Genomic DNA, 51,533 nt, shown 5'->3' with positions numbered 1-51,533 from the left:
GCAAAGAGTAATTCAAAAATACGATTTTTCTTTCATACAGACAAGCGAATAAGAGAGGTGTTCCAACATGGATGAAAAAAGCAAGACCAGAAAAAGTATAGAAAATCAGGGACAGATGATGGAAAAACACTACCGACAACGTTATGCCGTAGAACTTCACAATGTGTACAAATCTTTCGGATCAGACAGTATTTTAAAAGGAATCACACACCGGTTTGAAAGAGGCTGTATTCATGGAATCATCGGAATGAATGGCTCAGGAAAAACTGTCCTGCTCAAATGTATATGTGGATTTTTAAGACCTACCAAGGGTCATATCGTGGTGAATGGACAGCGAGTCGGGAAGGATACCGATTTTCCTCCGTCCATTGGACTGATTCTTGAAACTCCAGGATTTCTTCCGAATTTGAGCGGCTTCCAAAATCTTTATCGACTGGCAAAGCTAAACCGCCAGATTAGTGCCACCGAGGTACGTAAAGCAATGGAAGCGGTAGGGCTTGATTCTAGTACAAAAAAAGCGGTAAAAAGTTATTCCCTTGGGATGCGGGAACGGCTGGGTATTGCCCAAGCCATTATGGAACAACCAGATTTACTTGTACTGGATGAGCCCTTTAATGGGCTTGATAAGATTGGTGTAAAGGAAGTATGCCATCTCCTTCAGACATACAAAACAAAAGAAAAAACAATTCTGCTTGCTGCCCATAACTTTGCGGAACTTCGCATGCTATGTGATACGATAACCGAACTGGATGGCGGAAAGATTGTAAACCACGAAAGGAGAGCCAGTGAATAGAAAAAAAGACAACCTGATTTACAGGATTTTTTCTAAAAAAAAGAATCTGATTCCCTTTTTGATTACTATAATACTGTGCTCATCATTTGTTTCGAGTTATTATTTTTTTCAGCCATTATTCATGAAACACATTACAGATGAGGGATTATTACAAAAGAATGTCCACCGGATATTTTATTGGTGTATTCTTTGGTGTTTGTATGGACTATGTGTTAGTGCCATTAAAATTATCCAAACAAGTTTAAGTCTGCGTCTGCAAAATAAAATCAAGTCACATTTGTATTATGAAGTATTTCACAAGTTGGAGCGTATTTCCAATAAATTTCTTTCTGAAAACACAAGCACCCAGTTATCATCAAGACTCTCTGCTGACATTGATTGCCTGATAACAGTAATCGAGTCTTTTGCTACCGATTATTTATTTGTATTCCTTCAACTCTGTGGAGGATTTTTAGGCATACTAAACCTTAGCTATCACCTTTCGTTAGTTGTACTTTTTTGTATTCCCATTAAAATAGCACTGCTTATTGTTACAGCTCGTAAAAAGGAAAAACAAACTCGTAGCTTTATCACTCAGTTAAATTTACAAACAACTCTACTCGGAGATATTATTTCAGGCCTTTCGGAAATAAAATTGTGGAACTGCACAGCAGCAATGCATCATAGGTTCGAGAGAGTATTGAAAAAAAATTTGCTTCTATATCGATCTTTAGGAACGCTTAACAATTTTAGAGATGTGTTAAATGACAGCATTGACTTGCTATTAAACTGTTCTATTTACATAGTTGCTGGTGTTTTGATGATGCATGGGAAGTTCACAGTAGGATCCACTTTAGCTTTTATGTCATATATTTCTTATGTATTAATTCCGCTCAAGCACATTTTAGATCTACCCTATTACATTGCAGGGTTTAAGCCCTCAATAACTAGATTAAATACTTTCTTTTGCGTCGCCGATGAGCCCATTTACTCTTTAACTCCGTCATCATTCAGACAGGCTGATGAATTAAACTCAAATATTGATGAATTTCAAGATTATATTTTCAAATTCGAAAATGTTAGTTTTTCCTATCCCGGTGAGAAAGTTCTCTTTAAACACATCAATCTTACTGTGAAAAAAAATGATATTATCGGTATCATTGGTAAAAATGGGGTTGGAAAAAGTACATTAGTCAATCTTCTTCTAGGATTTGAATTGCCAACTTCTGGTCAACTATTGTACAAGGGCAAATCTTATTCAATAAACACGGTAATCCAACTCCGAAAAGAGATTGCCGTTGTACGGCAAAAATCTCATCTGTTTAACGGAACCATTAAAGACAATATCGACTTACTTAAAAATAAAAGTGACCAGGAAATTTTCTCATCTTGTATTGATGTAGGGCTGAAAATCACTAATAATGAAGTCCAAAAGATTCTTATGCAAAATCTAACGAATAATGGTTCAACGTTGTCTGGCGGAGAACATCAGAAAGTTATACTCGCAAGAGAACTGCTTAAATATTCAGACATTATGATATTCGATGAGCCTACTAAAGGATTAGACGAAAATTCAAAAAACAAATGGATGCATCTGATTACACAGTGGAAAGGAAAAAAAACAATCATATTTATTACACACGATAAACATGATCTATCTGTATGTAACAAAAAATTTATTATTAATAATTTTACAATAGGAGAGTTTTAATGTTAAAGAAAAAAACAACTGCTGATATCGTTGTCATAGATATTAAAGAGCATACTCTTAACAATCATCTAACACACTGCAAAAAAATTCTTCAAACTTATTCTAAAAATATTATTATCACAAGTATTGAACTTAATCGTGACAAATATGGACGTAGCTCTGTCCAAGAACTAGTCTACGCTTTATTAAAAGCAGAATCGCTTCATCCTCTCATAATCTGTTTGAGCATCGGAAGCACAAACAAAAGAGACTGGCCTGTCATTTTGCAGGTTGTAAAAAAATTAAGTCAAAACGGTATATGTATTGTTGCCTCCTTAAGTAACGCACGCCTCCCTACCGCACCCGCTTCTTTCAAAGAAGTTATCGGAGTCTGTACAGACTCTTTTTTTCCTTACAGTGATCCCATAATCTATTCCGTAAGAAAAAACAAATGGGGAGTAAATCTCTTTGTCACCGATAGAGATATTCACTATCAAAAAAAACTTTTTTGTAATTGGAGCCCTAAAGATAACAACATCTATTTGCCCGGTAACAGCTTTGCAACCCCATTTGTAGCAGCTCAACTCGTCTATTTGAGAAAGAATGGTATCGCCACAAATGAATTAACAAGCTTTTTTCCTACGGCACCCAGCATTAACCCTACATCATTTATAGGATAGCGCCTAACGCTAAAGTCATATTCCTAAAACACTTTTGGCTTCAAATACACTTCTTCCTCAACATCTCCCCCTAGACGAAACGAGAGTCTCTGTTTATCAAACCAAAGACTCTCTTTCCTTTATCCCATCTATTTCCTTCTGTTTTTTGATGCCTTCAACCGGTTCATCGCCCTGGCAAGGGAAGCCTGCGACAAATGGTATTCCTGGATACTCTGCTTCTGCCGCAGCTGCTCCTTCGCCCTTTCCTCTGCTTCTCTTGCCCGCAGGACGTCGATATCCTCCGGTCTCTCTGCCGAATTGACCAGCACAGCCACCTGGTTATTCAGGATTTCCACGAATCCCTTGGAGACTACTGCCGTGATGGGCTCTCCTTCCTCCGGCGTCAGAACCAGTTCTCCGATCTCTACCGCGATCACCATATTTTCATGGTGTGCCAAAATCCCTTTTTGTCCGTCCGGAGTAGGGACTACCAGGCTCTTGCACCTGCCTTCAAAAAACACCTTGTCACTGGAAATCACCTTCAAAAAAAACGATTCCATTACATCTGCTCCTTTGCTTTCTCCACCACTTCTTCCAAGGTTCCCACGTTAAAGAATGCATTTTCCGGATATTCGTCCATTTCTCCGTCCACGATCGCCCGGAATCCCCGTACCGTTTCCTTCACCGGCACATATCTTCCTTTTACGCCGGTAAATCCTTCTGCCACAGAGAAAGGCTGAGAAAGGAATCTCTGGATCTTTCTGGCACGGCTGACAATTTTCTTGTCCTCCTCCGACAATTCTTCCATTCCCAGGATCGCAATGATATCCTGCAGCTCTTTGTACTTTTGCAGCATGGACTGTACGCTCCTTGCCACCCGGTAATGCTCCTCTCCTACCACATCTGCCTCCAGGATCCTGGACGTAGACTCCAGCGGATCCACCGCCGGATAGATTCCCTGCTCCACGATCTTTCTGGACAAAACGGTAGTGGCATCCAGGTGGGAGAAGGTGGTGGCCGGCGCCGGATCTGTCAGGTCGTCAGCCGGTACATAGACTGCCTGCACGGAGGTAATGGAACCACTCTTTGTCGAGGTGATCCGCTCCTGCAGCGCTCCCATCTCGTTGGCCAGCGTCGGCTGATATCCCACCGCTGACGGGATCCTGCCCAGAAGCGCCGATACCTCTGAGCCGGCCTGCACAAACCGGAAAATATTGTCAATAAACAGCAATACATTCTGTTGTTTTTCATCCCGGAAATACTCCGCCATGGTCAGCCCCGTCTCTGCCACACGCATTCTGGATCCCGGCGGCTCATTCATCTGTCCAAATACCAGAGCCGTCTTTTCCAGTACGCCGGATTCTCCCATCTCCGTCCACAGATCGTTTCCTTCCCTGGATCGTTCTCCTACTCCCGTAAAAATGGAATAGCCTCCATGCTCCGTAGCAATATTGTGGATCAGCTCCTGGATCAGCACCGTTTTCCCTACTCCGGCGCCTCCAAACAGGCCGATCTTTCCTCCTTTGGCATAGGGCGTCAAAAGATCGATGACCTTGATCCCCGTTTCCAGCACCTCCACCTTATCGCTTAGTTCATCAAATCGGGGCGCTTTCCGGTGAATCTCCCACTTCTGTGCTTCCTGAGGGATCTGCTCCTTTCCGTCAATGGTATCTCCCAGCACGTTGAACAGCCGCCCCAGCGTTTTCTCTCCCACGGGTACCCGGATTCCGGCGCCTGTGGACGTCACCTCCATCCCTTTTTGCAGCCCCTCGCTGGATGCCAGCATGATACATCTTGCCACGTTATTTCCGGTATGCTGCGCCACCTCCATAACGCAATGAAAGCCCATCCCCTCCACTTCCAGAGCATCTTTGATCCTTGGAAGCTCTTCTTGCGATTGAAATTCTACGTCTACTACAGGCCCCATCACCTGCATAATCTTTCCTTTTCCCATGTGTTTTGTCACTTCCTTTTCTGCACGCCGGCTCCGCCTACAACCTCCGTCAACTCCTGTGTAATGTCTGCCTGCCGCGCCCGGTTATACGTCATCCTTAATTCTCCCAGCATCTTTGTGGCGCTGTCTGTAGCGTTTTGCATTGCCTTCATCCTGGCATTATGCTCACTGCAGTAGGATTCCACCAGACACCCATAGATGATCCCGTTTAAATAGTTGGGAACGATACTGTCCATCACGCTGTGCGCCGAAGGATAGAATGTCATTCCCTCCAGGTAATCTCCCTCCGGCGTATGCACCATCTCCTGCTGAAAGCTGGTCTTTTGCAGCGGCAGCAGCTTGATCTTCTCCGCCGCTTCCTCCATGGCGTTGACCATACGGGTATAGATGATATACACGTCATCCACCTCTCCCTTTTCAAACAGCTCTACCACCTTAGAGGCGATCCTTCTGGCCCGGTTCATGTTGGGGTTTTGGACGGTGTAGCGGAAGCTTTCCTCCAAAACGACCCCTTCCTTCCCCGAAAAATACTGTCTCCCCAGTTCTCCCAGCACATACAGCCTGTACTGTCCGGCATTTCCTTTCATTTCTTCTGCCAGCTTGATCACATTATGGTTGTATGCTCCTGCCAGTCCTTTATCCGCCGTAATGACGATGCATCCTATCTTTCTTTTTTCCGGCAAAGTCTTCTCTCTTCTGTCAAAAAAGTGGCTGTGCATATCCGGTACATGTTTCAGGATCCTGGCGATCTCTGCCTGCATGGCATAAAAAAACGGTTCTGTCTCCGAAAGCTTTTTTCTTGCCTGCTTCACCTTTGAGGAAGAGATCAGGTACATGGCATTCGTGATTTTTTTCGTTTCCTGAATGCTGTCTATCCGCTCTTTCATTTCTCTTGTATTTGCCATACTCTCACCTATCTGCTTTTCTGAAATTCCCGGATCCCTTCCATGATCCGCTCCTTTAATGACGGACTCAGATCCTGTTCTTCCTGGATCTTTCGGCAGATATCCGACTGTCTGTCCTGAAAATAGGACAACAGATCCATCTGAAATTCTTTCACCTGATCTGTGGGCACTTCCTTTAAGAGCCGTCCGGTCACCGCGCACAGGGTGACCACCTGCTCCCAGAGACTCAAGGGACGTCCCAGCGGCTGTTTCAAAAGTTCCGTCAGACACGCTCCGTACTGTAGCTGTGCTTTGGTGGCCGCATCCAGATCCGAACTGAACTGTGTGAAAGACTCCAGCTCTCTCGCCTGCGCCAGATCGATCCGCAGGCTTCCGGAAGCCTTTTTCATCGCCTTCGTCTGTGCTGCACCACCTACCCGGGAAACGGACAGTCCTACATTGACCGCCGGGCGGATCCCTGCATGAAACAGATCGCTTTCCAGAAAGATCTGTCCGTCGGTAATAGAGATCACATTCGTGGGGATATAGGCCGACACGTCTCCTGCCTGTGTTTCAATAATGGGAAGCGCCGTAATAGAGCCGCCTCCTGCCGCTTCGCTCAGCCTGCTGCTTCTCTCCAGCAGTCTGGAATGCAGATAGAACACATCTCCCGGATACGCCTCTCGTCCCGGCGAACGCCCTAAAAGCAGAGAGATCGTCCGGTAAGCTACCGCATGCTTGGACAAATCATCGTACACGATCAGTACATCTTTCCCCTGTTCCATAAAATATTCTGCCAAAGCTGTCGCCGAATAAGGAGCAATGTACTGAAGAGAGGCGCAGCTACTGGCTGTGGCACAAAATACCGCCGTATATTCCATGGCTCCTTTCGCTTTTAGGGTGTTGACCAGTTGTGCCACTGTAGAGGCCTTCTGCCCGATAGCCACATAGATACAGATCACCTGCTTTCCCTTCTGATTCAGGATGGCGTCTACCGCAATAGACGTCTTTCCTGTCTGCCGGTCTCCAATGATCAGCTCTCTCTGCCCTCTTCCTATGGGAAACATGGCGTCAATGGAAAGGATCCCCGTTTCCAGCGGAACGCTGACAGATTTTCTGTCCACGATCTGCGGCGCCTCTTTTTCGATAGGGCGATACTCTAAAGCAGAAATCTCCCCTCTTCCATCAATGGGATTCCCCAAAGAGTCCACTACTCTGCCGATGTAAGCCTCTCCTACAGGAACTCCTGCCCGCCTGCCGGTACGCACAGCCTTTGCTCCCTGCCTGATGTCCGCATCGTCTCCGAACAAGATACAGCTGATCTCCGACTCTTTGATATCCTGGACCATTCCCTTCAGACCGTTGTCCAGCATTATGATCTCCCCGTACATCACCGTATCCAGGCCATAAACCGAAGCGATCCCATCTCCCACGGAGATGACCGTACCTACCTCTTTTCCCTGTATCACTTCTTCATAATTTTGAATTTCTTCTTTTAAAATCGAAATAATCTCATCTGAACGGATCCTGCTCATTTCCGTTACCTCCTAATCAAACCGCGCTTCAGCTCCAGCCATCTGCCCCTTGTGCTGTAATCGTATTCCCATCCGTTTACCTGCAGAAGAAATCCTCCCAAAAGTTCCGGTTTTTCCTCTTCCAGCCACCGGACTTCACTTGCCGCAAACTTCTGTTTCAACAGGATTTCCATCTGATCTTTTTCCTGAACAGAAGGAGGCGTTACATAAGAAAGTCTGACCGTGACCCTTCTCTCTCTTTTGTCTTTCTCTGCCTGAAGTCCTGTCTTCATATCATCCAGAAGCGCCACCGTCTCATACTTTACCAGAGTTTGCAGCAGCCCTTTATAAGCCTCCGGAAACACTCTGTCAACCACCCTGCTTTTGTCCTGTCGGGAAACTCTCGGGTCTTCCAGCACTTTTTTCAGCTTCGGATTCTCCCGCAAAATCTCCCGGATGTCTTCCAGATCTGTTTCTTCGATTCCCAGTTCCCAAAGCGCCTTGACATAAGGAGAAATTTTTCCATTTCTTCTCATACCTTCTGCCTTCCTTCTTTTCTGATAAATTCCTGATATGCAGAAGACTGCGGGTTCTCCAGCAGTTTTTTTGCCGCTTCCATTGACAGCACTGCCGCCTGAGCTTTCACATCCAGAAGCGCCTGTGTCTGCTTCTCCTCAATGGACGCCTTCGCTTCCTCCAGCTGTCTCCTCGCTTCCTTCTGCCCTTCCTCTATCAGCTGTCTGGCTTCTCTTTGCGCCTCTTCTTTCGCCTGCAGGATGATCTGCCTGGATTCCTCCTTTGCCTTCCCCCGGATGTCTTCATATTCTCTTTTCAGGCTTTCCGCCTGTTCCTTCTCCCGGCTTGCCTCCTGCAGTTTCCCTTCGATCATCTGTCTGCGCTTTTCCATGATATCCATGACCGGACGGAACAACAGCTTGCGAAGAATGAGGAAAAGTACAAGGATATTTATCATTTCCAATACAAAATTTGCATCTAACCTTAACACATCTTTACCGCCTTTCTCAGGGTTCTCCTCTCTTCTCCCGAAAAAGTTCTCCTTATTTCAGGAAGAGGATTATCATCAATGCCACGATAAAGCCGTAGATGGCCGTTGCCTCTGCCAGTGCACATCCCAAAATGAGGGACTTACTGATCTTCTTTTCCGCCTCCGGCTGTCTTGCGATGGCTTCCGTCGCTCTTCCGGTTGCGATCCCGATCCCGACACCAGCTCCAATTCCCGTTAATACTGCTACTCCTGCTCCAATTGCGATAATTGTTCCCGACATACTATGTCCTCCTTCTTTATTCCATTTCTTCATTCATAAAAAGTGCCGTTAAAAATACAAATACGTAGGCCTGCAGCAGCCCGTCGAAAATATCAAAGTAGAAGCTGAGAGGAATGGGGATCAAAAGCGGCGCTACCTGCTTGATCAGTTCCATTACTACAAATCCTCCCAGCATATTTCCAAACAGACGCATGCACAGCGAAAGTGGTCTGATAAACACTTCCAGCACCATGATCGGCGCCACGAAGGGAACCGGTTCCCCGAAGTGTTTTCCCCAATGGCGGATCCCGTTTCTTCGTATCCCGCTGTATTCGATCAAAAGCATACTAAGAATGGCCAGCGCCGCCGTTACGTTCAGATCCTTTGTGGGTGGTTTGATCCCGATCATCCCCATGGTGTTGGAGATGACCAGAAACAGTCCCACCGTCATCAGGTAGGGAATATAACCGGAATTTTCTTTTCCCAGGATCCCTTCAAAAAGATCCGTTCCCCATTGAATACATGACTCCAACGCAAGTTGTACTTTCCCCGGACGTTCCACCTTGAGATTCCTCACCAGGATCAGAGACAGCAGGGTCAGACACAGCATGATCCCCCAGGTTGCCACCACCGCTTCGTCCACCTTGATCCCCCCGAAAACCGGAATCTCAAACACCGTTTTACAGGTTAATTCCTCCATGAGATTTTGAGTCAGTTTTTCCGTATAAATGCCCTCCTCTCCTCTAAGCTTTCCTCACATTACTGCCATTTTTTTCTTTTGTCAATCATCTTTTTCTCTTCGCTGTTTTCCTGCATTTCACCCCTTTTTTTATTTATTTTTTTAAATTCAAAATCATGGATCCCCTTCCTTTTATTTATTTTTTCATCATTTTTTTGTCTCTTCCTGCTCTTTCTAGTTTCCTCCTTGAATTTTGTCCAAAATTATATCGGTTTCTTTTTTATTTTTATGTATTTTTACGAGAAACAGAATGTTTTATTTCGCGCAGCGCACATTCCTGTGAAACAAAAAAACATCTCCTGCACCCTTACGTCTGATGCAAAAGATGTTTTTTCCACCTGAATTTCCGGATATTTTGAGGAAGTCCTTTGCCGCCTATTCCCTCACGGCAAAATAATTCCCCTCTCTGTCCGCCTATACTATCTATACTATCTGTACTCTCTGTTCTATTTTCTCTTTCGCTTTTGCCTCCGGCTCCTTTTCTATCCCGCCAAACGGCATCTGTGCCACCAGCCTGTAGGTTTTGGGAAGCTTGTATCTTTCCCGTACCATGTCATCTATAACGGGATTGTAATGCTGCAGGGAAGCTCCGATCCCCAGCTCTGCCAGCGCCGTCCAGATGCTGATCTGCAGCATTCCATTGGCATGGTTTGCCCACACCGGAAAATTGGCTGCATAGGTCGGAAACTTGGCTGCCAGTCCGTCTACTACCTCTTCTTCGTAAAAATACAAAATCGTTCCTGCTCCATTTCGGAAGGACTGGATCTTGTCATGCGGTACCTTCCCCTCAAACACCCTCTCAATCTCATCCCACAGCGCCTCATGCTCTTCCCCAAAGGCCGCCACGACCCTCGCACTCTTCATATCAAAGGCATCGGGAACCAGTTCCGTCACTCTTTTTATTACTTCCTCCACTTTTTCCTTCGCAACCGGAAGCTCCTTGTTTAACAGATAACGACTTCTTCTCTTTTCCAATCCTGTGATCACGCTCATGTCTGTTCCTCCTTTTTCTTTTTTGTGTATTCGGTTTCCTTGTTCTGTCCGCCTTGTTCTGTCTGCCCTGTTCTGTCGCTTTGCCCCAGCATATGCCTTCGTCTGCAAAGCCGTCACTGTTTTCCCGTTTTCCACTTTTCATTCGTTCCGGAAAAACCGCTCTTTTGAACCCTGGATCCGCCTGTGTTTTTAAGGGCTTTCTCCCACGATGCCGGCGGCGCCTGCCTCGATCGATTATTTGATAAAGGTTCCTTCCTCCAGCTCCTTGAACGCCTGCTGCAGTTCCTCCCTGGTGTTCATTACCACCGGCCCTCCCCAGGCGATCTCCTCCTTCAATGGACTTCCACTGAGAAACAGAACTTTGGCTCTTTTTTCTTTTCCTTCTATCGTCACCTGGTCTCCGTCCGATAACAGAGCCGCCGTCTTTTCTTCCAGATCTTCTCCTGCTACCCGTACATCCCCCAGCAAAGGAAACAGCAGCGCCTGTCTGCCCTTCTCTGTGGGAATGGTAACCGTCTTTCCCGGTTCTACCGTAATATCATAATAGTCAATAGGCTGATAGTTCCCCTGGACTCCCTGCTGCCCGTCATAGCTTCCTGCCAGGATCCTGAGGCGGCCTCCTTCCAGTTCCACTTCCGGGATCTGGTCCCTCTTGATGCTGCGGTAAGCCGGCTTTGTCATTTTGTCCTTTGCCGGAAGATTCAGCCATAGCTGCACGCCCAGCATCCGCTCGCTTGCCGGCAGCTGTTCTTCATGGATGATGCCGGATCCTGCCGTCATCCACTGGACTTCCCCATCTTCCACGGTGTCTTCAAAGCCCAGATTGTCCTTGTGTTTCATTTTCCCCTGCCACACGTAGCTGATGGTCTCGATCCCTCTGTGGGGATGCGGCGGAAAGCCCGCTATATAATCCTGCGGATTGGTGCTGTCAAAAGAGTCCAGCATCAAAATAGGATCAAATTCTTTTGCGGTCTGGCTGCCCAGCACTCTTACCAGCTTCACACCGCCTCCATCTACCGTTTGAAATCCTTTTACCTTTTTTCTGATCGTTCTATTCATGTAAGATCCCTCCTAATTTTTTTAATAGGAACAACAACTGCTTCTTCTCTTCCGCGGTCAATTCTTTCATTTTTTCTCTGATCATCTCCCTGTTCTTTGGAGCCGCCTGCTGAATGACACTCCTCCCCTCCTCTGTCAGATGAAGGATGCAAAGCCGCTTGTCCTTTTGATCTGCCAGTCGTTCCACATACCCTCTTCCTACCAGATTGTTGACGATGACCGGTATGGTTCCTACACTGCTTAAAATCTTTTCCCGCACTTCTCCTACGGTCAGATCTCCCTTGCTGTACAGCGCTTCCAACACTGCAAACTGGCTCAGCGTCAACCCGTATTTCCCTGCAATCCTTCCCGTCTGCCTGTCCAATTCATTGGTATTGCGGTGCAGTCCGATGACGATTTTCATTTCTTCCTGTCCCATATCTCTTTCTCTCTTTTCTCTTTTTTTCTTTTTTCTCTTGCTTCTGCTTTCCCTGAATCGCTTCTGTTTTTCGCTCCCTGCTTTTGCATCCCCGGCAGATGCCGCTTCCGGATCCTTTTTATGTTTTTGCACTTTACGTCTTTGTGTTTTTTGTGCTTTACCTTTCTACACCCGGAATTTTATATCTAATTAGTTATATCTATGTAGATATAATAGCATAGTCCCATTGATTTTGCAAGTATTTCCGGAAACTCCTGTTGCCATTTCTGTCAGCTCCCCGTTTTTGTCTAATATGCTGGATTTTAAGTCAATATCTGGACTTTTCCCGTGAAATATGATAGTATAAATTAAGTCAAGATAGACTTGTGGCGTGTGGGCTCTGTGCGCATTTCGATTAAAATCCGTAAAAAATTAAAATTTTACTGTTTTAACCGTCAGGAGAACGCCAGAAATGCCTGTAAAACTCTTTGGCTTTCATCCGGGAACCATTTTGTGTGGTACGCTATATGGTCTCCTGATCCTTGCCAATCCCGGCAATTATCATTTTGAGACACTCACCCCGTTGATTCTTTTCAACACTTTATTTTCCGGCATCGTTATACAGTACCTCTTTTCTCTTTTGTACATGAAGTTCGGAAACATTTATGTTTCTACTATATTACGTGCAGGCGTGTACTTTTTTATACTCCTGTAATGAGTCCGCACCACGAAAAGGACTGCATCCCATCTCACACAGAATGCAGTCCTTTTTATTGTGTCACAGACAAAGTCAGGACCACCGGCTTAGCCAGTGGTCCTGACTTTGTCTTCCGGTTTCCCTTCCTACCTTGCTTTTTCCTCGCAGACTCTCATGGCCTCCATGATCCCGCTGCGAAGTCCTTCCCTTTCCAGGATACGGACCGCTTCTATGGTCGTACCTGCCGGGGAGCATACCATATCCTTTAACACGCCGGGATGCAGCTTTGTTTTTTCCATCAAAACGGCGCTTCCCTTCACCGCCTGTGCCACAAATTCATAAGCCTGTGCTCTTGGCATTCCTCCCGCCACCGCAGCATCTGCCATGGCCTCCATCAGCATAAACAGATAGGCCGGAGAGCTTCCGCTAGCCGCTACCACCGTGCTCATGAGACGTTCTTCCACCTCTTCCGCCCTGCCAAAGCTTTCCAAAAGTGTTCTTACCGTTTCCAGATCCTTGTCCGTCACCAGAGAATTGGCGCAAAAACCCGTCATTCCTTCGCCCACCAGCGCCGGCGTATTGGGCATGGTCCTGACCAGCTTAACCGGTTTCCCAAACTGCTCCTGTAACCACTCCAAAGTCTTTCCGGGAGCGACTGTTACGAGGATCTGCTCCTCTCGAATGTCTTCCCGGATCTCCTCGATCACCGACTGGTAATAGCGCGGCTTGACTGCCAGAAACAACAGTTCTGTCTTCCGCACCACTTCCCTGTTGTCTTTTGTCATGCAAATGCCCAGCTCTCTTTCTCTTTTCTCTCTGCTGCTCCTTGTTTTGGCAGAGCCTAGCACATCCAGCGGTTCCACTACCTTTTTTGCCAGTATTCCCCCGATCATTGCCGACGCCATATTTCCGACACCTATAAATCCCAGCTTCATCCTTATCCCTCCTTCTTATAATTCCTGCCTGAAAAACGGAATTCCCAGTTTTTTCAGCAGCAGTTCCTCCCTGTTCTGGCAGGTAAAAAGCAATACCTGTCTGCCGCTTTTCTGCAGCCACAGCAGCGTTCGCTCCAGACGCTCTTCATCATAATAGACAAAGGTATCATCCAAAAGAATCGGATTGTCCTCCTCATACAACATGGTATCTGCCGCCATCCGCAACGCAAAATACACCTGTTCTGCCGTCCCCCGGCTCAGGCTGCCGATCTCCTGCAGTTTTTCCTCCATCCAGATTCTTATCCCCTTTTCTCCCAGAATGAGGCGAACCCCCGTTTTCCCCGTCAGGTAGGACAGGGTTTCTGCCACTGCATCTCCCACCCGTTTTTGCACCTGTTTTTCCATGTTTTCTGCTGTCTGTTTCAAAAGCTGCTCTGCCAGCAGCAGTTCCTGCCTCTCTTCCTCCCATTTTTTCCATTCCTGTGAAACGCTCTCCAGTTCCTCCAACTGTTCCCTCAGATTTTCACAGGAGATTTCCTTTTCTCTTTTTTCTTCCGCAATCCTTTTCCGCTTCCAGTTTAACTGCTCCAGGTACGAACCGGCAGAGGCTTCCTGTTTCCTTTCTCCCTCCAGAGAAGGTTTCTCTCTTCTCCGAAGATTTCTCGTTTCCGTCCACAGCAAAGCTCCCACCCCCATAAGGCTCATCACTTCTGCTACCGCGCGGACAGCTCCTTTCAAAAACAGGTGCGCCAGCAGGCAGCTTCCCAGAAGCAGAAGGATCCCGATGATTCCGGGAAGGCTTCCCCTCTTCTCTCTCCGTCCGGCCTCTGCCGCCGGCGCCTCTTCTCTTCCTGCTCTCCTATTTTCCGCAGAAAACAGCCTCCGAAAGCCTGCCCCGTCTTCGTCCGGCCCCTTTTGAGATGTCCAAAAATCTTCCTCTGTTTTCCTGTCTGCTTCCTGGGCAGCCAGAATCTCTTCCTCTGCTTTCAGCCGCTCTATATCTCTTTGAAAGTACCGTTCCTCTTGCCGAATCCGCTCTCTTTCCTGTCGTCTTTCCTCTTCACAGCGTCTCTGCCGTCTCTCCGCCTGTTTTCTTTGTTCCTGCAGATAGCTCAGCGCTTTTTTCAATTGGATCTCCTGGGTTCCTCCCGAAAAATAATTGGCGGCGTAGTCCCGCAGCGCTTCTCCCAGGGATTGATCCGGTTCCGCCTTCAGCTGTCCGATGGACACGGTATTTTCAAACCCTGCCCGGTCCATCCCTCCCAACAGCATCTCCAGATCCCCTGCCTCCAGCGACAGCTCCTCCCCATCTTCCTCACAGATCAGCCTGCCCCTTTTTCGCTCTTTCCCAAAGCTCCTTTCCAGAAAAAACGGCTTTCCTCCGCTCTCAAACCGCAGGATCCCTCCATAAGAGAAGGAATGCTCCCACGGTTCGTATCTGGTGTAGTCGTCCCGGCAGGCGGCACGTCCCCGTCCTCTTTCCATTCCATACAGCATCCCCTTGATAAAGGAATGCAGCGTAGATTTTCCGGACTCATTTTTTCCATAGATCAGATTGATCCCATCCTGCAGGAGCCATCGTTTTCCTTCTAATTTCCCAAAGTTTGTAATTCGCAATTCTCGAAGTCGCATATCCGTCCCACTTATTTTCTTGTGCCCTTCTCCTGTCAGCCGCCTTTGCCCAGCGAAACAGTCACAGCCCTCTTCTCTCTTGTCCAGAATTCTGCCACAGACAAAAGGCTGCGCTATCTTCCGGTTTCCATCTCAATCGTCAACCGTTCTATCAGTTTCACGACAGACGCTCGGAATTCTTTCAGTCTTTCCAGCTCTGTTTTGATCTCTTTCTGCACTCTGGCATCGGTAAACACATTGTCGAACCAAATATCCAGGGCATTGTCACACACGGTATCGCTGACTGTTTCCGGCAGATGCATGTTGACATCCTCCAACTCCTGATTGAGTATCCGGAGAGAATCCGATATTTCTTTCAGATCATCGTTTGCGTCTTTGATCTTGTCTCTTTTCATAAAGCTGGAGAACATCCCTCCGCCAAACAGATCAAAAATCCCCCAGTCTGCGGCACTGTCCAAAGAAGCGATGGCGTTATCTATCCTTGCCACGACTTCCTGTGCCGCTGTTTTCGCTTCCTGTAATTCCTTGAATCGATCCATTTCTTTTTCCTTTCCTTCTTGGTTTGCAGCTTCAGCCTACAGGGATCTCCCCGTTTCCAGAAGCGCCTGGATTCCCCGGCACAAAGCCCGGTAATGGCGGCTTTCCTCCGGAGCTTCCTCCATTTCTCCAATCATCTGTCCCAGCAGATTGTCTTTGTTTCTTTGCTTTAACCGCTCCAGATCATAGGCAGGTCTTGTATCATCCACCCATTCCACCAGATTGCCAAATATGTCCATTTCTTCCTGCTCCAGCAAAAGATCCGGAGACCTCCTGCCCTGCAGGCGAATCTTATAAAGATGCTCTGTTCCCATTTTTCTGACAGCAGCCTCTATTCTTTGTCGTATTTCGTAAGCCGTGTCTCTTTCTGTCGTTTCCACAGAGAGAGGAATGTACTTTCGCCCCGCACTTTTCACAAACCGAAGTGTTCCTCCGGTTTCTTTCCACTCTCCCAAAAGATACCCGTGATCGCCGGTATCACTGCGGTCCGTCGGCTCCAGCGCGCCTGCATAGGCCGCCCTTCCCTCTGCCAGTATCCCCGGCTTGTGGATGTGTCCCAGCGCCACATAATCATACCCCAGCCGAAGCAGGTCCTCTTTTCTGAAGGGAAGGTGTGTTTCATCCCCTCCATGAAGCAGGAGGATCTCCCGCGGCTGAAGATGCCTTCTCCTCCAATCGGCGGCGTCCAGCGGCTCCCTGATCTCCCGGCTGTGATAGCTTTTTCCATATACCGCCGTTTGCAGCTGCGGAAACTCCACCCATTCCATTTCCTGTCCTCTGCCCAGAAAATGCACCTGCTTTTCCCAGGGAAAATCGGCATAGCAGGATCGGTATGTCATATGGTCGTGATTTCCTGCGATCAATACCACCTGGGTCTTTTGCAGATCGGCGAACATGGCGTTGACTTCCCGCAGCTCTTTTTTCAGTGGTTGACGATGGAACAGATCCCCGGCGATCAGGAGCAGATCGATCTCCTCCCGGTTACAGATCCGGATGATCCGTTCCAGACTCTTCCACAGCTCCCCCGGTCTTTTGTCGCTGTACGCCTTTCCCGCCTCTGGCTTTGCGCCCAAATGCACGTCTGCGATGTGTATGAACTTCATCCGCCTCTTCTTCTCCTTCTTTTACTTCTTTCTCTGCCGGCAGCGTCACCAGAAATGTGGTGTATTCCTCGTCGCTTTTCGCCAGGATCCGGCCCCCGTGCAGCTCTACGATCTCTTTTGCTATGGCAAGCCCCAGTCCGGCCCCGCCGGTTCCGCTGGATCTGGATCCGTCCACACGGTAGAATTTCTCAAAGATCACCTGGATCATATCTCCCGGAATCTTTTCTCCCCGGTTGATGACCCGGATCTCCACCCCCTCCTTTGTTTCCTTCGCCTGGATCCGTATGGGGGTCTCTTCGTAGCAGTAGGCGATGGCATTTCTCAACAGGTTGTCAAATACCCTTGCCAGCTTGTCCGGGTCTCCGTGGATCACCAGATTTTCTTCCACCAGCACTTCGCAGGTCAAACGTTTTTCCTGAAGGACTCCATACAACTCATCTGCCAGCTGCTCCAGCATAAAGGACAGATCGATCTCCACCTTCTCCAAAGCAATCTCCTGCATATTGTACCTGGTGATGTCAAAAAATCCATTGATCAGATCCCCCAGCCGAAGGGATTTTTCCAGAGCGATCTTCGTATACTTGGCTCGCTCTTCTTCACTGAGTCCTCCCTCTTTATGCTCATCCAGCATCGTCAGGTATGCCACAATGGACGTCAGCGGCGTTTTCAGATCATGGGCCAGAAACAGCACCAGATCGTTTTTCTTTTTTTCCTCCTGCATGGCTTCCATCTTCTGCCTGCGAAGTCTGGCTTTGATCTCATTCATGCGGATCTCTATGGGCTTCAGCTCGGTGATCAGCTGGATGGAGGAAGCAGATTCCGAAGCGATGTTTTCAATTCCATCTCCGATCTGATCCAGGTACTGGATCATTTTTGAGAGAGAAACATAGAAAAAGACGGCAAACAACAGAAGAAACCCTATGATCAGAAATAGCGGTTTATTATTTCCCACAATCTCCCAGTACAGCCGGACGGCCTCCTCTTCCTCCACCCGGAAGGCCTGCAGCACCCGGACAAACCCATTGGCAAACCTGTCATTATAAACGCCGTCAATGACATAATGTAGTAAAAAACCGCCCACTACCAGCGTCATTCCGGTGACCAGCAGTGTCTGGATCAAAATACTGATTTTCAGCTTTTGGTAGTTACTCTTCAACCTTGTAGCCAACCCCCCATACCGTTTTTATAAATTCCGATTTCCCGGAAGACGTTCCCATCTTTTCCCGCAGATGGCGGATGTGCACCATAACAGTGTTATTGCTGTTTTTGTAATAGGTTTCCTTCCAGACGGTTTCAAACAGCTCCGCCGGGCTCACCACCCGTCCCTTATTTTCGCAGAGGAACCACAGCACATCAAATTCTATCGGCGTCAGAGTCAGAGGCCTCTCGTTGAAGATGCATTCCCGGGAATGCCGGTTCAGCACCAGTCCGCCTACCACCATCGTTTCATCCTCTTCCCTTCCGCCGTCATTGTACTGAGTGTATCGTCGAAGCTGCGCCTTCACTCTTGCCACCAGCTCCAGCGGGTTAAAGGGTTTGAGGATATAATCGTCTGCCCCCAGTGTCAGTCCGGTGATCTTGTCAATGTATTCCGTCTTTGCCGTCAGCATGATCACCGGGAAGGTATAGGTTTTTCGGATCTCTCTTAAGATCTGAAAACCGTCCATCCCCGGAAGCATGATATCCAGGATCGCCAGGTCGATCCTGGTCTTTTTGATACATTCCAATGCCTCTTCCCCGGTGTAAAACTTAAACACCGTATATTGGTCATTTTTCAGATACAGCTCCACCACGTCGGCAATCTCTTTTTCATCATCCACTACCAGAATATTCATGCTTTCCTCCTTTTTGAAGTTGGGACGGGAGAAAACCTCTCCCGTCCCACGCGCCGTTGTCCGTTGTTTATTTACAGTTCACAGTTATTGACTGTTCTTGGGAACGGGATCACATCTCTGATATTGCTCATTCCCGTCAAATACATGATGCATCTTTCAAATCCCAGACCAAATCCGGAATGTCTCGTGGATCCATATTTTCTGAGATCCAGATAAAACTCATAGTCTGCCCGGTTCAGTCCCAGCTGGTCCATTCTTGCCAGAAGCTTCTCATAGTCATCCTCCCTCTGGCTTCCTCCGATGATCTCTCCGATTCCCGGCACCAGGCAGTCTACCGCCGCTACCGTCTTTCCGTCCGGATTCTGCTTCATGTAGAAGGACTTGATCTCTTTGGGATAGTTGGTTACAAATACCGGTTTTTTGAAAATTTCTTCGGTCAGATATCTTTCATGCTCCGTCTGAAGATCTGATCCCCAGCTCACCGGATATTCAAAATTCTGGTTATTCTTTTCCAGAAGCTCTACGGCTTCTGTATAGGTGATTCTTACAAACTCCGAATTTCTGACATGGTTCAGCCGATCCAGAAGTCCCTTGTCTACGAAGGTGTTGAAGAAATTCATCTCTTCCGGCGCCTCTTCCAGTACGTATCCGATCACATACTTCAGCATTGCCTCCGCTACGTTCATATTTTCTTCCAGATCTGCAAAGGCCATCTCCGGCTCGATCATCCAGAACTCTGCCGCGTGGCGTGTGGTGTTGGAATTCTCCGCGCGGAAAGTAGGCCCAAAGGTATAAATATCCCGGAAAGCCTGTGCATAGGCCTCTCCGTTTAACTGACCGCTGACGGTCAGATTGGTCTCTTTTCCAAAGAAATCCTCATGAAAATCCACGCTGCCTTCTTCGGTCCGCGGCAGATTCTCCATGTCCAGCGTCGTCACCCGGAACATTTCTCCTGCTCCCTCTGCGTCGCTTCCTGTGATCAGCGGGGTATGTACATACACAAAGCCTCTTTCCTGGAAAAACTTATGAATGGCATACGCCGTCAGAGAACGGATCCGAAAGACTGCCTGGAAGGTATTGGTCCTGGGTCTTAAATGGGCGATGGTCCTCAAATATTCAAAGGTATGGCGCTTCTTTTGCAGCGGATAATCCGGAGCCGACGCTCCCTCGATCTCCACCCTATCCGCCTGTATCTCAAACGGCTGCTTTGCCTCCGGCGTCGCCACCAGGGTTCCTGTTATGACAACTGCCGCCCCTACGTTCAATTTGGATACTTCTCCAAAATTGTCCAGCGTATCGTGGTATACGATCTGCAACGGCTCAAAAAATGTTCCGTCATTTAATACAATAAAACCAAAAGCCTTGGAGCCTCTGACACTTCTGACCCAGCCTCCTACCGTAATCTTTTGCCCCAAAAACTTCTCCTGCTCTCTGTATAATTCCTTGATCTTTACAAAATCCATCTAACTGCTCCTTTATCCTGCTATACTTTTCTTCATATTGTTTCATTATATCTCTTTTTCTGCTTTCTGTAAACGGTCCTGGAAAAGAACCTACCAACGAAAAAGAAGTACCCTTCCTTATGCCCGAACCCCCTCTCTTCCAGCATGCACATCCCAGAGGGCGCAGCCACACATAGCGCAACAACTTCTTACCGGAAATACATTTGCGAAAGATCATTCCCCTGGCTGCCTGCGCCAACACGCTTTTGCGATGGAAACGCACGCAGACGGGCGCATACTGCAACAGGCTGCCGATCCCGGAAAGGGAAGCGTCAGCCTGTTTGCTTCAACGATGCAGCGCCGGGTAACGGCCTGCGCTATTTCTTTTTTCTACAGCTTTACTTTACACGCTTTCTTTTGAAAGCCCTACCGGCCAGGATCATGGAAGCGACTGTCAAAAGACTGTATAGTACAACCGGACTGGTTTCTCCGGTTTTTGGTGATGCTCCCGATTTCTTCACATCTTTATAGGTGTTTGTTACCAGGAAGTTTGTAGCGTCTCCTGAGATTTCGGACGTATACCCGGCAATCTTCTCTTCCTCAATGGTATACTTGATTTCTTTTCCGTCCTGATACTGTTCCAACCCTGCAAAGGTATGCTGCCAGTTCTTTTCTTTTGTCAGGACAGCCTTTTCTATCTTTTTCCCATCTGCAAGCAAATAGATGACTGCAGAATCTGCCGGTTTCCCAATCCACTTTTTGGTCACGGGAACGGATACTTTTCCCTTGATGGTATTGGTAATGGTCAGGAGCGTTTCTGCCTCTCCGGAATAAGACGCCGAATACCCTGTTTCTTCCAGTTCTTTTACCGTATACTGGATCTCTTTGCCCTTCTTATATTTGGGCAGATCTTTGAATGTATGCTTCCAGCCGTCCTTCGCCGTCAGCTCATACTCTGCCGCTTTCTCCTCATCTGCATAAAGTTCTATCCGGACGCTCTCTGGTCGAAGCCCTTTTGCATCCTCGTTATCCACCCACACTTTTTCCACCGGTATATCTATGTGTTCCGGGGTATATGTATTTGTGATCGTAGTGCCCTCAATGTCGGCTTCATAGCCGGGTACTTCTTTTTCCGTTACAGAATATACGATTTTATCCCCCTTTTCGTCAAAGGTGGGCAGATGTGTGAAGGAATATTTCCAATTTCCTTCTTTCGTTGCTTTTGTGGTCATCTGGGTCTCCCGACCGTTTCGTACCAGAATTACCACTACTTCATCCGGCCGCTTCCCATCCTGATCCTCTCCGTCGTTCCATACTTTCTCTCCTGACAGGGAGATCTCCGGGTTCATCAGGTCATTGACGATATGATACGAATACGTCTTTCCCTGTTCCCTTACCGCAATGGGGATCTCTTTTTCTGAAGCGGTGTAGCCTGCAAGGCCTTTGCTTTCCTTTAATACATAGTCTCCGTAGGCCACATCTGAAAACACAACGTCCCCATTCTGATCTGTCAGTTTTTTCTCCACGACTTTGCCGTCCTTTGACAACGTAAATTCCACTCCCGCAAGAGCCTTTTTTCGTGTCGTGTTGTCTGTTTTGTGAACAGAGATCGTTCCCTTTTTCCGCTGGTTGCTTATAGTAAGCTCCGCTTCCTTCTCTGTCCCGGACAGCGTTACCGGATACTCTTTTGTGGACACTACATAGGGCGCCTGCGTGCTTACTTCACGGACCACATAGGTTCCATGCGGAACCAGCTCAAATTGCGCCTCTCCCTTTTCGTCCGTCATTACATTCGCGATCTTCTCCCCTTTGTAATTTACCACTTCCTTCCCATCCTGCGTGCGGATACTGAAAACCGTATCCGCGATCCGCTTAGGTGATCCGTCCTCATTTTTCTCGTCTGCCGATGTTTTTATGATGTGAACGCTGCCATATTCCGGAAGCAAGGCGACGTTCATGATCTGCTGGCGGTGCGTCGGCGACAATGTATATTCTCTGGTCTGCGCTGTGTTTTCTGTGATAGAGGTCTCCAAAATCGAATTGGCTACTTCTTCTCCGCCGGATGTTTTTCCCTGGAACGCCTGACTTGCCTGCTTATCAAAAGCCACCAGATAGTTTCCTCTCTTATATACAGGGAAGGAGTAGGCCCCCTTATCATCGGTTTTCCCTTTGATCTCTTTTCCGTTAAAGTCTGTGGCCGCCGTACCATCCGGATTTACGATTCTCACGCCAACATTGGAAGCCAGGATATCTTTGTCGTCATATTGTCCGTTCTTGTTCAGATCCAAATAGGCGATTCCCTTTACCAGATACGTCAGGAAATCTACCGACACCTTATTTCCTTCTGTATAATTCTTCCCATTTGTACTGAAGGCAGAGGAATTTACTGCCAAGGAAGTCGTCTCATCAAGCTCTTTGTCTCCCGGAATCCGAGCCGGAATCACAATATTCAATTCTTCCTTGGGCTTTAACACCTGTCCCTCTTTCAATGAGATCTTGACAGATTTTACTTTTGTGAAGTCCGTTACCTGATCTCTGGTTACCCAGACGCCGTCACGCACACTTCCCAGATCCGCTCCCTGATCGGACAACTGATAGAAAAACTCTACTTTTTCCAGAATATCCGGGTTTGCTTCTTCCAGCGAGCCGGTGAGGGGCGTTGCGTAGGTAGACTTTCTCTCTACGTAAGCATTCTGCTCATTGGGACTGATGCTGTGATCCCCCACTGCAGGCAACACATCCAGGATCGACAGCTTTTCCACATCCTTAATGGAATTGTTAAAAAGATTTATCTTGTACTGAATGGCATACCCCAGATCGCCTGTCGTACCGGTCGCATATTCGCCGTCGTGACGGACAGTATTGTTCAGGAGCAGTTCCAGCGGCGGAACAAAGGTTACCGTCGTGTCCTTTTTCATAAAGATCTCCGAAGTATCCCCATCCTGATCCAGATCCAGCGCATCCACATAATCATTTTCCCGGTTATTTCCGGTTCCATACGGACGGATATAATCGTTTTCATCATACGTCAGATAGTTGGTAAATTTATTTTCTCCCCGTGCCGCATACTTCGTAGCCCTCAGTTCCAAATAAAGGGGATAGTAAGAAGCCGGCGTCACCCCGCCATACTCTACTATGACGGCGGTTTTCCCTGTCCCCTGAAAGTTCTTTACTTCGGTAACTTTCGGTTCAATAGGGTTGGTCCTCCACTGTGAGTCATACAGCCTTTTCTCAAACTTGCCTGTGTACTCAAACCCGGGAGGCAAAAGGGTGATCGTGCGGACATTGGGAATTTTTTCCAGATCCCCATATGTAGCAGAATCATGATTGATTCTCGGCAATGCCGGACCCACCAGATATTGAAAGGTGGCATCGTTGGCATATTCTACGACACGCGGCTCATCGGCAAACTCGTTGACAACCGGATGCAAGGGGGATACCAGAAAATACGTCGGAATGCTCGCTGTTCCCTTCTGTCCCAGATAAGCTCCTTTGACGTATTCTTTTTTTGCTGTGTCATAGTAGAGTACACTCGTAGAGCTGTTGTAAGTAATGGAGCCATCTGCCAGGGCGTCCAGCTTCTTCAGCTCTTCCTCTGACAGCCACACTCTTTCATGTAACTGGATCCCCGCGTTATCCAGTACGATCGGTTTTTCAAATTTGACGACAATTTCTTCGTAGTTCCTGTGCTTGTCCTCGATCAAAACAGGCGTATTATACTTGACATGCTCCTGAATCAGATGCTCGGCACCCGCTTTATCGATCCCGTACAGCTTGGTGTTTCCGTTATTGATGGCATCGATTACAGCCTGACTGTGTTCCGCATTATAGGGATTTTGCTCGTCTGTTGCATATGTTGTGATCGTTGTGCTTTTAAAGTAAACGCCGGCCGAATCCAGCCTGCTGTAGACTGCTTTTACCTCTGTGGTTTCTCCTCCGGAATATCTGTTTTCATAACTGGAGCCATTATTGACATTCACCGCCCTGATACGAAGAGGGATCCCTCTTTCATTCATCCTGTAGGCGCCTTTATAAATCTTCCCGTCAAGATAGTGGTATTCCGGGCTGTAAATATATACAAACTCTTCGCCGATATGATAATCCGCATGACTGTGCTTACTATAACTAAATCTGCCATTTTGGGAATAGGGGACCGGCTTAAAATAAAAGGTTTCTATTCTCCTGCCAACATATTCTCCACCGTTTCCGTTTTCGTCTACGTTCTTATAGTAGTCGATCGTAATGGGAATATCCTTATTGACAGATACCGCTCCCGGCGCCAGACGGATATTCGCACCGACAGCCTGGCGGCCATTGGTCCAGTCTGCCGGACTTCCGATCTTATTAAAATTTACATTTTCCAGGAGAATCTCCACCTTATTGTCATGGATATTCTTCGTGTGCTTTCCCGCTCCGTGAACACCAACGGAGTCTGCCCGCATGCCCGGCTCGTCCTCCGGAAACGTGTAAACGACTTTGATGTTCTTTGGGATCTCCATTCCGACACTTTCATTGACCCCCTCTATCTTATCCGGATAGATCGCCGAAAAAACATTGGTTTTCGGAATAGTGTTCGGAGCAGTTTTGGCATCGCCCAGCTGTTCTACATAGCCGGTCACGACATAGCGATGTCCATTCTCTGTTGCTTTCTTTTCAGAGTTCATCAGTCCCGAAGCGCCATGCACCGACCACAGAGCAAACCCTATCGTCTTCGCCACATATTTATGTGTCGTTTCCTTAATGGGCGTACCGTCGCTTTGATACAACCCGGCCTTCACTTCGATACTGTCGTCATTTCTCGCATGATTTCCGTCAAATTTAAAGAAGTATTGATAGCTGTAATGTGTTCCTCCCGTGATTCTGGGATAGGTGTATTTTACGTAGTTGTATTCTCCATCCTCGTATCTTTCGGTTGTTCCCGCCTGGGAATCCACAAAACGCAGATCTGTGATCTTATCGGTTTTTGGCACCCGGATCAGAAGATACGGTGCGTCCACGCTGTACGTATTCCCGGAAACATCCAAGTCCACCACACTGTCTACCTGCTGCTGGGTATACCAGACTTCCGGCAGGTCTTGCAGGCCATTTTCCGTCAGTCTCGCAATTTTCAGGTCGATCTTTTCCGTATCCTCCTCTCGCAGACCGGTCGCTTCTGCCGCACCTCTCTCAACAGCCGCTTCCGGTGCTTTCATACTGTTTTCCGTCAGACCACCGGAGCCTCCTGCCAGGCTTTCTGTTTCTGTCGCTTCACCGATCTGGCTTTCTTCCACCGATGCTCCCGTTGCCGAAGCCGGATGATCCTCTGCATAAACCAGATCGATACCAGGCAGGACACTGGTCATCAGCATTGCCACCGCCAATATGCCTGCCGCAATTTTTTTCCTGTTGCCTTTCATGATGCATCTCCTCTCTCAATCCTTTCAAGCTTTGTATAAGCCGTATAAAAAAGCCTCAAACCTTGTATTAAAAAAACGAAAATAACGCACCCCCTCCGGCTACGCATTTTCGTCTTCTATCATAGGGTTCTCTATCCTAATTCTGTCTGTCTATCTAAAAATTGTTTCATGGTACGCACGCCCTGTCAAGCTGTTTTGCCTGCTTTTCTATCAACTTTCTATTCTAAACTTTCTGGTCCTCTGTATTCTATCACTGATAACGATTCCTGTCACCATTTTTTCGGGAAGTCTGAAATTTTTCTGGCAGATATGACCCTGCACGTCTCCCGTCACTGTCCTTGCAGGATAGTATTCCATCGATAATAACCAGGATACCTCCCCTTCATTTTAAAACATTTCCGACTTGTTTCTGTCTTGTGCACAGAACAGCATTGCCACACCTTGATTTTCCACCGCTATCATGCTATACTTCCAATCGCTACTAAAAGCCCCAAAAACAAGGTCTTAAGGGCTTTTCGACGATTTCCGTCGTAAAATGAATCGAGTGTTCGCGACCTTCCACTCGTAAAACAAAACTAAAGGAGAATTGCTATGAAACAAAAAAATGTAATCTTTCTGACGCAGGCTGCTATGATCGCAGCCCTCTATGTGGTGCTGACCCTTGTGTTTGCTCCTTTTTCTTTTAAGGAGATCCAGGTTCGGCTGGCAGAGGCTCTGACCATCCTGCCTGCCTTCACGCCCGCCGCCATTCCCGGCCTGTTTGTGGGATGTCTCATCGGAAACATCCTTGGCGGAGCCGCTTTGCCGGATATCCTGTTTGGCAGCCTTGCCACCCTGGCGGCTGCCTTTCTGACCTATCTGCTACGAAGCAGATCTCCCTTTCTGGCACCGGCTCCCCCTGTTCTGGTCAACACGCTTGTGGTTCCTTTTATCCTGCGGTTTGGATACGGAATCCTGCTTCCCATTCCTCTTATGATGCTGACGGTAGGGATCGGAGAACTGATCTCCTGCGGAATCCTGGGAATGGCGCTGTATTTTGTACTCCACCGCCATCAATCCACAATCTTTGGGAATCTTACCGGATAGTATGCCGGCAGCCCTCTTTGCTCTTCTGATTTGGAAGATCAAAGCCCGATACTGACATTTCCCATGGCGTTTGCAGACTGACGAAAGTCTTCAAACGTCATGGTTTTTTCTTCCCCTGTTTTCCCATCGGTATAGAAAATCTGCCCGCCGCCGTAGCCGGTCATCAGGATGGTTTCCTTCTCTCCCAGGACCGCCAGGACCAGGCGATTCTGCCCCATCAGGTACAGTAACTGTTCCAGGCTGCATCCGGAAAGATCCATCTCTCTTCCTCCCTTTAAAGCCTTTGCCGCCTGCAGTGGAAGCTCTCCTTCCTGCAGTTTTTCCACCAGGGCAGCCTCGTCCGCTTCCCTTCCAAACACCTGATATCCGGCTTCATAGCTGCCGTCCGCCCACAGGATCTGCTGGTAGGAATCTATTGCCAGGCCTTTTTCTTTTTCCGCTGCCAAAACCGCCTCTCCTGCCTGCTCAAAGATGCCCTGCAGTTTTCCCTTTCCGTATACAAAATACCGATCAGCCGTTGTTGCCTCCTCTTTTTTCGATGCTTCTGTCTGCTTTCCTACCTCCATTACCACCGGGTTTTCATACAGAACCTGTTTGGGATTGAGGAATTTAGGATCCTTATCGGAAATTCCATTCTCATACGTCAACCGCCACTGCGTTTCTTTCAGTTCCGTCTGATAGCTGGTCAGTTGAATATTGCTCTCCTTCTTTTCCGCATTATTGGTGATATAGTCCGAGCTGTCCGCCACATAATAACTTCCGCTGTTTTTTACCCGCTCCAGTGTGATCATATTCTCGGAAAAGACGGCTTTTCGCACATACGTCCCTTCCTGCTGGTACGTTTTTTTCAATTCTTCTTTTTCGTTCTGGATCTCCAGCTTATACATGGGAAGGATCTCTTCTCCGGAAAGAAGCATTCCCTTTTCCTCCTCCTTTGCCACTCCACAGACAAAGTCTCTTTGGACAAATCCCAGCGGATATCGGATCTCTCCCTTTGGATCTTCTATGGTCCAGAAGCGGTTCTCTTTCAGATCCCGCACGATCATCAGAGCTTCTCCTTTTTCCAGGGAACGGTAGGCCGCCATGCCGGCTTCCCGGGACAGAACCCATTCCCCTTCCTTCAGTCCTTCCGCCAGAGCCTTTTCTCCCCCTGTCTTCAGGTTGAACTGATACAGGGTTCCGTCAGAGATCACATACAGAAGCTTTTTGCTCCGGTTGTAATAAAAGACATCTGACAGCTCATATTCCGCTGCCTCCCCCGATGTATCAGTGGACAAAAACGCCTGCTCCTCCACCGAGTTTTTTCGGATATCGTACACATATACGGCAAGTCCGGTCTCTCCTTCGTGCTCTCCCCGGTTCATATATCCGGAAACGGAAAAAACGGTATCTCCATCCTCTTCCACATCCAGGATCTGCACGCTGTGATGGGGCGTCAGATTCCGGATATCCTTGCTCTCCGCCGAAGAAAAGCTGAACACCAGTGCCAGCTCATCTGTATTTTTATTGTAATTCCAAAGCTCATTTGCTTCCACAAAGGACACGATGGAGCCATCCTGGTTGACACCATAGGAAATATCGTCAGAGGTGATCCCCAGCTGGATTCCCTTCTCATTTAGCACATGACGGGTCGCGTCAAATACCTGTTCCATTTCTCTGTCATAATCCAAAAGGTATGTGTCCGACGTTCCTGCTGCGTGTCTGACCTTGAAAAATTCTGTCACCTGATACAGGTCGGTTTCATTTTCTTCTCCCTTACACCTTACACGGTATTCCAGCTGCACCGCCACATAGGAGGAAGTGATCTCTTTTACGTTCCAGCGTTCTCCCTGCTCCACCTGAGGCTTTAAGCCTCCCCATGTCACATGGTCAAAGTCGGATTCGATGGTGACCTTTTGGAAGGTGGTGTTGTCCGCATCCTCCGAAGGCTCTATCGCCGTTCCGATCCCCTGGTCCTCTCCCTTTTCCAGTGCATTCTCATGAAAATCCCGGATGTAATCCAGGCTTTCACTCACCGATTTCCCCGCCTCCGGCGTCAGTCGTGTATAATAAAACACGTCTTTATCTCCCTTTACATGGAAGACCATTTCCAGCCAGCCATCCTGTTCCTTCCATTCTTCCTCCAGTTTGACCTGAAATTTGACCCCGGGGGATTCTATGGATCCTTTCTGGCGTTTTTCTTTTCCATCCAGAGAATACACGGTGTAACTGACGCGCTGGATCTTTGCCTCGTAAGGCTCTATCCGAACGTCCAGCTTTCCATCTTTGACAGGCGTCACCGTCTCCCGGATCGCCGTCAGATCTCTCTTTGAAGCATAGCCGGGCAACGTATTCAGCCCATAGCCGTTGTAGGAAAACGTAACCTGCGGGTATGTGGCCGCCCCCATATCCGCCGTCATGTTGTCGTTTCCCTTATTGGTAAAATATTCAAACACAAGAACCGCCAGGATAAATACTCCTGCAAGTATCGCTCCATGGGTCAGTCGTTTTTTTCTGCTCATAGCATTCTCTGCCTTTCTTTCAGAAGCCCTGCAATGGAAGGGGTCACATGAAGAGCCGCTTCACAGTTTTCCAGAGCTTTTTGATCCTTTTTGATATGCCCCGTCCGAACGGCCCGGATCAGAATATTTTTGGGCGTGTGCTCCATTTCGATAAACTCCAGGATCTGAGCCTCGTAGCCGCAGGCCTCCAGATGCTCTGCCCGCAGTGCATCCGTCACAAGCGCCGCGATCCGTTCTTTGATCAGTCCATATTTTAATACAGGTGCCAGCGTCTCATTCCGGATCTGTCCGTTTAATTCATGCTGACAGCAGGGAACTGCCAGGATCACATCCGCTTCCCATTCCACCGCCTTCTGCAGCGCAAAGTCCGTCGCCGTATCACAGGCGTGCAGGCTGACCACCATATCGATCTTCCTCTCCCCGGTATAATCTGCGATATTTCCGTGCTGAAACTGCAACTTCTCATATCCATACGCTTCCGCCAGACGGTTGCAGTGGTCTATCACCTCTTTTTTCAGATCCAATCCGATGATCCTCACATCATATCCCATCTTTTCCCGCAGATAGTAATACATGGCAAAGCTCAGATACGATTTCCCGCATCCAAAATCCAGGATCGTCACTTCCCTTTCCTTATCCAGCGCCGGCAAAACATCCTCCACAAACTCCAGATACCGGTTGATCTGGCGGAACTTATCCATGCGGGAGCGAACGATCCTGCCTTCTTTTGTCAGCACTCCCAAGTCTAAAAGAAACGGAACTGCATCTCCTTCTTCCAGGATATACCGTTTCTTCCGGTTATGTTCCCTGGTAATTTCTGTTTTGCTCTATACCGCCTTCTTTTTGATGGTAAGCGTTCCCTTTTTCCCTGCCAGGACGGTGATTCTCCACTGTCTGGTCTCTATCTGTAGCTGTTTCATCTCCCGCATCCCCTCCAGGATCGCCAGAATGGTCTCTTCCTTTGAAAGATTCTGGTGAAATGCCTGATGATTTCGGAAGGTTTCTATCTGAAAGCATAGTTCTCCCTTTTTCATCAAGGGTCTGATCCTTTGCTTTTCTATCCCGCCTTTTTTTCTGGGACCGCTGATCACTGCCCCTGCAAAATCCATATTCAGTTGTTCTTCCAATACTTTTTTTAATCTCTCCATAGCAGATTCATTGTACTGTTTTTTCCCCTGAAACGCAAGCGGGCATTTGTGCCCTGTATCGTCACAAACACCCGCATTTTTCTGTTTCCTTTCCTTCTCGTTTCCCTGCGTTATGCTTTCCCTGCTTCTTTTTCAGGAGAAGGGCTTTCTTCCTCCCGGCAGGGCATTCTCCTGGCCTGAAGAGGGAAACGTATGGTCACCTTGAACAAATCTCCGTCCACATACACATCGAAGGTTCCTCCCTGCAATTCTGTCAGCGATTTGGCAATAGAAAGTCCCAGTCCGCTTCCTTCCGTACTTCGGGAGATATCTCCCCGGATAAACCGCTCCGTCAGCTCCTCTGCCGGAATGTTCAGAGGATTTCGGGACACATTCTTCAGACAGAACACCGCCTGGTTTCCGCCCTGGATCTTCAGGTCCGTGTAGACCCTTGTCCCTTCCATCCCATATTTGGTCACATTGCTGTAAATATTTTCCAGCACCCGCCACATCCTTCGTCCGTCTACATACACCACCGTTTCCTTCTCCGGGAGGCACAATACCTCTTCCATCCGCCTCTCCTGGAAGCGTTCTTCAAATTCTCCGCTTACCTGCTGGATCATTTCCACCAGATTGATATTCATACACTCCAGCGTGATATTCCCCGAGCTGGCCTTGGATGCTTCTACCACATCCTCCGTAATGGTCTTCAGTCTCTGCGACTTTTCTTCGATGATGTCCAGGTATTTTTGTATCTTGGGATCTTCAAATTTCTCTTTCTTCAAAAGCCCCGCATAATTGATGATGGAAGTCAACGGCGTCTTAATATCGTGGGAAACATTCGTGATCAGCTCTGTCTTCATCCTCTCGCTTTTTAGGTTTTCCTCCAGCGCCATATCAAACCCGTTCCCGATGGCATTGACCTGCTCTGCTGTCCTTAGCATATCTCCTTTCAGTCCCTCCAGCGGAACCTTGTAGCTTACTTTTCCTTCTGCGATTTCCTGGATCCCCTTCTGGATCTTTTTCCGGCTCAGCTCTCTTCTGATCAGATAGACAAACACAGCCCCTTCCATGATCAGCAGCACCAGGGTTCCCTGGTAAATTCCTCCGGCAATGATGATCCAGTGCATCAGTATGAATCCCAGAAACAGCAGGATCGTCTTCCATACCTGATTCAGATTTCTAAACAGAGTCCCCGCAAACCGGCAAAGTCTTCCGGTCGCGCTGTTCCTCCACACCTGTTTTCCCTTGATCTTCCTGACGATACTCAGGTAGGTCACAAAGAACCATCCGCAAAGAGTCACCGCTCCCACTGCCATGATCATCATTTCCGGAATCAGGCTGTAATAGATTTGAGAAATGCTTTCTCCCTGCTCCGGATAATAAGAGCCACTGATTCCTCCCATTTCCAATACCGGCGCGGTGATCAAAAGCGTTCCCAGAAAAAATCCGGCCAATAGAATCTCTATCGGAAGGCGATCCAGAAAAATATAGTGCAGATCGTCATCCTCCGGCTTTCTTCCGGCCACCGTCGTCAGCCAGATCAGGATGCCTAAAAAGAGGGCGGAAGCGATGCAGCCCGAGAGCAGTAATGTATTTCCCAGATGTCCGTATTTTCCAAACAGACGGCTTTCCTGGTAAAATTTGTCCTGGATCGGATAGTGGGTGTCCACTCCGATAGCCAGCAGGTCATTTCCGGTCTTGCCGCTAAGTCCCGTCAGCATGGCTCTCCACCCGGATGCCTGCGTCCGTTTGATATTGGTTTCAAATTCTTCCAGCCGGTCGGTTACGATCACAAACCGTCCCATCTTCCGAATCTGTTTCAGACTTTCTTTCCAGTTGTCAGCGTTTTCAAAGCCTGTCCGGTTTGTTTTGACCGTACCTGCAGTAAAATTACAATACAGATACGCCAGATTGGTATCCCCTTCCCGGTAGCTTTCTTCCAGTACCGCTGCAGAATCCGCCTCCATCTTCACCTGGTAGGCAGCACTGCGGACCAACTGGTAGGCCGTCTCCAGTTTTCCGTTCCAATCCGGGTTTTCATTGGCGATCTCCAAAATATCTGCTTTTCCCTGCGGCGGATACTTCTCCCGGATCCATAGTCCGTCATAGCTCCAGAAATTGGTATAGACCACCTTGCCTTCTTTGTCCTGGATCACGGAAGTTGTCATTTCGTTGTCTTTCTGCACATTTCCCCGTTTCAGATCCGCCAGGACCTGATCTACAAAGTCATCTCCTCCCATCTCCTTCGCTTCCACAAACTGGAGATTCCCGGACTTGATCTCCTCTGCAAAGTTCTCGTACCAGAAGTACCGATACCCGCCTCCTTGTTTCTGACATACCACGATAGGCGGCGGAGCTGCTCCGGGATCCAGACTGTCCTCCCCTTCCTTCTCCCACTGGTCTCCCCACTGGTAAAGATCACTCAGGCGGTATTCCAGCCCGCTGGATTCCTCCGGCTTTGGCACTCCCTCCTCCACATAGGCCTTCACATCGATCACATCCGTGGATTCTTTGACGTTTTCTCCGCCAAATTTCTCCTGCATCGCCACGCCGTCCAGAATCTCTCTGGCAGACTGCTCCACCGTATCTCCAAAACTCACGCTGTTTTCGTAGGTTTTTGCCGGCCTGCCCGTCAGCCATTCCCGAAACAGCTCCGGATAGGATGCCAGCAAAAACAGATCCAGGGCCAAAATCACCGCCAGCGCATGCGCAGTCAGGATCAAAAGGCCTTTTGTGATCCCGCTGCAATACCATTTCTTTTTCATGTAGCTCCCCGCTTTCTATGAATACTTTTCAATCTTGTAGCCTACTCCCCAAACCACTTTCAGGTATCTGGGCTCCTTGGGATTGATTTCTATCTTTTCCCGAATATGGCGAATGTGGACCGCTACCGTATTGTCCACGCCGATCGCCTCCTCGTTCCATATATTTTCATAAATCTGGTCAATGGAGAAAACCCTGCCCTGATTTTTTACCAGAAGCAGCAAGATATTATATTCCAGTGGAGTCAGCTTGACCGGCTCTCCCTCTACCGTAACCTCCTTTAGCGCATCGTTGATAGACAGTCCGCCCGTCGTATACACCTCCGGCCCCGTCTCTGACAGGGTGCTTCCCAGCTTTGTGTAGCGCCGCAGCTGCGACTTGACTCTGGCTACCAGCTCCAGCGGGTTAAAGGGCTTTGTCACGTAATCATCCGCCCCCACATTTAGTCCCAGGATCTTATCGGCATCTTCTGATTTTGCAGACAGGATAATAATCGGAATATTATTTTCCTCCCGGATCTTCAGGGTGGCCCGGATTCCGTCCAGCCTTGGCATCATAATATCTATGATCAGAAGAGACACCTGTTCTTTCTTCAGGATTTTTACCGCTTCCTCTCCATCATATGCCTTGATCACCTGAAAGCCTTCCTGCTCCAGATAGATATCGATGGCTTCCACAATTTCTTTATCATCGTCACATACTAAAATTCTTTCCATCGTCTTCACCCCCTCCATACTATACAAGAATATCAGCCAATTTTTAAGAGTCTCCGGGTAAAATTCTTAATATATTATGAGTTTTTCTGTCTGCCGGATCGTAAACGATATCTTTCGAGCTTCGCCATGACAGCCTCCTTTCCCTACCATGATGCCCGGTTCTGAGATCGCAAACGATACCTTTCGGGATTCGCCATGACGGCCTACCTCTCACAGATACTTACGCTTTGTCCTGCCACTTCTGCACGAAGGCACAAAAAGAAACAGGGGATTTTCTTTCTGTCGGTTCTCCCTGTCCCCGGAAATCTCCCCGGATCCCATACCGCTTTCACAAAATACCCTGTTTCCTACCTCTTGTCTCTGTGAGCACGTTTTTACAGCGATATTTTTACGTCTTCACAGTCACTTGCCGTCAGCCGTCCTTTCTCTGGCTTTCGCTTGTTATCCGCTGTTTACCGCCGGCTTCTTTTTCCGAACCGTCCTAGAACCCGGTCAGCCGGAACAGCATCAGTTCATTTGCTGACCCATCCTCTCTTTCCTGTGTTACCAGAAGCAGCAAAGATCCATCCTCCAGTTTCTGCATATCTTCCAGCCACGGATAACTGGTTCCGAAGATTTTTGACGTTTCGATGGAGCCTACCGACGTCCCGTCCTTCGCCCAGAAATGGATCCTTCTCATATTTCCGTCGGTTGCCACAAATCCATTTTCTGTCTCTGCCATGCCGGTAATGTATCCCAGCCTATCCGGATCGCTGCTCTGCTCTCCTCCCAACTCCACTACCTGATTGCCTTCATAATCGTATACGATGATCTTGGTTTCCGTCTCATCACTGTCTGCCGCTTTCTTCTTTCCTGCTACCATAATATAATTTTCTGTAATCTGCACATCGTCCAGCATCTGGAACGGTCCCTGCCTGTTGGCATCATCATTCAATCCGCTTAAGATCCATGGTTCTGCTGTCAGTACCCCGCTCTTATTGGTGACCTTCATGGGGTCGCTGTTGACCCAGAAGCTGATCCCCCATTCTCCGGAAGGATGCATATTAAGATCCCCCTTGATGGTCGTCTGCATTGCCTGCTTTCCGTCTTTTATGCCAATCACCTCGAACACACCCTGCGCCACATACAGCATTCCACTGTTATCTGTGGACAGATATTCATAGTCTGTTTCCAGCTCCAGGGAATCTTCCTTTACCAGTCCCTTTTCTTTATATTCGTAGGTAGTCAGCTTGTTTCCAAGCAGATGGAACAATTTTCCGTTCTGATGCACAAATTTATGCTTCATGATCTCCTGTGTTCCCTCTTTTCCGTCAAACGGAATGTATTCCGGCTGAATGGTATAGCTTCCCACCATCTGCTCAGACAACTTTGGCTGGAAGGCTTTCCCGTCCCAGGGCCACGGCGCTTCTTTGTTTTTCTCTCCCTTGTCGCTAATCACGATTCCTTCTATCAGTTTCTTGACCTTTTTGTTTTCCTTATCTCCGGACACCTCGATCCGGTAGGAAACTCCCGTCTTTTCATGTCGATACAAATAGACGTCTGTGTCGTTCTGCTCCGAGGACGCCCTTGCAAATTCTGCATTTCCTGACGAAATCCCTTTTACCTTTCCATCGGCATACTCCCTTAGATCTACTTTCCATTCCGCAAGTTTTTTCCGAAAGGTGATCGCTTCTTCCTTTTCTCCTGTAATGCGGATGCGCACATCGGACTCCTCCCGGGTGCTGCCATCATATAGCAGGAGATTTCCATACCCTTTCTCCTTTTTCAGTTCCTCTTTATCGTACTTCCATCCTTTTGGATAATACACGGTAAAAACTCCTGCCTCTACTTTTTCTCTGTCTTTCCATTCTTTTTTTGTCTGCTTTGCCGAATCCTTCTGTTCCGTTTCCTTTTTCTGACTGCATGCTACCGGCAGGATCAGACACAGGATCAGGACAGCCCACCACAGACACCGTTTGATCTGTTTCATAAAATCCCTCCTCGTTTTTCTACTTCTATTTTCCCTGCTGGGCGCGTATTAAGAGCTCTTAATGCAGTGGAAGGTGTAATAATCATCTGCATTACTGTAGGAAACTTCCAATGTCTGATCTTCCAGGATCGTCACATAAATGGCCGGTTCCTCTGTCTCAATGGTACAGTAGCCCAGCGCAACGGACCATTTGAAATCTCCTATCTCCTGTCCTTTATAGATCACAGATACCTGGTGATCTTTCTTAAAATTCAGTCGCAGCCCGTCGTTGATGTTCTCCACACCTTCCATGGTGGTCTGGGGACCGTCTCCCAATATCTCCTCCACGCTGTCTGACATCCACTCGCCCAGCATGGCTTTTTCTTCCTCGCCCATGTACAGAGAGGGATCCATGGCATCCGTTCCGTCCTTGGCAAAAATGACCTTGACTCCCATCCCCATCATATTCTCAAAGGTGATACTGTCTTTCCCCAAGGTTCCTTCCATCTTTTCTCCCTCAATGGTCAGGGTAAACTTATCCCCGTCTACCGACCACTTCCCTTTTCCCTTGTCTTTTCCGATGGTCACATCTGCTTTCCCACCGCTTTTTGCCACAAACTCAAATTTGCCGCCGAAAGATTCTTCTACTGACACCTGCACGCCTATCATTTCTCCCAGGATCGCTACCCATTTCCCTTCATAAGGACTCTTTTTCCCCTGTTTTCCTCCTCCGCAGGCAGTTAGCCCTGCCATGCTGATCACCATCGCTATCACCAATATCATACTAACCTTCTTTTTCATATACGCACTCCCTTTCTTTTTTTCAGCTTCTACCCAGCTTCTGCGCTCTGCCTATTTTCCACCGGAAAAATATGGAGTCAAAAGCTCTGCCACGTTGCTGATAGGCATGGTTTGCAGGATGACCTTTCCAGGTCCTTTTACTACCGTATTAAAGACTCCTTCTCCGCCCAGCAGCATATTTTTTGCTCCTTTTACCGCAACCACATCCATCGTGCAGGTATCCTCCATGGCTGCCAGATAGCCTGTGCTGACCACGATCTCCTGCCCTGCTTTTAGTTCATATTCCACTGCATGCCCGTCAATTTCCACAAAGGCTGTTCCGTTTCCGGTCAGTTTCTGCATGACAAAACCTTCTCCTCCGAACAATCCCTTGCCCAGCTTTTTCTGAAAATGCATGGATAGCTCCACTCCCGCTTCCGATGCCAGAAATGCACTTTTCTGCACGATCATGGACCTTCCCATCCGGATGTCCAACGCCTTGATGGCTCCCGGAAAGCTGGAGGCAAATGCAATCATTCCGTCTCCCCCTTCCGCCGTAAACCGATTCTGGAAGATGGCTTCCCCCGACAGAAATCTTCCCATCATTTTTTTCATCCCGCCTCCCGACGTGGTTTCCATTTTCATGTTGGGACTCATCCAACTCATACTCCCGCTTTCTGTGATCATACATTCTCCGGCTCCCAGCTCGCACACTACAACCGGAAGATTTCCTCCTAAAATTTCATACTTTTTCATAACAGCTCTCCTTTCTTCATCCTACAACACTCCCTTTTTCCCCCAGTTTCCTGGCACATTGTTCGCACATATCCAGATCTTCACATGCCATAAAACACTCATCACACACCCACCTGCCGCAAATAGGGCACCTACTGAACAGCCTTTCCCCCACCTGCAACGCCGCCCTTTCTGCTTCCTGTTTTTCTCTCTCATAGAGGGCTACATAGACCACTTTTTTTCCTTCTGTTATAGGAGACGTATGCATCTTGGAAAACGGTATCTTCCGGCTCTTCCAGGTCTTCCCGCAATTTTCACAGGTCACGGCAAACTGGAAGCCATCCTCCTGTGAGCAGTCTTTCAATAGATGTTTGAAATCCCTCTGCACTTCTTCACCCCCTTTTTCCTTGACGACTCCGGGTCAACGCGTTTGTGCTTGATGACTTTATTTTATAAATCGCCTCTGGGAAAATCTATGGTTCCCGGTCTACCTTTTTCCTTCTTTCGAGAAAGCCTTCTAAAAAGTAAACCTGGTCTACCATGCAAAAAGCACAAAAACCAAAATTGATTTTTGTGCTTTTTGCTGTGTATTCCCTTTTTTCTAACGATTCTCCCGCCCTGCAGGAGCCATCCTCCTATGGCAGCTCCCCTTCTTCGGCTCTGCCTGTTCCCCGTATCTCTTCCGCCTGCTCTATACTTCCCAACTGCAGTTGCTCCAGACAACCGCACCTGCGAAACAAGTCTAAATACACGGTCAGTTCATCATTAGAAGAAACTTTTAATTTTCTATAGATATTTCCATTGTGCTTTTTTACCGTACTCATGCTGAGAAATGCCATCCCCGGTATCTGCGACACCTCATACCCTTCCAGATAATATCGGAAAATATGATACTCTGCCCGCGTCAGACTTTTTACATTTTCTGCAAATTCCGCAAAAAGTTCCGCGATATTTGGCGGCAGATCTCCTTTCTCCAGGGGACGTTTCTGCTTTGCCAGACGTTTGCACAATTCCTCCAATTCTGCAATGCTGTAGGCTTTTCCTTCTTTTGCGATCATACCCTCCCCAATATCCTCAAAATCTCTGACAATGGGTTTCACAAAACTATTGGAAAGAATCCCCGCCAGGATCAGCATCACAACTGTAAATCCCACCGCTGCCGCCATCATATAGTTCCTGCTCTTCTGGATATACTGGTCACACCCCTGCCGGGGAAGCAGGATCGCCGCGGCCCACCTTTCTCCCTTTTCTCCCGGCAGTTCCATCTCTTTTTGTACGCCGTAATACTCCCCGTCAGAAGACTGATACAGACTGTAGTACTGCTTTTGTTTTACCCGGAAAAGAGACTCACTGTTTTTCAGCCAGGTACCGTCTCTATCTCCTGACATCCCTTTTTCCAACCGCAGCCGTTTTCCGTCGGTTGGCGCCAATACCGTCACGGCAGACCCGTAGGAACTGCTTTCCGCCGGATATTCCAGATTAAAATGTACCTCGTTCAATTCGATCCCACACACACCGCACACCTCTCCGGTGCTGATCCGAATGGGAATCATCAGAAGGATCACATCCTCCCAGGTATTTTTCAGCTTACTCTTCTGGGTCCAGTAATAGTCTTCCTGTCCCGTTTTTTGCGCCGCCATCCAGCTTCCGGGAAGCTCATCCGTCTGAAACTCCATGTTCCAGCGATTGTGCAGCTCCAGCCCGTTTTCTCTCGCAACTTCTGACATTCCGCGAAACAAAATCGTTTCCGGAGTCAGCACCACATTGCTGCTGACATTGATCAGCCGCAGATAAACTCCGCTTTTTGATTGTTCCGCTCCGGGAAGCTGGGTATTGACCGTCGCATTGACGACTGCAAATGCACCGCTGCTCCTTCCCAGGCGGATCGTGGTGTTCAATTCCTTGTACAGCATCTTCTGCACTTCCAGCAGTTCCTCCGGATGGTCGTTCAGATCCGAAACGGTCAGCCCCTTTTCTTTCAGGAGATATTCCAGGTTCTGCCCCAGCCCTCTGGAAAGCTGCAGCCCATAGCCAGTATACTCTTCCAGTTCTTCTGAAACTTTTTCATAAGAGCTTTGCAGTTGCTGCTCCATCGTTTGGGCGATCTGCTGTTTTGTTTTCAGCGGTCCGCCAATCGCTGCCAGCATCAGCAGAACGATCCCCAGCGCGGCGAAGATCAGGCTGACCAGGTAAAGCATCAATCTCCCCCGCATCGTAGTCTTTCTATCTCTGAGAAGGCGCAGAAGCTTTCCTAACTCTCTCCATCTGTTTCTCATAGTCCTTCCTCACTTGTCCCCTATGGCATCGCATCCTCCAACTCCTGCAGCGCCTCTTTCTTCAGCTTTTCTACGTCCCCTTCTCCTTTTTGCCATTTCAAATAAGCCGAGCGCAACTGGCTCCTGGTGGTTTTTTCAAAGGTCTGTTCCTGTTCCAGATAAGACGCCAACTGAGGCGCCGTGTAAAAGCTGTAAGAGGCCTGTGTTTCTATAAACGCCTCATAAAGACTCTTGTATTTGGGATTTTTCAGATCTTCTATGGCCTTCGGAAGATACTGGAAAGCTGCTTCTGTCACCGGCATATACCCTACGCTGGTAACAAATTGAACATTGATTTTTGGTTCTGTCAGCCATTTTAAAAAGACCACTGCGGCAGCTTCTTTTTCCGGCGTGGATTTTACTGTGCAAAACCCTGCTCCCCGCTGCATCACCATTTTTTCCCCCTCCGCAAAACAGGGAACCGGTCTTGCGACCACCTGAATAGGCTCTGAGTGATTGTCCGGATAGGTCACAATATCTTCGTAGTAGAGAACACTTGCCGAGGACGCTACGCTGACGATCACGTCTCCCGTCCGCAAAGGCTCTGTGGCGTAGCCTTCCTGCAGCCATACCCCACCTTGTACGGCGGCATCGGCATAGGGTTCCCACATTTTCATAAATCCGTCTCCATAGGCAATCTGCTCTCCGTTAAAAAAGTCCTCTCCCAAAGACGCCACCCCTACCTGGGCGTAATTGAAATGATAGTCGTGGACAAAAAACGCCTTGCCGTCTCTTTCTACCTCCGGCGTCTGTGCATCTGTCCATTGGTAGTACATTTTAGACATTTCATAGAGTCCCTCCCAGGTGTCCAGCTGTTCTATGGTTGCGCCGGTCTCCGCCGCAAATCGGTCAAACAGAGTCTTATCCACAAACAGGATCTCTGTAGACTTTGCCACCGGAAATACCACAAGACGCCCCTCCACCTTTCCTTCTTCCAGAAAGGACGGAATGTAGGCAGCCAATTCTTTTTCCGTAAAGTAATCCCTGTAATCCACCAGGCATTCCGGATCCGGCATAGCCAGAACTGTTTTGGGATAAGAAATAAACAGATCCGGCAGTTTGGCGGCTCCCGGTTCTTTTTTCGCTGCCCGCAGCACGGCATCATGAATATTGTTGGTGTTGGACACCACCGTCACCTGCAGCTTGATCCCTTTCTTTACTCCCACCGTTTCGTTAAATTCCTCGATCAACCCGTTCAGCGGAGAGTCTGTCTGTCCCCCGTATACATGCCACACCGTCAATGTGACCGGTTCTCTCCTGCTTTCTTTTTCCCGGCAGGCAGTCAGCGCCAGTACACATAAAAAAGCAGCTACCGCTCCGCCGCAGATCCACGTTCTTTTTCTCATACATTTCCCCCTTCTTGCCCCTGCATTTTTTGCAGGGAAACTGCCAAGCCCTCCATCCCCCTGTCAGTATCCACACATTTATCAAGTATACCCGATAATTATTTGTCTTTTTTCTGTTTATCTTTCTTATTTTTTATTATATCGTCGTGTTATGATGTTGTAAATATTTTTATCTTCATAAATCAGATTATGTCGTTCTTTTTTCTCTTTTACTCTGTAATTTTTATTTTCCTTTTTCTTTCCTGTAACTTCCGCCAGTGGAGCGACTTCCTTTGTTTCCTGTAAAAAAAGGCCCCAAAAAGACTTTTGTCTTCTTGAGGTCCTCTCTGCTGTATTTCTATTGTCCGACGGAAAAATATGGGGTCAAAAGCTCTGCCACATTACTGATAGGCATCGTCTGCAGGATCACTTTGCCCGGTCCTCTGACCACTGTATTGAAGATCCCTTCTCCTCCCAGCAGCATATTTTTTGCGCCCTTTACCGCTACGATATCCATGGTACAGGTATCTTCCATTGCCGCCAGATAGCCTGTGCTGACTACGATCTCCTGTCCTGCCTTCAAATCGTATTCCACCGCATGTCCGTCAATTTCCACAAAGGCTGTTCCATTTCCGCTGAGCTTCTGCATGACAAAGCCTTCTCCGCCAAACAGCCCTTTTCCCAGCCTTTTTTGGAAGTACATGGACAATTCCACGCCTTCCTCTGACGCCAGAAATGCGCTTTTTTGTACGATCATGGATCTTCCCGGACGGATATCCAGCGCTTTGATGGCTCCCGGAAAGCTGGAAGCAAATGCGATCATCCCGTCTCCGCCTTCTGCCGTAAACCGATTCTGGAACATGGCTTCTCCTGACAGGAATCTTCCCATCATTTTTTTCATGCCGCCCCCCGACGTGGTTTCCATCCTCATATTGGGACTCATCCAGCTCATACTTCCGCTCTCTGTGATCATGCATTCCCCCGCGCTCAGCTCACAGATGACCACCGGAAGATTTCCTCCTACGATTTCATATTTTTTCATCACAAGTCTCCTCTCTCTTTGTTCTTTCTTCTGTTTTCCTTTTTCTTTTCACGGCTTCCTTTCTCTCTTGCCTTGCAGGCTTTCCCCTTTTCACCGTTAAAACAGAATTGATTTTATTATATCGCTGTGCCATTTGCTTGTAAATATTTTGTTCCGCTGAGCCTGCATCTTGAACCTGCCTCTGTGGATCTGGTTCTGCACCTGTACTGTTACTCAGCCTCTCCATCTGCATACTGCCGAAGCAGCCTTTTGGCCTCCTGCTCCATCTGCCCTGCAACCTCTTTGGGCGAAAGGATTTTCACCTGTTCTCCCAGAGAAAAGATCCATCCTAAAAACTGTTTGCTGATATGAACCTGCACCTGTACTGTAAAATGCTTCTCATCCACCGGGATCAGGCGCACATCCTTCCCAAACCGGTCCATGATCACTCCTGCCAGCTCGTTGTCCACCAATATTTTTACCGTCTCTTCTTTTCCACCGAACATCCCGAAGCTTTTTCTTGCGTAATCCGCCATGTCCAGCTTTTTAAAACAGCTTTTCCCCTCCCTGTCTTCCTCCGATGCCCGGATATGCAGCATCTTATCTACCCGGTAATGCCGGATCTGCTGCGGGCCGGAATCAAATCCGATCAGATAATAATTCTCGTCGTCCCAGGACAGCCCCCAGGGGCTGATATGATACCAGTCGCCGCCGCGCCGCAGTTCCATTTCCTTCTTCACATTCCACTGATAGTATTGAAAATAAATCTTCTTGTTGGTAGAAATCGCATGGTGAATGGCGTCCACCGTATAATAGATGCTTTCGTTCATGGTCTTGATCCTCCCCGAAACATATACCTGGCCCTGAAGCTTCCGCGCTTCAAACTTGCTGACCAGCTTTTCCAGCTTTCGGATCAAAGCATTTGACTTTTTTTCTGTAATAAATTTGGAAGACTGTACCGCATCTACCAGAAGCTTTAATTCCGGCAGCTCAAAAGGACGATCCACCACATGATAATGATACCGGTTGCCCATCGGTTCTCCTTCTACCTCCAGTCCTAGCACTTCCAGATCCCGCAAATCTGTATAAATACTTTTTCGATCTGCCGTGATCCCATACGCTTCCAGAGCCTTTAAGATTTCCGGCATGGTAATATAATGCTCCTCGTCCGTACATTCCAGCATGATCTGCGCCAGTCGGTACAATTTAAACTTTTGATTCGCCCCCTTTGGCATGGCTACGTTCTCCTTTTTCGCTATAGGATCTCCGACTCCCTGCAAACCTTACCTGCGCTGTCCGGAATACCTCCCGTCTTCTGTCTCGCCGGTCTTTGCCTCACAGTTTCTTTCCCTTCCATGTATTGTCGGCCCATTTTGTACGGATTCATAGACAGCCCGAATCTTTTCATGCATTCTTCTCAGACTGTATTTCTCTTCTATCCGATCTCGACTCGCCTGGCTGTCTGAAGCAGTCCAGGCAGACGGGTGGCTACTCTGAAGCAAGGCTTCCGCCAGTCCCGGCACGTCTCCCGGTTCCAGCAGGATCCCCTGTTCCGGTTGTACAAGTTCGGGAATTCCTCCCACCGTCGTACTAATGATCCTGTTTCCGGCCGCCATCGCCTCCAGGATGGCCATAGGCAGCCCTTCATTGTAGGAGGGTAGCACAAGCGTTCTGACCTCCTGAAGCAACCGGATACGCTCCTCCCCGGAAACCCAGCCCAATACCTCTATCTTGTCTGCAAGCCCTTTTTTTGCGATCAGCTCCTTGATCTCCTCTATGTCTCCATCCCCCGCCATAAAAAGATGAAGCTTTGGCCTGCTTTGAACAGCCCTTTCCATGGCTTCTACCAGATCATAGGCGCCTTTTCGCTTTCCCAGTCGTCCAAGAAACAGCAGATTCTCCGCCTTTCCCCGTCCTACCATAGAAGGAGCATACTTATCCGTATCCACCCCGTTTTCAATGACACAGATCTTCGCCAGTGGAAATTTCTGACGAAAATAGCGATACCAGCTGTCAGACAGCACCAGCACCTGATCGCAGGCATTCCAGATCCTTGCCACCCTCTCTTTTTTTCTTCGAGAAAGCCCTTCATAAAACGCTTTGTATTCTGCGCCATGCACGTGAAGAATGACTTTTTTTCCTCTTTTTTTCAACGATCGGATGTAATACCCTTTCCTAAAGGTGCTCCCTCTGGTTGCCATGTGTATATGAAACAGGTCGTATGTTTCCACTGATCGAAAAAATCGAAGATAGGCTCTGACTGAGTGCCAAAGCCGCTTAAAAAGAGGGCCGTCACAGCAGGAAGCATAGGCATCTATCTCATAGCCTTCTGCCAGCAGAGAGCTGTCTGACAGGTTTTTCAAGACCGTCGCCATCCCGCCATTACTATATGTTTCTGTAGGGCCAATTTGTAACACTTTCACTAAACTCATTGTTTTATACCCGTTCCCGATCCGGATGCTCCCCGGACCATCCCAGCGGCGGCATCGTATCTATCTGGTACAGATCTGTGTTTGAAATTTCAAAATCGAAAATATTGAGATTTTCCACCATCTTTTCTTTCTGAGACGCCTTTGGGATCGACGCAAACCCTCTCTGATATTCATAGCGCAGGCAAAGTTTCGGAACGCTGACCCCATACTTTTCTGCCAGATGTTTCAACAGCACATCCTCAAATAATTGTCCTCGTCCGACCGGTCTGTAAGCCTGCACAAAAATCCCCTTTTCACGGCAGTAGCAAACGGCAGCTTCCTGCATATGTCCCGGATGGATCTCCAGCTGGTTCAGCATCGGGGTGATCTCACAGCACCCCAGAAGGTTTTCAATATGGTGCGGCAAAAAATTACTCAATCCGATGGCACGGACTTTCCCTTCCCTGTACAGCTCTTCCATTGCCTTCCAGGTTTCCGCATCTATCTGCGCCCAGTCAGCGTCCTCCGGGGAACGAAGCGGCCAATGGATCAGATACAAATCTATATAATCCGTATCCAGTCTTTCCAGAGACTGATGAAACGCCTGTCTGACATTTTCATATCCCATTTCTGTTTTCCATGCCTTTGTGGCAATGACAAGTTCTTTCCGGTCAATTCCGCTGTCACGGACAGCCTTTGCGATGTACTCCTCCGTCTGGTAAAAAGAAGCGGTATCAAAATACCGGTATCCTGCCTCCAGAGCAGTACGGATCACATCTGCCGTGTCTCCTTCTGCCGCCTTATAGGTCCCAAATCCAATTGCCGGAATCTGCACTCCATTGCTCAATTCAAAACACTTCATATCGCCGCTCCTTTTATTTTTCCTCTGTTTGTATCATAACATTGCCCCTCTGGGATCCCTGCTACCGTACCGGCCCTTGATTTCGGCAGGTGCTTGCCTGTATTCCATGTTTTGCCCGCTTTTTCTCTGTTCTTTCGCCCGCTCCTTCGCTAGGGCTTTTTCGTCAGAGTTTCTACATCCTTAGCCCTTCCGTTTTCTCCGCCGCTTCCTCATTTCTTCGCTAAGGCCTCTTCGTCAGAATTTCTGCATCCCCAGACACGATCCTGGCATTTGTCATGTATCCCGTTTCTTTTCTCTCCCTCATTATAGGGCGAATACCCGTAAATTGCAATTTCTTCCCTGCTATTCCATGCGATTATTACGATCAGGCATTCTCCAATATCACTACGGTTCATCGCGCGTTGGAAAACATATTCCACCTTTCTTTCCACAACGTGTCAGAAAAAGCATCGCCTCAAAAAGTGCATTAGAAAAATATTGAAAACAGCCGGCAGCACACGAAACATAATCAGCGCCGAAACAAGAATCTTTCTGTGCTTTCACTAATTTCTGTATACTCTGCAAATTATGCCTCTTTGCGTTACCAGAATCACTTTGGCTTTGGCTGTGTCTTCCATCTTGTCATACAGTCACCCTGCGCTGATACACTCTCCTATCGCGGTATACGGGCTGTTTGCCACATATCCAATCTTTCCAAGCCCCTCCATCGTTACCTGGATCGCTTCTTTGTCGTATTCGTTCTCCGGTTCCTTTTTCAGCGTCAGCTTTGTTCCTTTTTCCAAAAAATCCGAGCCATAATAGTGCTGCACTCCGGCCAATGTAACATATAATTTCTCCATTTTGAATTCCTCCTGTTTTCTCATATTCTACATATCTTCCATCCATTCCCGGTAATCCGCTTCACTTGCAAAAAACTGGTATCCTCCGTTTACGTAACCCATATACCCGTCCTCTGTGTTGTATCCTTTCATGGCTTCCTGCTCCTTTCTTTTTGGTAAGATCAGATTACCGGATAAGCTGTCCAATAAAAACCCCACCTTCGAAAAGTCCCCGTCACATAAATGAATGTTTAAGCACATAAATGAACATCCTTGTCATTGATAAAACTTTCACCCAAAAAGTGAAAAAAAGCCTTTGGTTTTTCAGAATTTTCACTCTTGTTTTTTTCTTCAAACTTGCGGGATTTTAGTAGACATTCGGGAAGAAAGTGGTATGATTCATATGTTGACATTTCTACTTTTATTATGCGATCTAAGAGGATAACTGTATGGATTACAAACGTATTTTACAAGGAATTCTTGACATTGGAGAGTCAATGTTGAAAAGCGGTGCTGAAAACTTCAGACTGGAAGACAGCCTGTACCGAATGTGCAGGAGCTATGGATTTAAACACAGCGACGTATTTATTATCCCAAGCAATATCCAGATCACCATAGAAACTCCGGAGGGTGAATTTTTCACCCAGATCCGTCATATTGAAACCACAGATATTGACTTTGACCGGCTGAATTATCTTAACAACCTATGCCGGTACGTGTGCGCCCATACGCCCGATGAGGCGGAGCTTCGCCAAAAATATCTGGAAGTCATCCATCGTCCCAAGCAGCATCCTGCGGCCCCCTATTTTGCCGGTATCATGGGCGGAACAGGATTTGCCGTATTTTTTGGATGCAATTTTATGGATGCAATCGTTGCCGTCATCGTTTCCCTGATGATCATCGTGGTCGGCAAACAGCTTTCTAAACTGGAAAACAATCTCATGATCCACAACATGATCCTGGCATTCCTGTCAGAATCCTTCATTCTCCTTACGGCGCGCTTCGGGATCGGAAGCCATCCCGACCGGACCATGATCGGAATCGTGATGCTGCTGATCAGTGCGCTGGGAACCACCAATGGGATTCGGGATCTTCTGCAACGCGATTTTATATCTGGATTCATCAATATTATGAACTCTTTTCTGGGAGCTGCTGGGATTGCCTTCGGCACCGGTTTGTCTATCCTTTTGTTGCACGGAGTATCCTCTGATGGTTTCATCCTGAACCCCAGCATCCCGATCCAGTTGATCTCCTGTACAGTCGCTTGTACCGGATTTGCGCTCCTGTTTAAGATCAGAGGGCGTCAGGTGCTGTATTCCAGCGTCGGAGCCTTCTTTACCTGGGCAATCTATCTTCTGGTATTTTCTGTCAAACCCAGCAACTTTCTTGCGACACTGGCTGCGGCTGTTTTTGTTGGATTTTACGCCTTCATCATGTCCCGACTAAACAAGGCGCCTTCCACCATTTTCCTGACAGCCTCTGTGTTCCCGCTGATTCCGGGACCGAACCTGTATTATATGATGTACGGTTGTGTCAGCAGAGATCTGAATCTGGCCTTTTCAGAAACGATCGTTTTGTTGGCTACCTGTTTGGCCATTGCGTTTGGCTTCATCATTGTAGATATGGTTGCCCGCTATTCCATGTTTGCCCTGCGGCGGGACTACCACATCGGCAAAACCTTCGGCCGAAACGCCCAGAAAAGAAAAAAGAAGTCGTAGAAGCACTCCTCCTCTCTTCCTGACAGACAGACCATGTCGCTGTCTAGGAGAGAGGAGTTTTGTTTTTCACCGGTAGTTTTTGGGGCTCCCTGCTTTGAAATCATTCTTATATTTTTACCGTCTATTTATTGAGCAATTAGATATTCCACTTATTACACTATCATTACAGGTTCAAACACTGTTTTAAACAACCTCAAAAAGGTATGTTGCTGCTAATCCATCGCAATCACAGAATTTGCAATTCGTTTCCTTGCTCCTACAGGTGTTGTATAAAACCTTTGATCAATCCCAAATAACACCATCCTTAACTCTTCTTCATCACCCACAAGAAATCTATCATCTTCCGTTTTCAAGTCTGGGCAGTATTCTTCTATATAGGAGAAAATATTAACCCGTTCCTCTGGTTTTAATCCCGAAAGAGTTTCTGTTACTAAAGCGATTCTTTTCCGATTTGCCGTCTTCACTTTTGATACTCCATATCCCTCTTTCAATGTTATAAAATCATCCTCCAGAAACCGCTTTACCTCGTCCTCTGTGGCTTCTCTGTACAGGTCTTCAATTCCCTTAAAGATGCTGGTAATCGATTCCAGTTTTCTAAAATATAGCGTGTCTTTGAGCCTGCAATACGCAGCATCCGGAAGTTCATGAATAATAATTTCCTCTCTTTGACTGTCATATTGAAAATTTTCTCCAAATTTTATGATTCCTTTCTTTTTGGCCAGCTTCGCCTTGCTGATCTTTTGAAAAAAGATTGTAGTTCCGCTTTTGACAAATAGAAAGTCTATTTTTTGAAACTCCGACACTGTCAGCAATTCAAAATCCGGCGTTTCAAACCGTTGTGTTATGAGATCTATAGCATATGGCTGCTGTGAAGCATTTTCTATTTGAAACCACTCTCCGTAATCCAAGACTGTTCCTGCTGTATAGGAAAAAGACGTCTCTACCAGTTCTTGCAGTTCCGGATACACCATTTCATTCGTAGACAACACCTTCCGATATTTGTTACCATGTTCACGCATACGAAGTTTTACACAGACTGTATTCATTAACCTCTCCCTCTTCTTTGAATGTATGTTGTATCATTTATTCTCCGCAAAGTATCAAAGCATATGCTTTTCCGATTTCGTATTACCTGACCTTTTGCAATTATAAACAGTTTTGTTCCCTGCTTTGTCAGAACATGATAAAAATGATAACCAAACAGCAAGAAAATTGGATTAAAATACTGTGCCTGCGAAAAAAAAGTAAAAGCAAACACTAGCAAATATATGCAAATCATGGTAGTGATATCTGTAATCCCTAAAGGAATGAAAAAATATCCTAAATACGTCGGCAAAAAAGTATTATCTTCCAAGCTAAGTTCCTGACAGTCTTCCAGTTCGTCCACACCCAAATAAGTTGTGATTTGTATAGAGAAGGCAGACAGAAAAATCGGAACAAGTACGAGTAAACCGCAAAATATCCATGGTGGAATATTCAAAGTTGTAATTTGCTCCTTTATCCCATATATCACCCACATCCAAAAAGTAGCATTCACCGTCATCAAAAATTTAAAAATCAAATTCACAATCGCACTCCCTCTCTCGAAAACACATATTCTCTTTTTCAGAATTGCTGGTTCTAGGCAAATGTTTTTCTGCTATAAAGCGCCTTTCTGCTTCTCTTTCCATTTTTGACAATAATTTTTGTGTGTTTGACTCACAACCTTCCTAAGAAGGTTGACTTCCTTAAAAAATAACAACATTTTTCAACTCACGTTTTTATAACGACCCTGTAACTTTTATTTTTAAAAAATAATAACATAAACATAATAATTTTTCAACCTATTTTAACTCCTACTTGCGGATCATCCCATCCGAATGTTGCCCATTTCAATTCACGGTCTCCTCGCGGAGGCCGACGGTTTGAAAGGAATACATGCGGTAACGAGGTAACAATTTCAATTCACGGTCTCCTTGCGGAGACCGACGATCAACATATCCCCGTCCCGGAATATCTCGGTTTATTTCAATTCACGGTCTCCTTGCGGAGACCGACGATCAACATATCCCCGTCCCGGAATATCTCGGTTTATTTCAATTCACGGTCTCCTCGCGGAGACCGACGGCTTGACTTTGCCCGACTTCTCATTGAGTTGGACGATTTCAATTCACGGTCTCCTCGCGGAGACCGACTAAACAAACAAACAAGCAAAACAAAGTCGGAATTATTTCAATTCACGGTCTCCTCGCGGAGACCGACTTCTTTTGTGTTCTTTGTTATGGCAGTCCTCGCATTTCAATTCACGGTCTCCTCGCGGAGACCGACATTCGGTGATGGTGTGGCTGTTGCTACAAGCTTATTTCAATTCACGGTCTCCTCGCGGAGACCGACGGAAGCGGGACAGTACAGGTATGAGCAGAATAGAATTTCAATTCACGGTCTCCTCGCGGAGACCGACCGAGAAGATCATCGATATCGTGAGTTGGCGCCTTATTTCAATTCACGGTCTCCTCGCGGAGACCGACGATGAAATCGTTAACAAAAAGGTGTGATAGTGTCAATATTGGTTGACACATTTATCTCAAAGATATCACTGCCTATGCAGCCAGTCCCAGAGATTGGTAGTATCTCTGGCGCTTGATCATCGGAGGAAGCCCACCGTTAGCAGAGCAGATCCTCCTGTTATTCCAGTAACTGATGAAATATCTCCAAATGAGAACCTTCAGTTCCTCTGTGGTCATAGTTTCCGTATTGTAGCGGTCATAGAGAAGCTCGCTTTTCATTCTGGCCCACATGCTTTCGCATCGGGCATTATCGTGACACCTGCCACCAGCACTGTTCATGCTTTGAATAATACCGTATTTTGCCAGAGCCTTACGATAGGTTTCACTGGTATATTGTGTTCCTCTGTCAGAGTGTACAATAGCCCCTCGCAGATCAGGATATGCCAGATAGGCATTATCCAGGGTATGCTCGCACAAAGTTGCTTTCATGTTGCTTTCCATTGCCAGACCAAGGACACTGGAATCAAAGCAGTCAAAGATAGCTGAAACATATAATTTTCCATCTTTAGCCTTGATTTCGGTAATGTCAGTTACACATTTTTCAAGTGGCTTATCGGATTTGAAATCTCGCTTCAGAAGATCATCTGACTTACGAGCTTCCCGATCCGCCTTGGTAATACCATTCGGCTTACGTTTTGGTCGATGACTAAGGCCTATTTCATCCATGACCCTGTAGACGGTTCGCTCACTAGGAATCTTGAGTCCTTCCGGTTTCTTAAGGAGAAGTGCCTGATACATACGAATACGCCCATATGTATCATTGTATTCATCCTCAGTATTGATTGCTCTTATAGCATCAGCGAGATCCTGATATTTCCAGGGCCGGTCTTTATGAGCAAGATATTTGTAGAACCCCTGGCGGCTGACACCAAGCATCCGGCAATAGAATGAGAGTTTTCCCTTAATCGCGCCGCCTTCCGTTTTTATGGCAATGAACATCATTCTTTGGTTCTTGCTGACTTCCGACGGCTGGCTGCGAAAAAAGCACTTGCTTCCTCGAGAAATTCATTTTCCTCTTTCAGACGCCGGATTTCTTTATCTTGATCCTTAACGCGTTTGCGGAGCATAGCAAGTTCCTCAGCGAGGCTCATTGCACTTTCCGGAGTATGTGCACCGTCGCCAATATCCAATGTGCCGGCTCTAACTGATTTCAGCCATGTATGGATGGTTCCTTCTGGAATACCTAATTCTTTGGCTGCCTTAGCACCGCCGATTTCTCTGGCAAGTTTGACAGCCTGGACCTTATATTCGTGGTCGTATTTACGTTGGGTACGTGACATTGAGAGTTCCTCCTTATTCTCTTTATTATACATGAATTCTTTGAGAATAAGGTGTCAACTTTATTTATACAACAT

The 51,533-nt window shown here is 47.5% G+C and carries 42 protein-coding genes, 2 pseudogenes and 1 CRISPR repeat array; of the genes and pseudogenes, 5 read left to right on the top strand and 39 right to left on the bottom strand.

Annotated elements, in window-relative coordinates; genetic code table 11:
* Window positions 1-67: 67 nt before the first annotated feature.
* From SOW26_RS01880 to SOW26_RS01870, 3 genes are read left to right on the top strand one after another with little or no spacing between them, the layout of a single operon-like run.
* Window positions 68-793 (top strand): ABC transporter ATP-binding protein, encoded by a 726-nt coding sequence (locus SOW26_RS01880; protein WP_331679549.1) that lies wholly within the window; start codon window positions 68-70, stop codon window positions 791-793.
* Entirely contained in the window at window positions 786-2,483 is a 1,698-nt protein-coding gene (locus tag SOW26_RS01875; RefSeq protein ID WP_320651784.1) for an ABC transporter ATP-binding protein, read from the top strand. Before SOW26_RS01880 ends, SOW26_RS01875 begins: the two co-directional genes overlap by 8 nt.
* Window positions 2,483-3,142 (top strand): S8/S53 family peptidase, encoded by a 660-nt coding sequence (locus SOW26_RS01870; RefSeq protein ID WP_320651783.1) that lies wholly within the window; start codon window positions 2,483-2,485, stop codon window positions 3,140-3,142. The genes SOW26_RS01875 and SOW26_RS01870 overlap by 1 nt, the downstream gene beginning before the upstream one ends.
* A 128-nt stretch (window positions 3,143-3,270) precedes the next feature.
* Here the strand turns inward: SOW26_RS01870 and atpC are convergent, their stop codons facing one another.
* The 19 genes from atpC to SOW26_RS01775 all read right to left on the bottom strand — a co-directional run bounded on the left by atpC (window position 3,271) and on the right by SOW26_RS01775 (window position 25,503).
* On the bottom strand, window positions 3,271-3,681 hold the full coding sequence (atpC, locus tag SOW26_RS01865) for an ATP synthase F1 subunit epsilon (protein WP_154476948.1): 411 nt from the start codon (window positions 3,679-3,681) through the stop codon (window positions 3,271-3,273).
* Window positions 3,681-5,075 (bottom strand): F0F1 ATP synthase subunit beta, encoded by a 1,395-nt coding sequence (atpD, locus tag SOW26_RS01860; RefSeq protein WP_320651782.1) that lies wholly within the window; start codon window positions 5,073-5,075, stop codon window positions 3,681-3,683. Before atpD ends, atpC begins: the two co-directional genes overlap by 1 nt.
* A gap of 8 nt (window positions 5,076-5,083) precedes the next feature.
* Complete coding sequence (gene atpG, locus SOW26_RS01855) at window positions 5,084-5,980, bottom strand: ATP synthase F1 subunit gamma (RefSeq protein WP_154476952.1); 897 nt, start codon at window positions 5,978-5,980, stop codon at window positions 5,084-5,086.
* Window positions 5,981-5,988: 8 nt separating this feature from the next.
* Window positions 5,989-7,494, bottom strand: coding sequence for a F0F1 ATP synthase subunit alpha (atpA, locus tag SOW26_RS01850; protein WP_276959865.1), 1,506 nt, complete (start codon window positions 7,492-7,494; stop codon window positions 5,989-5,991).
* A 5-nt stretch (window positions 7,495-7,499) separates the two neighbouring features.
* Window positions 7,500-8,009: a F0F1 ATP synthase subunit delta gene (locus SOW26_RS01845; protein WP_276959864.1), complete on the bottom strand. Its 510-nt coding sequence runs from the start codon at window positions 8,007-8,009 to the stop codon at window positions 7,500-7,502.
* Entirely contained in the window at window positions 8,006-8,479 is a 474-nt protein-coding gene (gene atpF / locus SOW26_RS01840; RefSeq protein ID WP_276959863.1) for a F0F1 ATP synthase subunit B, read from the bottom strand. The genes SOW26_RS01845 and atpF overlap by 4 nt, the downstream gene beginning before the upstream one ends.
* 52 nt (window positions 8,480-8,531) lie before the next feature.
* The gene (gene atpE / locus SOW26_RS01835; RefSeq protein ID WP_154475307.1) at window positions 8,532-8,759 is read right to left on the bottom strand and encodes an ATP synthase F0 subunit C; all 228 of its coding nucleotides are present in this window, start codon (window positions 8,757-8,759) and stop codon (window positions 8,532-8,534) included.
* A gap of 16 nt (window positions 8,760-8,775) precedes the next feature.
* Window positions 8,776-9,438 (bottom strand): F0F1 ATP synthase subunit A, encoded by a 663-nt coding sequence (locus SOW26_RS01830; RefSeq protein WP_276959862.1) that lies wholly within the window; start codon window positions 9,436-9,438, stop codon window positions 8,776-8,778.
* 462 nt (window positions 9,439-9,900) lie between these two features.
* Window positions 9,901-10,470: a nitroreductase family protein gene (locus SOW26_RS01825; RefSeq protein ID WP_154478831.1), complete on the bottom strand. Its 570-nt coding sequence runs from the start codon at window positions 10,468-10,470 to the stop codon at window positions 9,901-9,903.
* A 234-nt stretch (window positions 10,471-10,704) separates the two neighbouring features.
* Window positions 10,705-11,529 carry a pirin family protein gene (locus SOW26_RS01820; RefSeq protein WP_154476960.1) on the bottom strand — a complete coding sequence of 275 codons (825 nt, stop codon included), beginning with the start codon at window positions 11,527-11,529 and terminating at the stop codon, window positions 10,705-10,707.
* A complete protein-coding gene (locus SOW26_RS01815; RefSeq protein WP_154478832.1) occupies window positions 11,522-11,947 on the bottom strand; it encodes a MarR family winged helix-turn-helix transcriptional regulator in 426 nt (141 codons plus the stop codon). Before SOW26_RS01815 ends, SOW26_RS01820 begins: the two co-directional genes overlap by 8 nt.
* 822 nt (window positions 11,948-12,769) lie before the next feature.
* Entirely contained in the window at window positions 12,770-13,558 is a 789-nt protein-coding gene (gene proC / locus SOW26_RS01810; RefSeq protein WP_276958798.1) for a pyrroline-5-carboxylate reductase, read from the bottom strand.
* Window positions 13,559-13,573: 15 nt separating this feature from the next.
* On the bottom strand, window positions 13,574-15,190 hold the full coding sequence (locus tag SOW26_RS01805) for an ATP-binding protein (RefSeq protein WP_320651781.1): 1,617 nt from the start codon (window positions 15,188-15,190) through the stop codon (window positions 13,574-13,576).
* Window positions 15,191-15,303: 113 nt separating this feature from the next.
* The gene (locus SOW26_RS01800; protein ID WP_154476968.1) at window positions 15,304-15,729 is read right to left on the bottom strand and encodes a hypothetical protein; all 426 of its coding nucleotides are present in this window, start codon (window positions 15,727-15,729) and stop codon (window positions 15,304-15,306) included.
* A 36-nt stretch (window positions 15,730-15,765) separates the two neighbouring features.
* Window positions 15,766-16,821 carry a metallophosphoesterase family protein gene (locus SOW26_RS01795; RefSeq protein WP_320651786.1) on the bottom strand — a complete coding sequence of 352 codons (1,056 nt, stop codon included), beginning with the start codon at window positions 16,819-16,821 and terminating at the stop codon, window positions 15,766-15,768.
* Entirely contained in the window at window positions 16,709-17,986 is a 1,278-nt protein-coding gene (locus SOW26_RS01790) for a sensor histidine kinase (RefSeq protein WP_320651785.1), read from the bottom strand. The genes SOW26_RS01795 and SOW26_RS01790 overlap by 113 nt, the downstream gene beginning before the upstream one ends.
* Complete coding sequence (gene vanR / locus SOW26_RS01785; protein WP_154476972.1) at window positions 17,976-18,665, bottom strand: VanR-ABDEGLN family response regulator transcription factor; 690 nt, start codon at window positions 18,663-18,665, stop codon at window positions 17,976-17,978. Before vanR ends, SOW26_RS01790 begins: the two co-directional genes overlap by 11 nt.
* Before the next feature lie 71 nt (window positions 18,666-18,736).
* Window positions 18,737-20,128: an asparagine--tRNA ligase gene (gene asnS, locus SOW26_RS01780; protein WP_276958792.1), complete on the bottom strand. Its 1,392-nt coding sequence runs from the start codon at window positions 20,126-20,128 to the stop codon at window positions 18,737-18,739.
* A gap of 377 nt (window positions 20,129-20,505) precedes the next feature.
* Entirely contained in the window at window positions 20,506-25,503 is a 4,998-nt protein-coding gene (locus SOW26_RS01775; protein WP_320651780.1) for a Cna B-type domain-containing protein, read from the bottom strand.
* Between the two features lie 591 nt (window positions 25,504-26,094).
* Between SOW26_RS01775 and SOW26_RS01770 the strand changes: the two genes are divergently transcribed.
* A complete protein-coding gene (locus SOW26_RS01770; protein WP_276958788.1) occupies window positions 26,095-26,589 on the top strand; it encodes a QueT transporter family protein in 495 nt (164 codons plus the stop codon).
* Between the two features lie 38 nt (window positions 26,590-26,627).
* On the opposite strand, the gene SOW26_RS01765 is transcribed toward SOW26_RS01770, so the two are convergent.
* From SOW26_RS01765 to SOW26_RS01690, 16 genes and pseudogenes are all read right to left on the bottom strand, one after another.
* Window positions 26,628-29,090, bottom strand: a complete 2,463-nt coding sequence (locus tag SOW26_RS01765) for a hypothetical protein (protein WP_276958786.1) — start codon at window positions 29,088-29,090, stop codon at window positions 26,628-26,630.
* Window positions 29,087-30,238, bottom strand: a pseudogene (locus SOW26_RS09685) (class I SAM-dependent methyltransferase). The gene SOW26_RS01765 and the pseudogene SOW26_RS09685 overlap by 4 nt, the downstream one beginning before the upstream one ends.
* A 110-nt stretch (window positions 30,239-30,348) precedes the next feature.
* A complete protein-coding gene (locus SOW26_RS01755) occupies window positions 30,349-32,985 on the bottom strand; it encodes a sensor histidine kinase (RefSeq protein ID WP_320651779.1) in 2,637 nt (878 codons plus the stop codon).
* 15 nt (window positions 32,986-33,000) lie between these two features.
* Window positions 33,001-33,699, bottom strand: a complete 699-nt coding sequence (locus SOW26_RS01750; protein WP_276958780.1) for a response regulator transcription factor — start codon at window positions 33,697-33,699, stop codon at window positions 33,001-33,003.
* A gap of 481 nt (window positions 33,700-34,180) precedes the next feature.
* A complete protein-coding gene (locus tag SOW26_RS01745; protein WP_276958778.1) occupies window positions 34,181-35,668 on the bottom strand; it encodes a hypothetical protein in 1,488 nt (495 codons plus the stop codon).
* A 48-nt stretch (window positions 35,669-35,716) separates the two neighbouring features.
* Complete coding sequence (locus SOW26_RS01740; RefSeq protein ID WP_154476990.1) at window positions 35,717-36,448, bottom strand: hypothetical protein; 732 nt, start codon at window positions 36,446-36,448, stop codon at window positions 35,717-35,719.
* 51 nt (window positions 36,449-36,499) lie between these two features.
* Entirely contained in the window at window positions 36,500-37,183 is a 684-nt protein-coding gene (locus tag SOW26_RS01735; RefSeq protein WP_154476991.1) for a TIGR00266 family protein, read from the bottom strand.
* Window positions 37,184-37,199: 16 nt separating this feature from the next.
* The gene (locus tag SOW26_RS01730; RefSeq protein ID WP_206671422.1) at window positions 37,200-37,550 is read right to left on the bottom strand and encodes a hypothetical protein; all 351 of its coding nucleotides are present in this window, start codon (window positions 37,548-37,550) and stop codon (window positions 37,200-37,202) included.
* A 247-nt stretch (window positions 37,551-37,797) separates the two neighbouring features.
* Window positions 37,798-39,438, bottom strand: coding sequence for a response regulator transcription factor (locus SOW26_RS01725; protein ID WP_276958777.1), 1,641 nt, complete (start codon window positions 39,436-39,438; stop codon window positions 37,798-37,800).
* Between the two features lie 20 nt (window positions 39,439-39,458).
* Window positions 39,459-40,823: an extracellular solute-binding protein gene (locus SOW26_RS01720; protein ID WP_320651778.1), complete on the bottom strand. Its 1,365-nt coding sequence runs from the start codon at window positions 40,821-40,823 to the stop codon at window positions 39,459-39,461.
* 337 nt (window positions 40,824-41,160) lie between these two features.
* The gene (locus SOW26_RS01715; RefSeq protein ID WP_154476997.1) at window positions 41,161-41,844 is read right to left on the bottom strand and encodes a TIGR00266 family protein; all 684 of its coding nucleotides are present in this window, start codon (window positions 41,842-41,844) and stop codon (window positions 41,161-41,163) included.
* Window positions 41,831-42,070, bottom strand: a complete 240-nt coding sequence (locus SOW26_RS01710; RefSeq protein ID WP_320651777.1) for a hypothetical protein — start codon at window positions 42,068-42,070, stop codon at window positions 41,831-41,833. Before SOW26_RS01710 ends, SOW26_RS01715 begins: the two co-directional genes overlap by 14 nt.
* Window positions 42,054-43,058, bottom strand: coding sequence for a helix-turn-helix transcriptional regulator (locus SOW26_RS01705; RefSeq protein ID WP_276958775.1), 1,005 nt, complete (start codon window positions 43,056-43,058; stop codon window positions 42,054-42,056). Before SOW26_RS01705 ends, SOW26_RS01710 begins: the two co-directional genes overlap by 17 nt.
* Before the next feature lie 48 nt (window positions 43,059-43,106).
* Entirely contained in the window at window positions 43,107-44,255 is a 1,149-nt protein-coding gene (locus SOW26_RS01700) for a glycosyltransferase family 4 protein (protein WP_320651776.1), read from the bottom strand.
* 4 nt (window positions 44,256-44,259) lie between these two features.
* Window positions 44,260-45,096, bottom strand: a complete 837-nt coding sequence (locus SOW26_RS01695; protein ID WP_320651775.1) for an aldo/keto reductase — start codon at window positions 45,094-45,096, stop codon at window positions 44,260-44,262.
* 542 nt (window positions 45,097-45,638) lie between these two features.
* Window positions 45,639-45,935: pseudogene (locus SOW26_RS01690) on the bottom strand (HIRAN domain-containing protein).
* Window positions 45,936-46,363: 428 nt separating this feature from the next.
* Between SOW26_RS01690 and SOW26_RS01685 the strand changes: the two are divergent.
* Window positions 46,364-47,632, top strand: a complete 1,269-nt coding sequence (locus tag SOW26_RS01685; RefSeq protein WP_320651774.1) for a threonine/serine exporter family protein — start codon at window positions 46,364-46,366, stop codon at window positions 47,630-47,632.
* Window positions 47,633-47,844: 212 nt separating this feature from the next.
* Here SOW26_RS01685 and SOW26_RS01680 read toward each other — a convergent pair whose 3' ends face one another.
* From SOW26_RS01680 to SOW26_RS01665, 4 genes are all read right to left on the bottom strand, one after another.
* Window positions 47,845-48,678 (bottom strand): hypothetical protein, encoded by an 834-nt coding sequence (locus tag SOW26_RS01680; RefSeq protein WP_320651773.1) that lies wholly within the window; start codon window positions 48,676-48,678, stop codon window positions 47,845-47,847.
* A complete protein-coding gene (locus SOW26_RS01675) occupies window positions 48,678-49,199 on the bottom strand; it encodes a hypothetical protein (RefSeq protein ID WP_320651772.1) in 522 nt (173 codons plus the stop codon). Before SOW26_RS01675 ends, SOW26_RS01680 begins: the two co-directional genes overlap by 1 nt.
* Before the next feature lie 301 nt (window positions 49,200-49,500).
* A CRISPR array of direct repeats spans window positions 49,501-50,139; the repeat unit is 33 nt; unit sequence ATTTCAATTCACGGTCTCCTCGCGGAGACCGAC.
* A 72-nt stretch (window positions 50,140-50,211) separates the two neighbouring features.
* The gene (locus SOW26_RS01670; RefSeq protein ID WP_320651771.1) at window positions 50,212-51,120 is read right to left on the bottom strand and encodes an IS3 family transposase; all 909 of its coding nucleotides are present in this window, start codon (window positions 51,118-51,120) and stop codon (window positions 50,212-50,214) included.
* Entirely contained in the window at window positions 51,117-51,458 is a 342-nt protein-coding gene (locus SOW26_RS01665) for a transposase (RefSeq protein WP_320651770.1), read from the bottom strand. The genes SOW26_RS01670 and SOW26_RS01665 overlap by 4 nt, the downstream gene beginning before the upstream one ends.
* Window positions 51,459-51,533: the final 75 nt, after the last annotated feature.

This window comes from Suipraeoptans intestinalis, from assembly GCF_034091795.1.
Classification (GTDB): Bacteria; Bacillota; Clostridia; order Lachnospirales; family Lachnospiraceae; genus Suipraeoptans; species Suipraeoptans intestinalis.
This window is presented reverse-complemented; position numbering and strand designations above follow the sequence as displayed.

Coding starts and splice junctions, on each gene's coding strand:
- SOW26_RS01725 (WP_276958777.1), bottom strand. CDS start 39,438: ATGAGAAACAGATGGAGAGAGTTAGGAAAGCTTCTGCGCCTTCTCAGA.
- SOW26_RS01815 (WP_154478832.1), bottom strand. CDS start 11,947: ATGGGACAGGAAGAAATGAAAATCGTCATCGGACTGCACCGCAATACC.
- SOW26_RS01870 (WP_320651783.1), top strand. CDS start 2,483: ATGTTAAAGAAAAAAACAACTGCTGATATCGTTGTCATAGATATTAAA.
- SOW26_RS01800 (WP_154476968.1), bottom strand. CDS start 15,729: ATGGATCGATTCAAGGAATTACAGGAAGCGAAAACAGCGGCACAGGAA.
- SOW26_RS01880 (WP_331679549.1), top strand. CDS start 68: ATGGATGAAAAAAGCAAGACCAGAAAAAGTATAGAAAATCAGGGACAG.
- SOW26_RS01715 (WP_154476997.1), bottom strand. CDS start 41,844: ATGAAAAAATATGAAATCGTAGGAGGAAATCTTCCGGTGGTCATCTGT.
- atpE (WP_154475307.1), bottom strand. CDS start 8,759: ATGTCGGGAACAATTATCGCAATTGGAGCAGGAGTAGCAGTATTAACG.
- SOW26_RS01705 (WP_276958775.1), bottom strand. CDS start 43,058: ATGCCAAAGGGGGCGAATCAAAAGTTTAAATTGTACCGACTGGCGCAG.
- SOW26_RS01775 (WP_320651780.1), bottom strand. CDS start 25,503: ATGAAAGGCAACAGGAAAAAAATTGCGGCAGGCATATTGGCGGTGGCA.
- atpC (WP_154476948.1), bottom strand. CDS start 3,681: ATGGAATCGTTTTTTTTGAAGGTGATTTCCAGTGACAAGGTGTTTTTT.
- SOW26_RS01770 (WP_276958788.1), top strand. CDS start 26,095: ATGAAACAAAAAAATGTAATCTTTCTGACGCAGGCTGCTATGATCGCA.
- SOW26_RS01825 (WP_154478831.1), bottom strand. CDS start 10,470: ATGAGCGTGATCACAGGATTGGAAAAGAGAAGAAGTCGTTATCTGTTA.
- SOW26_RS01745 (WP_276958778.1), bottom strand. CDS start 35,668: ATGAAACAGATCAAACGGTGTCTGTGGTGGGCTGTCCTGATCCTGTGT.
- SOW26_RS01720 (WP_320651778.1), bottom strand. CDS start 40,823: ATGAGAAAAAGAACGTGGATCTGCGGCGGAGCGGTAGCTGCTTTTTTA.
- SOW26_RS01740 (WP_154476990.1), bottom strand. CDS start 36,448: ATGAAAAAGAAGGTTAGTATGATATTGGTGATAGCGATGGTGATCAGC.
- SOW26_RS01765 (WP_276958786.1), bottom strand. CDS start 29,090: ATGAGCAGAAAAAAACGACTGACCCATGGAGCGATACTTGCAGGAGTA.
- SOW26_RS01845 (WP_276959864.1), bottom strand. CDS start 8,009: ATGAGAAGAAATGGAAAAATTTCTCCTTATGTCAAGGCGCTTTGGGAA.
- SOW26_RS01735 (WP_154476991.1), bottom strand. CDS start 37,183: ATGAAAAAGTATGAAATTTTAGGAGGAAATCTTCCGGTTGTAGTGTGC.
- vanR (WP_154476972.1), bottom strand. CDS start 18,665: ATGAATATTCTGGTAGTGGATGATGAAAAAGAGATTGCCGACGTGGTG.
- asnS (WP_276958792.1), bottom strand. CDS start 20,128: ATGGATTTTGTAAAGATCAAGGAATTATACAGAGAGCAGGAGAAGTTT.
- SOW26_RS01700 (WP_320651776.1), bottom strand. CDS start 44,255: ATGAGTTTAGTGAAAGTGTTACAAATTGGCCCTACAGAAACATATAGT.
- SOW26_RS01750 (WP_276958780.1), bottom strand. CDS start 33,699: ATGGAAAGAATTTTAGTATGTGACGATGATAAAGAAATTGTGGAAGCC.
- SOW26_RS01665 (WP_320651770.1), bottom strand. CDS start 51,458: ATGTCACGTACCCAACGTAAATACGACCACGAATATAAGGTCCAGGCT.
- SOW26_RS01710 (WP_320651777.1), bottom strand. CDS start 42,070: ATGGAGAGGCTGAGTAACAGTACAGGTGCAGAACCAGATCCACAGAGG.
- atpG (WP_154476952.1), bottom strand. CDS start 5,980: ATGGCAAATACAAGAGAAATGAAAGAGCGGATAGACAGCATTCAGGAA.
- SOW26_RS01805 (WP_320651781.1), bottom strand. CDS start 15,190: ATGCGACTTCGAGAATTGCGAATTACAAACTTTGGGAAATTAGAAGGA.
- atpD (WP_320651782.1), bottom strand. CDS start 5,075: ATGGGAAAAGGAAAGATTATGCAGGTGATGGGGCCTGTAGTAGACGTA.
- atpA (WP_276959865.1), bottom strand. CDS start 7,494: ATGAGCAGGATCCGTTCAGATGAGATTATTTCGATTTTAAAAGAAGAA.
- SOW26_RS01695 (WP_320651775.1), bottom strand. CDS start 45,096: ATGAAGTGTTTTGAATTGAGCAATGGAGTGCAGATTCCGGCAATTGGA.
- SOW26_RS01755 (WP_320651779.1), bottom strand. CDS start 32,985: ATGAAAAAGAAATGGTATTGCAGCGGGATCACAAAAGGCCTTTTGATC.
- SOW26_RS01820 (WP_154476960.1), bottom strand. CDS start 11,529: ATGAATAGAACGATCAGAAAAAAGGTAAAAGGATTTCAAACGGTAGAT.
- SOW26_RS01680 (WP_320651773.1), bottom strand. CDS start 48,678: ATGAATACAGTCTGTGTAAAACTTCGTATGCGTGAACATGGTAACAAA.
- proC (WP_276958798.1), bottom strand. CDS start 13,558: ATGAAGCTGGGATTTATAGGTGTCGGAAATATGGCGTCGGCAATGATC.
- SOW26_RS01670 (WP_320651771.1), bottom strand. CDS start 51,120: ATGATGTTCATTGCCATAAAAACGGAAGGCGGCGCGATTAAGGGAAAA.
- SOW26_RS01830 (WP_276959862.1), bottom strand. CDS start 9,438: ATGGAGGAATTAACCTGTAAAACGGTGTTTGAGATTCCGGTTTTCGGG.
- SOW26_RS01685 (WP_320651774.1), top strand. CDS start 46,364: ATGGATTACAAACGTATTTTACAAGGAATTCTTGACATTGGAGAGTCA.